Source organism: Chryseobacterium urinae (genome assembly GCF_030518295.1).
GTDB classification, from domain to species: Bacteria; Bacteroidota; Bacteroidia; order Flavobacteriales; family Weeksellaceae; genus Chryseobacterium; species Chryseobacterium mucoviscidosis.
This window is the reverse complement of sequence record NZ_JAULSJ010000022.1, coordinates 1-57,671: the sequence shown is the minus strand read 5'-3', so window position 1 is coordinate 57,671 and position 57,671 is coordinate 1. Positions and strand designations below refer to the sequence as shown.

General features: G+C 37.1%; 52 protein-coding genes (1 of these 52 running past the window's edge). 28 read left to right on the top strand and 24 right to left on the bottom strand.

The window, feature by feature from the left end; genetic code table 11:
- On the top strand, positions 1-587 hold the 3' portion of the coding sequence (locus tag QWT87_RS14285) for a CgeB family protein (protein WP_302716694.1). Its footprint begins 445 nt before the window's first position; only the last 587 of its 1,032 coding nucleotides appear in the window; the start codon falls outside the window, past its left edge; its stop codon occupies positions 585-587.
- Positions 588-664: 77 nt separating this feature from the next.
- Here QWT87_RS14285 and secG read toward each other — a convergent pair whose 3' ends face one another.
- The 3 genes from secG to QWT87_RS14270 form a co-directional block, all read right to left on the bottom strand.
- Positions 665-1,012 (bottom strand): preprotein translocase subunit SecG, encoded by a 348-nt coding sequence (gene secG, locus QWT87_RS14280; RefSeq protein WP_302716693.1) that lies wholly within the window; start codon positions 1,010-1,012, stop codon positions 665-667.
- 132 nt (positions 1,013-1,144) lie between these two features.
- Positions 1,145-3,190: a M16 family metallopeptidase gene (locus QWT87_RS14275; protein WP_302716691.1), complete on the bottom strand. Its 2,046-nt coding sequence runs from the start codon at positions 3,188-3,190 to the stop codon at positions 1,145-1,147.
- Between the two features lie 49 nt (positions 3,191-3,239).
- Entirely contained in the window at positions 3,240-4,553 is a 1,314-nt protein-coding gene (locus tag QWT87_RS14270) for a M16 family metallopeptidase (protein WP_076395751.1), read from the bottom strand.
- A gap of 184 nt (positions 4,554-4,737) precedes the next feature.
- Here QWT87_RS14270 and QWT87_RS14265 point away from each other — a divergent pair, with 184 nt between their 5' ends.
- The 6 genes from QWT87_RS14265 to QWT87_RS14240 all read left to right on the top strand — a co-directional run bounded on the left by QWT87_RS14265 (position 4,738) and on the right by QWT87_RS14240 (position 14,162).
- Positions 4,738-6,591: a PAS domain-containing sensor histidine kinase gene (locus QWT87_RS14265; RefSeq protein WP_302716688.1), complete on the top strand. Its 1,854-nt coding sequence runs from the start codon at positions 4,738-4,740 to the stop codon at positions 6,589-6,591.
- A gap of 3 nt (positions 6,592-6,594) precedes the next feature.
- Positions 6,595-6,957 (top strand): response regulator, encoded by a 363-nt coding sequence (locus QWT87_RS14260; protein WP_087707650.1) that lies wholly within the window; start codon positions 6,595-6,597, stop codon positions 6,955-6,957.
- Between the two features lie 87 nt (positions 6,958-7,044).
- A complete protein-coding gene (locus QWT87_RS14255; protein ID WP_302716686.1) occupies positions 7,045-9,378 on the top strand; it encodes an ATP-dependent helicase in 2,334 nt (777 codons plus the stop codon).
- A gap of 133 nt (positions 9,379-9,511) precedes the next feature.
- Positions 9,512-12,232, top strand: coding sequence for a TonB-dependent receptor plug domain-containing protein (locus QWT87_RS14250; RefSeq protein WP_302716684.1), 2,721 nt, complete (start codon positions 9,512-9,514; stop codon positions 12,230-12,232).
- A gap of 102 nt (positions 12,233-12,334) precedes the next feature.
- Positions 12,335-13,153: an alpha/beta hydrolase gene (locus QWT87_RS14245; RefSeq protein WP_302716682.1), complete on the top strand. Its 819-nt coding sequence runs from the start codon at positions 12,335-12,337 to the stop codon at positions 13,151-13,153.
- Between the two features lie 247 nt (positions 13,154-13,400).
- Positions 13,401-14,162, top strand: coding sequence for a phospholipase D family protein (locus QWT87_RS14240; RefSeq protein ID WP_302716680.1), 762 nt, complete (start codon positions 13,401-13,403; stop codon positions 14,160-14,162).
- 104 nt (positions 14,163-14,266) lie between these two features.
- On the opposite strand, the gene QWT87_RS14235 is transcribed toward QWT87_RS14240, so the two are convergent.
- The 4 genes from QWT87_RS14235 to QWT87_RS14220 form a co-directional block, all read right to left on the bottom strand.
- Entirely contained in the window at positions 14,267-15,364 is a 1,098-nt protein-coding gene (locus QWT87_RS14235; protein ID WP_302716678.1) for a serine hydrolase domain-containing protein, read from the bottom strand.
- A 335-nt stretch (positions 15,365-15,699) separates the two neighbouring features.
- A complete protein-coding gene (locus QWT87_RS14230; protein ID WP_302716676.1) occupies positions 15,700-16,722 on the bottom strand; it encodes an alpha/beta hydrolase in 1,023 nt (340 codons plus the stop codon).
- A gap of 20 nt (positions 16,723-16,742) precedes the next feature.
- Complete coding sequence (locus QWT87_RS14225; RefSeq protein WP_302716674.1) at positions 16,743-17,126, bottom strand: DUF3037 domain-containing protein; 384 nt, start codon at positions 17,124-17,126, stop codon at positions 16,743-16,745.
- Positions 17,113-17,886 (bottom strand): HipA family kinase, encoded by a 774-nt coding sequence (locus tag QWT87_RS14220; protein ID WP_273077992.1) that lies wholly within the window; start codon positions 17,884-17,886, stop codon positions 17,113-17,115. The genes QWT87_RS14225 and QWT87_RS14220 overlap by 14 nt, the downstream gene beginning before the upstream one ends.
- A 204-nt stretch (positions 17,887-18,090) precedes the next feature.
- On the opposite strand from QWT87_RS14220, the gene QWT87_RS14215 reads away from it, so the two are divergent.
- Both QWT87_RS14215 and QWT87_RS14210 read left to right on the top strand, forming a co-directional pair.
- Positions 18,091-18,930: an alpha/beta hydrolase family protein gene (locus QWT87_RS14215; RefSeq protein WP_302716672.1), complete on the top strand. Its 840-nt coding sequence runs from the start codon at positions 18,091-18,093 to the stop codon at positions 18,928-18,930.
- An 87-nt stretch (positions 18,931-19,017) separates the two neighbouring features.
- The gene (locus tag QWT87_RS14210; RefSeq protein ID WP_116099740.1) at positions 19,018-19,227 is read left to right on the top strand and encodes a hypothetical protein; all 210 of its coding nucleotides are present in this window, start codon (positions 19,018-19,020) and stop codon (positions 19,225-19,227) included.
- Positions 19,228-19,273: 46 nt separating this feature from the next.
- Here QWT87_RS14210 and QWT87_RS14205 read toward each other — a convergent pair whose 3' ends face one another.
- The 9 genes from QWT87_RS14205 to QWT87_RS14165 form a co-directional block, all read right to left on the bottom strand.
- Positions 19,274-19,876 carry a hypothetical protein gene (locus QWT87_RS14205; protein ID WP_302716670.1) on the bottom strand — a complete coding sequence of 201 codons (603 nt, stop codon included), beginning with the start codon at positions 19,874-19,876 and terminating at the stop codon, positions 19,274-19,276.
- 7 nt (positions 19,877-19,883) lie between these two features.
- The gene (locus QWT87_RS14200) at positions 19,884-20,705 is read right to left on the bottom strand and encodes a flavin reductase family protein (RefSeq protein WP_302716668.1); all 822 of its coding nucleotides are present in this window, start codon (positions 20,703-20,705) and stop codon (positions 19,884-19,886) included.
- 62 nt (positions 20,706-20,767) lie between these two features.
- Positions 20,768-21,175: a GxxExxY protein gene (locus QWT87_RS14195; protein WP_034673342.1), complete on the bottom strand. Its 408-nt coding sequence runs from the start codon at positions 21,173-21,175 to the stop codon at positions 20,768-20,770.
- Positions 21,176-21,210: 35 nt separating this feature from the next.
- Positions 21,211-22,458: a fumarylacetoacetase gene (gene fahA, locus QWT87_RS14190; RefSeq protein WP_302716665.1), complete on the bottom strand. Its 1,248-nt coding sequence runs from the start codon at positions 22,456-22,458 to the stop codon at positions 21,211-21,213.
- 96 nt (positions 22,459-22,554) lie between these two features.
- Entirely contained in the window at positions 22,555-23,040 is a 486-nt protein-coding gene (locus tag QWT87_RS14185) for a hypothetical protein (protein WP_116099764.1), read from the bottom strand.
- A 70-nt stretch (positions 23,041-23,110) separates the two neighbouring features.
- Positions 23,111-24,241 (bottom strand): 4-hydroxyphenylpyruvate dioxygenase, encoded by a 1,131-nt coding sequence (gene hppD, locus QWT87_RS14180; RefSeq protein ID WP_087707682.1) that lies wholly within the window; start codon positions 24,239-24,241, stop codon positions 23,111-23,113.
- A gap of 230 nt (positions 24,242-24,471) precedes the next feature.
- The gene (locus tag QWT87_RS14175) at positions 24,472-25,251 is read right to left on the bottom strand and encodes a hypothetical protein (protein WP_076395784.1); all 780 of its coding nucleotides are present in this window, start codon (positions 25,249-25,251) and stop codon (positions 24,472-24,474) included.
- Positions 25,252-25,386: 135 nt separating this feature from the next.
- The gene (locus QWT87_RS14170) at positions 25,387-26,661 is read right to left on the bottom strand and encodes an acetyl-CoA hydrolase/transferase family protein (RefSeq protein WP_185204917.1); all 1,275 of its coding nucleotides are present in this window, start codon (positions 26,659-26,661) and stop codon (positions 25,387-25,389) included.
- A 198-nt stretch (positions 26,662-26,859) separates the two neighbouring features.
- A complete protein-coding gene (locus QWT87_RS14165; protein WP_116099746.1) occupies positions 26,860-28,047 on the bottom strand; it encodes a homogentisate 1,2-dioxygenase in 1,188 nt (395 codons plus the stop codon).
- A gap of 122 nt (positions 28,048-28,169) precedes the next feature.
- Between QWT87_RS14165 and QWT87_RS14160 the strand changes: the two genes are divergently transcribed.
- From QWT87_RS14160 to QWT87_RS14150, 3 genes are all read left to right on the top strand, one after another.
- The gene (locus tag QWT87_RS14160) at positions 28,170-30,239 is read left to right on the top strand and encodes a TonB-dependent receptor plug domain-containing protein (protein WP_302716661.1); all 2,070 of its coding nucleotides are present in this window, start codon (positions 28,170-28,172) and stop codon (positions 30,237-30,239) included.
- A gap of 254 nt (positions 30,240-30,493) precedes the next feature.
- Complete coding sequence (locus QWT87_RS14155; RefSeq protein ID WP_302716659.1) at positions 30,494-30,901, top strand: thioredoxin domain-containing protein; 408 nt, start codon at positions 30,494-30,496, stop codon at positions 30,899-30,901.
- 27 nt (positions 30,902-30,928) lie between these two features.
- On the top strand, positions 30,929-31,294 hold the full coding sequence (locus tag QWT87_RS14150) for a hypothetical protein (protein ID WP_302716657.1): 366 nt from the start codon (positions 30,929-30,931) through the stop codon (positions 31,292-31,294).
- Between the two features lie 3 nt (positions 31,295-31,297).
- Here QWT87_RS14150 and QWT87_RS14145 read toward each other — a convergent pair whose 3' ends face one another.
- On the bottom strand, positions 31,298-31,663 hold the full coding sequence (locus QWT87_RS14145) for a DUF1304 domain-containing protein (protein WP_302716655.1): 366 nt from the start codon (positions 31,661-31,663) through the stop codon (positions 31,298-31,300).
- 68 nt (positions 31,664-31,731) lie between these two features.
- On the opposite strand from QWT87_RS14145, the gene QWT87_RS14140 reads away from it, so the two are divergent.
- Positions 31,732-32,304 (top strand): Crp/Fnr family transcriptional regulator, encoded by a 573-nt coding sequence (locus QWT87_RS14140; protein WP_302716653.1) that lies wholly within the window; start codon positions 31,732-31,734, stop codon positions 32,302-32,304.
- 65 nt (positions 32,305-32,369) lie between these two features.
- Positions 32,370-32,813 (top strand): carboxymuconolactone decarboxylase family protein, encoded by a 444-nt coding sequence (locus QWT87_RS14135; RefSeq protein WP_302716651.1) that lies wholly within the window; start codon positions 32,370-32,372, stop codon positions 32,811-32,813.
- A 271-nt stretch (positions 32,814-33,084) separates the two neighbouring features.
- Here the strand turns inward: QWT87_RS14135 and QWT87_RS14130 are convergent, their stop codons facing one another.
- Genes QWT87_RS14130 through QWT87_RS14120 form a run of 3 tightly spaced genes read right to left on the bottom strand, consistent with a single transcriptional unit; the run spans position 33,085 to position 34,790 of the window.
- Positions 33,085-33,837, bottom strand: coding sequence for a type 1 glutamine amidotransferase domain-containing protein (locus QWT87_RS14130; RefSeq protein WP_087707706.1), 753 nt, complete (start codon positions 33,835-33,837; stop codon positions 33,085-33,087).
- Positions 33,838-33,888: 51 nt separating this feature from the next.
- The gene (locus QWT87_RS14125) at positions 33,889-34,176 is read right to left on the bottom strand and encodes a putative quinol monooxygenase (RefSeq protein ID WP_302716648.1); all 288 of its coding nucleotides are present in this window, start codon (positions 34,174-34,176) and stop codon (positions 33,889-33,891) included.
- Positions 34,176-34,790, bottom strand: coding sequence for an NAD(P)H-dependent oxidoreductase (locus tag QWT87_RS14120; RefSeq protein WP_302716646.1), 615 nt, complete (start codon positions 34,788-34,790; stop codon positions 34,176-34,178). The genes QWT87_RS14125 and QWT87_RS14120 overlap by 1 nt, the downstream gene beginning before the upstream one ends.
- 225 nt (positions 34,791-35,015) lie before the next feature.
- Here QWT87_RS14120 and QWT87_RS14115 point away from each other — a divergent pair, with 225 nt between their 5' ends.
- The 4 genes from QWT87_RS14115 to QWT87_RS14100 all read left to right on the top strand — a co-directional run bounded on the left by QWT87_RS14115 (position 35,016) and on the right by QWT87_RS14100 (position 38,283).
- On the top strand, positions 35,016-35,927 hold the full coding sequence (locus QWT87_RS14115; protein WP_302716645.1) for a LysR family transcriptional regulator: 912 nt from the start codon (positions 35,016-35,018) through the stop codon (positions 35,925-35,927).
- A gap of 27 nt (positions 35,928-35,954) precedes the next feature.
- Entirely contained in the window at positions 35,955-36,830 is an 876-nt protein-coding gene (locus tag QWT87_RS14110; RefSeq protein WP_302716643.1) for an aldo/keto reductase, read from the top strand.
- Between the two features lie 336 nt (positions 36,831-37,166).
- Positions 37,167-37,436, top strand: a complete 270-nt coding sequence (locus QWT87_RS14105) for a RebB family R body protein (RefSeq protein WP_214588788.1) — start codon at positions 37,167-37,169, stop codon at positions 37,434-37,436.
- A 400-nt stretch (positions 37,437-37,836) separates the two neighbouring features.
- Positions 37,837-38,283: a lipocalin family protein gene (locus tag QWT87_RS14100; RefSeq protein WP_302716641.1), complete on the top strand. Its 447-nt coding sequence runs from the start codon at positions 37,837-37,839 to the stop codon at positions 38,281-38,283.
- A gap of 53 nt (positions 38,284-38,336) precedes the next feature.
- Here the strand turns inward: QWT87_RS14100 and QWT87_RS14095 are convergent, their stop codons facing one another.
- The 4 genes from QWT87_RS14095 to QWT87_RS14080 are packed head-to-tail and all read right to left on the bottom strand — an operon-like array spanning position 38,337 to position 41,590.
- Positions 38,337-39,674: a UDP-N-acetylmuramate--L-alanine ligase gene (locus tag QWT87_RS14095; protein ID WP_302716639.1), complete on the bottom strand. Its 1,338-nt coding sequence runs from the start codon at positions 39,672-39,674 to the stop codon at positions 38,337-38,339.
- A gap of 6 nt (positions 39,675-39,680) precedes the next feature.
- Entirely contained in the window at positions 39,681-40,121 is a 441-nt protein-coding gene (locus QWT87_RS14090; RefSeq protein WP_228408106.1) for a hypothetical protein, read from the bottom strand.
- Between the two features lie 8 nt (positions 40,122-40,129).
- Positions 40,130-40,936 carry a lysophospholipid acyltransferase family protein gene (locus tag QWT87_RS14085; RefSeq protein WP_076395816.1) on the bottom strand — a complete coding sequence of 269 codons (807 nt, stop codon included), beginning with the start codon at positions 40,934-40,936 and terminating at the stop codon, positions 40,130-40,132.
- A gap of 27 nt (positions 40,937-40,963) precedes the next feature.
- A complete protein-coding gene (locus tag QWT87_RS14080; protein WP_302716634.1) occupies positions 40,964-41,590 on the bottom strand; it encodes an NUDIX hydrolase in 627 nt (208 codons plus the stop codon).
- 1,033 nt (positions 41,591-42,623) lie between these two features.
- Between QWT87_RS14080 and QWT87_RS14075 the strand changes: the two genes are divergently transcribed.
- The 10 genes from QWT87_RS14075 to QWT87_RS14030 form a co-directional block, all read left to right on the top strand.
- Positions 42,624-44,246 (top strand): T9SS type A sorting domain-containing protein, encoded by a 1,623-nt coding sequence (locus QWT87_RS14075; protein ID WP_302716632.1) that lies wholly within the window; start codon positions 42,624-42,626, stop codon positions 44,244-44,246.
- Between the two features lie 9 nt (positions 44,247-44,255).
- Entirely contained in the window at positions 44,256-47,117 is a 2,862-nt protein-coding gene (locus QWT87_RS14070; protein WP_302716630.1) for a hypothetical protein, read from the top strand.
- 25 nt (positions 47,118-47,142) lie between these two features.
- Positions 47,143-51,393 carry a DUF6443 domain-containing protein gene (locus tag QWT87_RS14065; RefSeq protein ID WP_302716628.1) on the top strand — a complete coding sequence of 1,417 codons (4,251 nt, stop codon included), beginning with the start codon at positions 47,143-47,145 and terminating at the stop codon, positions 51,391-51,393.
- 3 nt (positions 51,394-51,396) lie between these two features.
- On the top strand, positions 51,397-51,885 hold the full coding sequence (locus QWT87_RS14060) for a hypothetical protein (protein WP_302716627.1): 489 nt from the start codon (positions 51,397-51,399) through the stop codon (positions 51,883-51,885).
- A gap of 40 nt (positions 51,886-51,925) precedes the next feature.
- The gene (locus QWT87_RS14055) at positions 51,926-52,822 is read left to right on the top strand and encodes a polymorphic toxin-type HINT domain-containing protein (RefSeq protein ID WP_337250583.1); all 897 of its coding nucleotides are present in this window, start codon (positions 51,926-51,928) and stop codon (positions 52,820-52,822) included.
- A 1-nt stretch (position 52,823) separates the two neighbouring features.
- On the top strand, positions 52,824-53,021 hold the full coding sequence (locus QWT87_RS14050) for a hypothetical protein (RefSeq protein ID WP_302716625.1): 198 nt from the start codon (positions 52,824-52,826) through the stop codon (positions 53,019-53,021).
- A gap of 245 nt (positions 53,022-53,266) precedes the next feature.
- Positions 53,267-54,007 (top strand): hypothetical protein, encoded by a 741-nt coding sequence (locus QWT87_RS14045; RefSeq protein ID WP_302716623.1) that lies wholly within the window; start codon positions 53,267-53,269, stop codon positions 54,005-54,007.
- 7 nt (positions 54,008-54,014) lie between these two features.
- Positions 54,015-54,377 (top strand): hypothetical protein, encoded by a 363-nt coding sequence (locus QWT87_RS14040; protein WP_302716621.1) that lies wholly within the window; start codon positions 54,015-54,017, stop codon positions 54,375-54,377.
- A 21-nt stretch (positions 54,378-54,398) separates the two neighbouring features.
- Positions 54,399-54,953, top strand: coding sequence for a hypothetical protein (locus QWT87_RS14035; RefSeq protein ID WP_302716619.1), 555 nt, complete (start codon positions 54,399-54,401; stop codon positions 54,951-54,953).
- Between the two features lie 343 nt (positions 54,954-55,296).
- On the top strand, positions 55,297-57,671 hold a 2,375-nt coding region (locus QWT87_RS14030), incomplete at its 3' end, for a hypothetical protein (protein ID WP_302716617.1).

The window sequence follows — 57,671 nt, the reverse complement described above, 5'->3', positions numbered from 1 at the left end:
TTTATGTGGATGAATATAAAAGTTTACAACAGTATTCTCAGAAACCGGAATATGACATTGTTTTTATCGGAAGCGCTCATACGGATCGGTATATTGTAGGAGAAAAGATCAGAGTAATGGCAGATCGGCTGAATCTGAAATCTTACTTTTATTACTATGCAATGGGAAGAATCGCATTCCGACTGAAAAAGATGATTGATAAAAACCTGAAGCAGTTTGACATTACAAAAGTAAGTTTTGATAAGCTGACTCACCATCAGATCATCGATTTTTACAAAAAGACAAAATCTGTACTGGATATTAATAAACCTTTCCAGAATGGCTTAACCATAAGAACCTTTGAGGTATTGGCTTCGGGAAGAAAATTAATTACTACCAATTCGGATATCAAAAATTATCCTTTTTACTGTCCTGATAATATTTTAATTGTAGACAGAGAAAATATTCAGCTCAATCCTGAATTTTTTGCAACCGATTGTAAAGAAATGAATCAGGAAATTTTATATAAGATGTCTTTGGATTCTTTTATAGATTGCCTTTTTGGGGAAGATCAGAATGATTACTGGAATTCTTTCAGAACTAATTAAACTTAAATCAGTTTATCATAAAAACAAAAAAGCAACTCGATCGAGTTGCTTTTTATATATGTAAAAATAAAATTTACTTACTTCGTTGGTGCAGGAGTCTGAACCGGAGTTGTTGCTGAAGCAGGAGCAGAAGACTGCTTAGCCGGAGCTTCTTTTTTTGCAGGCGCCTGAACCGGAGCTGTTGCCGAAGGCTTCCCTGTAATTACAACGCTTAAAAGAATAAGAACGATAATTGTTCCTCCTAAAGTCCATGTTGCTTTCTCCATAAAGTCGTTGGTTCTCTGTACTCCAAACTGAGCAGAAGATGCTCCTCCGAAAGTACTGGAAAGACCTCCTCCTTTAGGATTTTGAGCCATAACGATGATAACCAATAAAATACTGGCGATCATAATAAGAACCATCAATAGTATAAATATAGAATCCATTAATTTGATATCTTTTTGAATGGGCAAATTTAATCTTTTTTTACCGAATGACAAAGAAAGATATTATAAATGTTAAGAAAAATAAAAAACGGCAACAATTGTTGCCGTTTCTACTGTAAGAACAGAAGGTTTTTATTTAAAATCAGAATCTTTCGCCTGATTCACTTCGTACGATTTTACGTTCATTGTCATATCCATTCCCATTTGGCTTACGGTAATGGTATAAGGCATTTTCACGCCTGCAACATCTTTGTAATCTGAGTATGTTGTAGGAACAGTCATGGTTTGTCCCATCGCTTTTACTGTTTTTGTTTCTCCGGTTTTAAGACCTGTTTTTACACTGTAATAATAAGTGTTATCACCATTTTTTACAGCATAAGAATCTTCACCACCGATTTTTTCAATTCCTGCAAGCTTGTAGTCAGCAGATTTTGCAAAACCAAGCTCCGGGAAAAGTTCAGTATTTTTAAGCTTTTCAGCAATTTGCTCAGGCTTCATTTCCACTTTTTTACCCATTTGTTCAGAATATCCTGTCTTTCCGTCGAATACCTGCTTCTGAAGAGTCTGTCCCATTCCTGTAACAGTGGTAAGTTCTTTTCCTCCTTTCGCTTTCATCATTTTCAGATCGATATTCTGTCCCTGCATAGACATGGAAGCATTTACCGTGTAAGAAGAAACTTTATCGATGTTTGCTTTTCCTCCGATAGCGTTAATGTATTTATCTGCAATAGAAGCAACAGTAACTCCGGCATCCACTTTCTGTGTTGTTGGTTTTGCCACAGGATTGGCTTCTTTATCAAAATATTTTACCGGATATCCTAATTTTTCCAGACCTTCAGAAATATCTGCTGCTTTTCCGGCAATGAAAATTCTGCTCTGGTTAGGAAGAATGGTAGATTTTACAGCATTAGAAACATCGGCAGCCGTTACCTTATCAATAGATTTCAGATAATTGGTGTAAAAATCATCCGGAAGATTCTGTACTTTTTGGTTTAAAGCAAATCTTGCAATGGTTGCAGGCTGCTCCAGAGACATGATGAAAGAACCTTTCAGTTTAGCTTTTGCATTTTCAAGTTCTTCAGGCTTTACGGTAGAAATCGCGTTAAGTTCATTCATAAATTCCTTTACCGCTTTATCCGTAACTTCATTTCTTACACTTGCACTTGCCGAGAACTGCGGAGAATATTTGCTTGCGCTAAGATTGGAGTATGCACCGTAAGTAAAACCGTTTTTCTCACGAAGGTTCATGAAAAGTCTTGCTTCACCGCCACCACCAAGAATGTAATTGGCAATCGTTGCAGGGAAGTAGTTTGGATCTTTCATTTTCAGCGTGTTCAGGTTGTTCAAAGAAACCACAGACTGTACTGCAGAAGGAACATCCACTACGTTAATTTCCGTTTTGGCAACATTAGAAGCAGGTTCTAAAGGAGAAACCGGAGTATTTGCTTTTTTCCATCCGCTGAATGCTTTTTCAACCATTGGTTTTACCTGATCGAATTTTACGTCTCCAACGATTACCAGATAAGCATTGTCCGGAGCGTAATATTTTTTGTACGTATTCTGTACATCTGCCAATTGGATTTTGTTGATTGATTCTACTGTTTCAAATTCTCCTCTCGATGTATTTTTACCATACATTAAAGCGTTAGAAACCTTTGAAGCAATTGAAGATGCATTTTTCTCTTCAGATTTTAAACCTTCAATTGCTCTGTCTTTAGAATTCTGGATCTCTTCAGCAGAAAATTTAGGATTGATGATCGCATCTGCCATCAGGTTAAGAACCTGAGGAAAATATTTTGAAAGTGAATTTGCCGCAGCTCCGTTAGAAGAAAAGTTTAAGTTCGCTCCAAGATAATCCACCTTTTTGTTGAATTCATCCTTGCTCATGTTGGTGGTTCCGTTTTCGAACTGTTCCGCCATGATTTCGCTTACGCCTGCTACACTACCTTCATAATAAGGTGCTCTGTCCATGCTAAGACTTGCGCTTACTCTCGGAAGTTTATTGTTTTCCACCACCATTACCGTAAGTCCGTTGCTTAGCTGGAAAGTTTTTGGCTTTGCAATGTTAATGGCCGGAGTGGGTCCCGGTTTTGGCATGGCATTAAGATCTATCTTTTGTGCTGAAACCATTCCTGCGAAGAAAAATGCTGCAGCTATATATGTTAATTGCTTTTTCATTTGTAAAAATTTAATTTTTAATAATCATTTTAACCTAAATACCGGTAGATTACTTCTTCTCAGGTACGTAATTAATGATTATTCTTTGGTTGGAATTAAGATACTTTTTAGCTGCATTCTGAAGATCCTGTCTTGTGATGCTTCTGTAGATATCAATTTCTTTGTTAATCAGGTTTGTGTTGCCCATCAAAACGTGGTTGGTTGCCAGTGAAGCAGCAATTCCCTGAATATTGGAATTAGAATTTACAAACTGGTTTTCAAACTGGTTCTGAAGCTTTTGATAATCTTCCTCAGAAATTAAAGTCGTCTGCAGTTTTTTGATCTCTGCATCAATGTCTGCCTGCAAAGTAGCCTTTGTTGTTTGTCCCATCGGGATCGCAAAGAATGCAAAAATACCGTAGTCTTCAAGACCCTGATTGAAAGCCTGTACCTGAAGCGCTTTTTTATCCTGATCCACTAATTTTTTGTACAAAACAGAAGATTTTCCGCTGCTTAAATAAGAAGAAAGCATATCTAAAATATAAGCATCTTTCTCTTTATTACCCGGCGTTCTGTACGCAAATACATAAGCAGGAAGCTGAATATTAGGATCTGTAGCCGTTACTTCTTTTTCCTGAGTTATAGGAGCGTCTTTCGGGAAATCTTTCGGATAAACCGTTCCTTTTGGAATTCCTCCGTAGTATTCCTTAATCCATTTTTTAGTCTGTTCAGGCTTAATGTCTCCTGCTACTACCAAAGTAGCGTTGTTTGGAACATAATATTTTTTATAAAATGCCTGAAATTCTTCTAATTTCGCAGCATTAAGATCCTCCATAGAACCGATTGTAGGCCAGTTGTATGGGTGATTGGTGAATAGATTTTTCTGTACTGTTGTGAAAAGATTTCCATAAGGCTGGTTATCCATTCTCAATCTTTTTTCTTCCTTTACAACCTCTCTTTGAGTATCCACACCAACCTGATTAATCACCGCATGGCGCATTCTTTCAGCCTCCATCCAAAGACCCAACTGCTCGTTGTTTGATGGGAAAGTTTCGTAATAATACGTTCTGTCATTCGTTGTGTTAGCGTTGTTTTGTCCCCCGTTTGAAGAAACTATTTTGAACCAGTCACCTCTCTTAATGTTAGGTGTTCCTTCAAATAAAAGATGCTCGAAGAAGTGTGCAAAACCTGTTCTTCCTTTTACCTCGTCTTTAGCACCTACGTGATACATTACCCCCGTTGTTACAACCGGAGCCGAGTTGTCCTGATGAAGAATTACGTGAAGACCATTTGGTAAGTCATACTCTTCGAATTTAATTTGTTGTGCATTAAGAGCCATTCCGAAGAAAGCCGCTGCAGCAACAGAAAGAAGTCGCTTTTTCATAAAGTAGAAATTGTTTTGTCAATTAGTTCCAAAAATACATTAATTGTTACATTATAATCAAAATAAAATTAGCTTTAAAAGCACTTCTTTGAAATAAAATTTTATTATGTTAAAAAGTGGTATCATATTTTCAGTGAAAGTTTAGAATAAAAATTAATTTTGTAAAACAGAAACCATTATTGTAATGAAAAACTTTTTAGACCAGAATATCTCTCATGAGTCGCTTAAAATATTATTCAGTCAGGCTCCGGTAGCGATGTCTTTGCTTATGGGGGAAGATTTTATCATCAGTAATGCCAATCAGCAGATTCTTGAACTCTGGGGAAAAGATGCATCCGTTATAGGAAAAAAGCTTGAAGAGGTGCTTCCTGAAATAAGACCACAGGGAATTTTCGAAATATTAGACAATGTTTACAGGACAGGAGAAGTTTTTAAAGGCAATAAATGGTCGGTTTTTTTAGAAAAATTCGGAAATTACGAAGAACACTTTTTTAATTTCATTTATGCACCTGTGTATAATGAAGATCACAAAATTACCGGAGTAAGTGTTGTAGCCACAGAAGTTACCGAGCACGTTATTTCCGAGCAGAAACTTTTAGAAAGTGAGTACCGTTTTGAAGACCTTATCAGGCAGTCAGATTATTCTACCGCGATCTATCGTTCAGAAGATTTATATATAGAGCTTGCCAACGACAGGATGCTGAAAACCTGGGGAAAAGATGCCTCCGTAATAGGAATGAAGCTCGAAGACGCACTTCCCGAACTGGAAGGACAGCCATTTATCGGCTTATTAAAAGAAATTTTTAAAACAGGAAATACCTATTCTGCAACAGAAGACCCTGCAGATCTTGTAGTAGACGGCAAACTTCAGACTTTTTATTACAACTTTTCTTATAAACCGCTTAAAAACTCCAATGGGGAAGTTTATGCGATCCTTAATATGGCAGTAGATGTTACCGATATTGTAAAAGCCAGAAAAGAAGTACAGGAAAGTGAAAAAAAATACAGAGATCTTGTGGATTCTATGCCTCAGTTTGTCTGGACCTGCGATAAGCATGGCAAAATAACTTATATGAACGACAATTGGTACAAATACATGAAGTTCAAAAAAGAAGCAGATGCCAATGACGCCATTAAAAATATCATAAGACCTGAAGTTTATCCTGATATTTTAAAAATCTGGGAAGAAAGTGTAAAAACAGGGAAACCTTTTGAAGTAGAATATGAATTTTCGGATCCCGATGACCCGGAAGTTTACCGCTGGTTTCTGGGAAGAGCAGTTCCCAATCTTAATCCCGACGGAGAAATACATCAGTGGATCGGAACTTTTACCGATATAGATGATTTTAAACAACTGCAGAACCAAAAAGATAACTTTCTGGGCATAGCCAGTCATGAACTTAAAACTCCGCTTACCAGTTTAAAACTCTACACCCAGTTTATTGAAATGAACCTTAATAAAAAAGGCGATTATAAAAATGCAGAGGTGGCAAAAAGAATGAACGACCAGATTGATAAACTGACGGAGCTTGTAAATGATCTTCTGGATGTAACCAAAATTCAGAAAGGACAGATCCAGCTTAATGAATCTGATTTTGATTTTGATCAGCTTGTGGAAGATATTGTTGTAGAACAGCAGATGACGGCAAGACACAAAATTATCTTCAAGAAAGGCGAGATCGGGAAAGTAACCGCAGACAGGCACCGTATTTCTCAGGTGATGAGCAACCTCATCAGCAATGCCATCAAATATTCTCCTGATGCAGATGAAGTGATTGTTTCTACTCAGGTGAAAGATAATATGATAAAATTCAGTGTGAAAGATTTCGGGATCGGAATTCCCGAAGACAAACAGCATAAAGTTTTTGAGCAATATTACCGGGTAAGCGGAACAAAAGAACATACCTTTCCGGGTTTAGGATTAGGACTTTACATCTCCTCGGAGATCATCAAAAGAACCGGAGGAAAAATTTATGTTCACTCCGTGGAAGGAAAGGGGTCTGATTTTTGCTTCGAAATACCTAAAATTAAAATATAAAACATGTCTACACAAATTTTAGTCTTGGATGATAGTCCTGCAATTGTTGATTCTATTGAGATGATGATGGAGCTTGAAGGACTTACCGTTGCCAAGTTCTATAAAGGATCGGATATGCTCGATGCACTGAATACACAGCCAAAACCGGATGTTATCCTCATGGATATGTGGCTTTCCGGAGAAGACGGAAGAGATATATGCAGAACCATAAGAGCCGATGAAAAGCTACGCGATATTCCGGTGCTTATTATGTCCGCAAGCCGAGGACTGGAGCAGTCTGCTCTTGATGCAGGAGCCAACGATTTTATCGCAAAACCTTTCGATATGGGAGATATGATTTCCCGTGTGAGAACGTATATTAAATAAAAACAGATTTTCTTGAAACATCAAAATCCAAAATTTGAATTCTCCATATAATACACTAATTTTGTGTTCCCAAAAATTTTTTGCAGCATGGAGGATTATCTGAAAGGACTTAATGAATCACAATACGAAGCCGTTACCACATTACAGGGACCATTAATGGTTCTTGCAGGAGCGGGTTCCGGAAAAACGCGTGTACTTACCATGCGGATTGCCCATCTCATTACCAACGGAAACGATCCTTTTAATATTTTGGCGCTTACCTTTACCAATAAGGCGGCAAAAGAAATGAAAGAACGTATTGCAAAAGTAGTAGGACAGAGCAATGCAAGAAGTCTCTGGATGGGAACCTTCCACTCTGTTTTTGCAAGAATTCTGAGAAATGAAGCGCATTATTTGGGATATCCTTCCAACTTTACCATTTACGATCAGCAGGACGCATTAAATGTCATCAAAAAAGTGTTGAAGGACATGAATATTGATGCCGATCTGTATAAACCCAAAAAAGTTCAGGCAAGAATTTCGACCTATAAAAACAACCTCATCACCGTAAAAGCTTATTTCAACAATCCTGAGTTGATGGAAGCAGATGAAAAAGCCAATATGAAATTTATCGGGCAGATTTACCAGCGGTATGTAGAGCAGTGCTTCAAAAACGGATCGATGGATTTTGACGATTTGCTGTTAAAAACCAACGAATTGTTAACCCGTTTCCCTGAAGTATTAGCAAAATATCAGGACAGATTCAGATACATTCTTGTGGATGAGTATCAGGATACGAACCATTCTCAGTATCTTATCGTTAAAGCTTTAGCCTCAAAATTTGAAAATATTTGTGTCGTGGGAGACGATGCACAGTCAATCTATTCCTTCCGTGGCGCGAATATCTACAACATTTTGAACTTTAAAAAAGACTATCCGGATGCAATGACGGTCGCTTTGGAGCAGAATTACCGTTCTACCCAGAATATTGTAAATGCTGCGAATGTAGTGATCGCGAAAAACCTTCAGCAGTTCAAGAAAAATGTTTTCAGCGAAAATGAAGAAGGAGAGAAAATCAAAGTATACCGTTCTCTTTCCGATGCCGATGAAGCGAATTTCGTTGCCGGAAACATCTGGGAAACCAGAAACCGTGAGCAGAGAAAATACAGCGATTTTGCCATTTTATACAGAACCAACTCTCAGACGCGTGCTTTTGAAGATGCACTGAGAAGAAAAAATATTCCTTACAAAGTCTACGGAGGTCTCTCTTTCTACCAGAGAAAAGAAGTAAAAGATCTCATCGCTTATCTGAGACTTTTAGTCAATGAAAACGATTCTGAAGCGTTGATGAGAATCATCAACTATCCTGCAAGAGGAATCGGAGAAACCACCCAGAATAAACTGGTTGTTTTTGCAGATGCACAGAATGTTGCCGTTTCAAAAGTTTTGGATAATTTACCGATGTATGCGCCACATTTAGGCTTAAACAACGGTGTTTTAAACAAACTGAACGACTTCTGGTCCATGATCAAAGCCTTTCAGGTACTGCTGAAAACGGAAACTGCGTACAGCGTTGCGATGGAAGTGGCAAAGCGAAGCGGACTGATTAAATTTTTAAAAGACGATCAGACTCCCGAAGGAATTTCCCGTGTAGAAAACGTTCAGGAATTAATGAACTCAATGCAGGGATTCATTGAAGAACAGATGCAGTTGGAAGACGGAGATCCGAGCTTACCGAATTTCCTTGAAAACATTGCCCTTTCTGCCGATACACAGGATAAGAACAATGAAGAGGATATGGTTTCGCTAATGACGATTCACCTTTCAAAAGGTCTTGAATTTCCGGTTGTACATTTGGTGGGGCTTGAAGAAAACCTTTTCCCGAGCTTCATGAGTTCTTCCACAAGAGAAGATCTGGAAGAAGAAAGACGTCTCTTCTATGTTGCTTTAACGAGAGCCGAAAAGCAGGTGTTTTTCTCTTATGCCGTTTCACGTTTCCAGTGGGGGAAAATTACCGATGCGGAACCTTCAAGATTTTTAAGTGAAATAGATGAAGAATATATCGAATTTGTAAATCCTGCAATTGAAAAACGTTTTATCAACAATTCCGGCATCAAATCCAATATTTTCGATGAGCATCCTTCCGAAATGAGAAGTTTCAAAAAAGTGGAAAAGAAAACCATCGAAAGAAGCGACAGCTCAAAACCGATTGCAGAACCACGCAAACTGAAACCTGTAAGTACGGCAAAAATCATCAATCCGAGCGGAGCTTCTTCTCAGGATATTGAAGTTGGTGATAAGGTAAGACACGACCGTTTCGGAATCGGAGAAGTAACTTTCCTCGACGGAACTGATCCTCAGAATATCAAAGCCAAAGTAGTCTTTCAGCATGAAGGCGAGAAAAATCTTATCCTGAAATACGCGAAACTCACTAAGATCTAAAATTCATTTCAACTTTAAAAAATAGAAGATGACAATATTCATTTTCTGAATTCTTTTAGTCTATTAATTTTGTGGACTAATAAATATAATTTACATTTGCACTTTTAAAACATGAATTTAAAGTGAGGAATGTATGAAGAATAAAAAAACTATTTTTTCGGCATCGGTATTATTTTTCCTGGGAACATTTGCATACGCACAGGAAAAAGATACAGTAAAAACAAACAACTTAGAGGAAGTTGTTATTTTGGGATCAAGAGGCGGAGCAAGGTCTAAAGTAGACAGCCCGGTTCCGGTGGACGTTTTCAATATCAAAGAATCTTCGGTTATTTTACCGCAAACAAACGTTGCACAAATCCTTAATTTTATTGCACCGTCGTTTACATCAACCATACAAACCAATGCAGACGGAACCGATCATTTGGATCCTGCACAGCTCAGAGGGTTGGGTCCCGATCAGGTTTTGGTTCTGGTAAACGGAAAAAGAAGACACACTTCCGCGTTAGTCAATGTAAACGGATCTCCGGGAAGAGGAACAGTAGGAACCGATCTTAATGCCATTCCGTCTTTTGCCATTAATAAAATTGAAGTCTTAAGAGACGGTGCTTCTGCACAGTACGGTTCGGACGCCATTGCCGGAGTCATCAATTTAGGACTGAAAAGAGATACCGGAAAACTGACGGGACAACTAAGCTATGGCGGAAATCTTACCCCGACAGCCAACGATCATACAGGAGATTTTGACGGACAGAATATTCAGGTAGACCTTAATTACGGAAATAAAATCGGAAAGAAAGGCGGATTTTACAACATTACATGGACATCCCAGTTCAGAAATCCTACCTACAGAGCGGGAACAGAAAGCGGAAACATTTTCAATGCTTACAACGCGATCGAACAGCGTGCTTTAAACAACGGCGTGAATCTTTCATCCTTTTTCACGAATATTAACAATACTCCGAATTCCCAGCAGATCATCAATTATATTCATCAGTATGCACAGGAAGTTAATTATTTTTCTCCGACATTGCAGAACCAGATCCAGTCGGCGAATACAATTTCCGCATTACAGGGAATTTTAAATACGAATGTGACGGATCAGGAACTGGCTTACAGAGGTTTGTCCAGAAAAGATTTCAATATGCAGGTGGGACAGTCTAAACTGAATAACCATCAGCTTTTTGCCAATGTAGAAGTTCCGCTGAACGACAACTGGAAAGTTTATACTTTTGGCGGATACAGTTTCAGACACGGAACTTCGGGAGGATTTTTCAGAAGACCTAACCAAAGCAGAACATTTACAGGATTATATCCCAATGGTTATCTGCCGCAGATCGGAACAGATATTCAGGATCTTTCGCTTTCCGCAGGAATTAAAGGAGACTGGAAAGGCTGGAATATCGATTTCAGCAATACTTTCGGGCAGAATTCTTTCAGTTATGATATTAAAAATACCGGAAATACCTCTTTAAGATTCAATTCTCCGAATGAATTTGATACAGGAGGTTTAAGATTTTCCCAAAATACAATCAATTTAGATTTTTCAAAGAAATATGATGTCTGGAGCGGAATCAATGTGGCTTTTGGAGCAGAACACCGTTACGAAAATTTCAAAATAACAGCAGGAGAAGAAGCATCTTACGCTACGTATGATGTTTCCGGAAATCTCTGGACCGGAAATACAGTTCGTCCGACCGACTTTTTCGGCGCTACACTTCCGGGAGGTTCTCAGGTTTTCAGTGGATTTAAACCAGAAAACGCAGTAAATAAAAACCGACAGGCAATTGCTGGATACGCAGATGTTGAATTCAATTTTACCAACTGGTTATTGGCAGATGCAGCCGTGAGATATGAAAATTATTCAGATTTCGGTTCTACATTCAATTATAAATTAGCTTCAAGAATCAAAGTAAATAAAGACCTTAATTTCAGGTTTGCAGGTTCTACAGGATTCAGAGCGCCTTCCATTCATCAGATTTATTATAATGTAACATCAACTTTGTTTACGAACGGACAGCTTCTGGAAGTGGGAACATTCAGCAACGATTCAAAAGTTGCCAATTCATTGGAAATACCAAGTCTGAAACAGGAAACTTCAAAATCTGCAAGTGTAGGATTTACCTATAAAATTCCTTCGGCAAAACTTACGCTTACCGCAGACGGATATTTCATCAGAATTGATAACAGAATTCTGCTTACCGGTCAGTTTGCAAGATCTGCCGTTTCTCCGGCAACGCAGTTGATTTACGATGCCGAAAGAGTAAATGCCGTACAGCTTTTTACCAACGCAATAGATACGGAAACCAGAGGACTGGATATTGTTCTTGCGCATAATGCAAAATTCTCCAACATCAAACTGGATAATAATTTTGCGATCAATCTTAACCAGACCAGAAAAGTCGGAGCCATCCATTCATCCGGATTACTACAGTCTTCAAATCTGGAAAATGTTTATTTTTCCGAAGCATCAAGAGTGTATCTGGAAGAAGCAGTTCCCAGAGTAAAAGCCAGCTTATCCAATCAGCTTACGTGGGGAAATGCCATTTTCTATCTTAGAAATACCTACTTCGGAAAGGTAACGAGCGCCGATATTATCGATGCAAACGGAGACGGCATCATTTCTCCGAATGAACATCAGGAAATTACAGATAAAATCATTACCGATGTTTCTCTGGCTTATCAGTTTACCAAAAATATAGGACTTACTGTTGGTGTCAATAATCTGTTTGATATTTACCCAACGAAAAACCTTCCTGCTTCTTCCAATAACGATCAGTTTATTTACTCAAGATCGACTTCACAGTTTGGGCAGAACGGAAGATTTGTATTCTCAAGACTTAACTTTAATTTTTAAGTGTTTTTTAATTCTCAATCTTAAATGAATCCGGTTTTTCCAGGTTCATTTTTTTATTTGGCTGAAAGACAATTTGTATCTTTAAACCATAAAAGTTATACAATGAAAAGGATTCTGCTATTTTTACTTCTTACCCTGTTTTCCACACCGCTTTTTTCTCAGGAATACCTCACCGAAAATAATATCCATTATTATGATGAAAAAACCAGTAAATCTGATGCTTACATCAATGAAAGATGCGTGCTGGATATTTATATTCCGAAAAATGTGAAAAATTTTCCTACGGTGATCTGGTTTCACGGCGGAGGTTTAACCGGAGGTGAAAAGGAAATTCCGGAAGGGCTTAAAAATAAAGGAATCGCCGTGATTGGAGTTAATTACAGACTCTCTCCGAAAGTTAATGCTCCGAAATACATTGAAGATGCAGCCGCAGCAACAGCATGGGTTTTTAAGAATATTAAAAATTATGGAGGAAGTGAAGATCTTGTCTTTATTTCAGGACATTCTGCGGGAGGTTATCTTGCCATTATGGTAGGTTTAAATAAAATGTACCTGAACAAATACGGAATTGATGCTAATAAATTTGCTGGAATTATCCCTTTCAGCGGACAGATGATCTCGCATTTTACCACAAGAAAAGAAAAAGGAATTGATGAACTGGATGCCAGAATTGACGAATATGCACCGCTGCATTTCATAAGAGCAGATGCACCGCCTTTGTTATTAATTACCGGAGACCGCGAGAAAGAGCTGCTCGGAAGATATGAAGAAAATGCTTATATGGCGCGAATGATGAAGCTGAAAGGTCATAAAGAAACCACTTTATATGAACTTCAGGGCTTTGATCACGGAGGAATGGCGCAACCCGCTTTTCCTTTGCTTATCAACGAAATTAAAAGAGTGGAAAAGGGCAGGAGATAGGATGGAGGAAGGAAGATGGAAGATGGAAGATGGAAGATGGAAGTATGATGAGGTAGGCTAAAGCGGGAAGATGGAAGTTAGAAGCAGGAAAATTTGATGTTAATAAATATACATACAGATTTTAAACTTCCATCCTCCAGCTTCTAACTCCCATCTTCCACCCTCCAACTTCTCGCCCAATTATTTTGCAAAGTTTTTTATTTTTTCTTTCTTTGGAGCGAAAATAAAATGATTTCGAACGATGGGTATGTTTTACAACAATGCGGTTTGTGATATTTATATAGGAAAAAGTGCAGGAGCTAAAATGATGCAGGATATCAGAAATGCTCAGAGAAATGTGAAAATTGTTTCCCCTTACCTTTCTCCTTTTTTAATTAAAGAGCTGATTTACCTTCATTCCAGAGGAATTAAAATAAGATTGGTTACCAGCGATGAAATCGAGGATTTTTACGGCTATGATAAGAATATTCACAAACTGATTATTCAGAATAAACACGTTGACGAAATGGCAAAACAGACAAGAGACAATCTGGTAAGCCTCTCCGGAACCCTGCTTTTTGCCATGATCGGTTTGGGCGTGGTTTTGCTTCCGTTGATGTACCTTTTAAACAATCTTAAACTTGCTTACGGATTTATTATTGTCATTTTAATGTTTCTGATAAGAGATTCCATCGTTAAAAAAATAAAAAAGACAAAAGTGTATCATTACAGCTACAAACAGCTTTTTCCCTTCAAGGTTTTTGTTTCTCCGAATAGCGGAAATTCTACCAATAAAACCTTCATTCACAGTAAAATTTACATTATTGATGACGAAATTGCTTATTTAGGCTCTTTAAATTTCACAGGAAGCGGCGTGAAAGACAACCACGAAACCAGAATACGAACAACCGATCCGGAAGCCGTTGCTAAAATCATCGAAGAAGTTAAAGAAATTTTTTATCATTCCAATCTTCCGGAAAGAGATATTCAGTTTTGGGGAAGTCAGTTGTACGAAGAACCGGATAATTAATTTTGTTGATAGTTGATAGTTGATAGTTGATAGTTGATTTACGTTGGATTAAATTTTTAAGCAAAAAATTCACAATTGACTGCAGAGCAAATTCACCATTCACTTTAATTAATCACCGCATTTATTTTCTGCCACAAAACATCATCGAAATCAGAAAGAGCAAGATTCACATTGTCTGCAGCATCGCCCATTCTGATGATGACGAGTTTTTTGCTTGGAACGACATAGATTTTTTGATCATTTTTTCCTAAAGCACAAAACATATCATCCGGCGCACTCGGAATCAGTTTTCCGTTGAACTGAAACTGAGTCTGCGGCATATGATAACTTGTCTTTCCGTTCAGCCACCACAGATAACCGTAGGCTAAATTTATACTTTGGGAAGTATTCGTCGCACTTTGAAAATAATTGGAATTGATGATCTGTGTTCCGTTCCAGTTTCCGTTGTTTAAAGCCATCAGTCCGAAACGCGCCATACTTCTCGTCGTACTCCAATATACACTGTTGTCACCACTTTGAATCCAGTTTCCCGTCATCCCGATTTTATCCCTCAGTTTGGCATTGAAATATTGTGACCAAGTTTGTCCCGTTGCTGCGGCAACCACATCCTGAAGTTTTACATAGACATTGTGATACGCCCATCGTGTTCCTGCATCGGCTTTGTACTGTAGATTTGCCGGACTTACATTATCTCCGAGACTGTCGTCCAGACCGGAAGTCATTGTCAGTAAATTCCGGCAGGTAATTAAATTTTCTTTTGCCAATGGAGCGCTTGTCCAGCCGGTTCCGATGTATGTGGAAACTTTATTGTTGATATTGATAAATCCTTCCTGTTCTGCAATTCCCGTTACCGTTGAGGTTAACGTTTTTCCCGCGCTTGCCCAATACCAAGGTGTAGTAGAAGTATGTCCCGAAAAATAGTTTTCCATAACGATTCTTCCGTTTTGCAGGATCATGAAACTTTTAGAATGTTTGGTTTCCAGATACGTCAGAAGATCCTGAACTTTTTCCTGATGCCAGTTTAATGAAGAAAGAGATTTGGTTTCCCATACATCACTGTTGGAAGGAGGAAAGTACATGGCTTCTGTTGTAGAAACCGTACTGTTCGGATCTGAAAAGGGTTCCGTAGTATCATCAGAAGAACTGCAGGATAATGCTAAAAAACAAAAAGCAGGAACAGAAAATAGATTTTTTATTTTCATACGAAATTAGTTTAAATTCTAATTTTTAGATCATCATAACAAGGAATAGTTAAAAACCTTTCATAAAAAATGTTAAAAAGATCTTCAATTGCAATTTAAACTAATTTCAGGATTAACTGCAAAAGATGCAAAAGACAATAATAGAGCGAATTTTCAGAATAAGCAAAGCGTTCAAAAGAATAAAAATCAAAGATTTTTAAAAACTATTGTGATCTTTTCTTTTAAAATCAGCACTTTGAATAAGGATTAGTTTATCTTTTGTGGTTATATAAAAAGGTTAAATATTCTTTGTTGAAAAGCAAATTATCTTCAATTAAAATTTAAACTAAAACTTTTTACTTTTTGTGCGCATCAATAAAACGGATCATGTCATCCGTAAGCTGATCCATATATTTTTTATCAGTTGTTCCGAAACCGTGTGTTCCATTTTCAACTACAACAAGTTCAGTTTCTATATTTTGTTTTTTCAGCTTTTTTACCAGTTTTTTAGAATGACTCAATGGCGCCACCTTATCTTTATTTCCATGAAGAATAAAGGTTGGAATTCCGTTTTCCGTCTCATTGATCGGGGAAACCGTTTCCAGATAATCTATGGCTTTTCTTTTTTCATCATTAATATCGTACCCGGAAATTCCATAAACCAGTTTCTTTCTGATCTCAACAATCGGCTTAAAGAACAAACCGACAATAGACACTGGAACTTTTCCCAGTCGTGTATGAAGAAGTTTATTAATATCAGTCGGTCCGAAATTATCAACCACATAATTTACCTTTGCTGAATAAGAAGATAATTCAGGGCTTCCCAAATATTCATTATCATTCGTGTATGCAGCCATCAGAGCGAGATGCGCTCCCGAAGAAGCTCCGAAAAACCCTATGTTATTGGGATCAAAATGATACTGATCTACATTTTTTCTTACCCATCGCACCACATCTTTGGTATCCTGAATCGGCAGCGGAAAATGTACGGTTTCGCTTACAAGAGTGTAATCGATGCTTACCACAGCGTAATTTTTTTCAACAAGCTTTAAAATGAAATTTTCGATGTAGTTGTTGGATCTTACTACTTTATCACCTTTTGCCCATGCTCCGCCGTGAACATAGATTACCACAGGAAGTTTTGCGGAACCCGTATTTTTAGGTTTGTACAGATCCAATTTGATGGGATTTCCGGAAGCATTATTTTTATACGTTATATTTTCTGAAAAATCCGTTTTTTTGGGAAGAAGAACACTTGGCGGTGTCGGAGTTCCTTCGATCGGACCCTGAGAATAACTCAACGTAAAAAAGCTGAGCAGAAAAATAAAAAACAGGCTTTTAGAAAACCTGTATGCCGTATTGTCATTCGTAAATTTCATAGAATATTTTTTTGAGGGTATTATTTTACTAACTCCTCAAAAAGCCTACCAAAAGTACCTTCCAGATTTCTGGATTTCCCAGGATGAGGTCTTGAAGTCTGTACAACAGAACTTCTTACGGCAGTCAGCCAACGGAATCTTTCCGGAATTTCAAGCTGTGCAATCGGTCCGCCGTCTTTTGCGCCGTCAGCGATTTTTTTGAAACTTTCCAGATTCTGGATCACGTCTTCATAGTCTATTTTGCTTCTCATCAGCTTAAATTTATCCGGACAGAGGTAAAATTCCACCTTAATGAACTTCTCTTTTTTTGAAAACATCACCAGTCCGATATTGAAAAATTCTTCTCTTTCAACCTTCGGAACCAATCGTATTACCGCGTATTCGTAGATTTTATCCTCTTGCATTTTTAGCTTCGTTTAAAAAGATTTCAGAATGTTCTAATCGGGTCTTCAGGAAGTTGAAATAGATTTCACGGATTTCTTCCGGCGTTTCTTCCGCATCATTCCATTGCAGCCAGTCTTCGGGAATGATATTCACAATTTCCCTAAACACCTTTTCGTTGAGTACTTCTTTGGCAAACAGATCGGCTTCATCCAGCTTCGATGCCTGTGGAAGCAAAACATGATCTTTTACATATTTAAAAGGTGTTTTTGCTGCAGCATCAAAATTCTGCCATGAATGATGGAAGTAAAAAGAGGCTCCGTTATCAATAATCCAGAGTTCTTTATGCCACATCAGCATATTCGTGTTTCTGAAAGTGCGGTCAATATTCGTGATAAATGCATCCAGCCAGACGATTTTTGAAGCCAGAAGCGGATCGATCTTCACACTCGGATCATAAGTAATGGAACCTGAAAGATAATGAAGCCCCAGATTAAGACCTTCGGAATTTTTCAAAAGATCCTGAATTTCTTCATCGGCTTCGGTTCTTCCGAAATCCACATCCAGATTCACAAAAACAAGCTCGGGAATTTTCAATCCTAAAATTTCTGTAATCTTTCCGCCGATCAGTTCAGAGATCAGCATTTTTACTCCGTGACCTGCTCCACGAAATTTCAGAACATATTTAAAATCATCATCTGCTTCTGCCAGAGCAGGAAGAGAACCTCCCTCCCGAAGCGGCAGAATATAACGCATGACGGTTACCTTTCTTAAATCCAACATAAGGCAAAAATAAGATATTCCTTTGTGTTTATTTCTATTTATACTATTTTTAGGTAAAAAAATGATTGTTTCGAAATTATGATTCTGAATAGACCATAGCGGAATGAAGAATCTAAATATAAATTTCCTAAACGATGCTTGCATCCATTAATGCTGTGTCGGAATGACAAAAAAGTTTTTTAATAAATCATTATACAATATAATATGCAGGTCACAAAAAAGCAAAATATCATTATTTCCAATCCTGAAACCAGAGATTTTCTCGCCGATGCCTTTTTTCCGGAAACTGAACAGAAATTACCGTTGGTGATTTTTGTTCATGGCTATAAAGGCTACAAAGACTGGGGCGCATGGAATCTTATGGCTGAAAAGTTTGCGGAAGCCGGATTTTTCTTTGTGAAATTTAATTTTTCGCACAACGGAACAACGGTTGAAAATCCTCATGATTTTGATGATCTTGAAGCTTTTGGAAATAATAATTATTCCAAAGAGCTTTCGGATCTGGGAACTGTGATTGATTACTTCGTTAAAAATGAAAAAGTAGATGCTGATAATATTATCCTGATCGGTCACAGCAGGGGAGGAGGAATTTCTATCATCAAAAGTTTTGAGGATGAAAGAATTAACGGTTTAATTACGCTTGCAAGTGTAGATACACTGGATCGTTTCCCGAAAAACGATGCCTTCGAAAAATGGAAGGAAGCCGGAGTGTATTATGTGATGAATGGAAGAACAAAGCAGGAAATGCCTCATTATTATGAGTTTTATGAAGATTTTGAAAATAATTTTCACCGTTTTGATGTCGAAAGGGCAACCGAGATGGCGAAAGTACATTATTTAATCATTCATGGGACAGATGATGAGGCGGTGAATGTAAAAAGCGCAGAGCATCTTCACATTCTGAACCCAAATTCTGAGCTGTATCTTATTGAAAAAGCCAATCATACTTTTGGGGCAAAAGAACCTTGGGAAGAAGAACAACTTCCAAAAGACCTTCATGAAGTTACTGAAAAATGCATTACGTTCATTAAAGAGAAAATATGATTTTTCTGGATTTATAAATAATTAATATTCAAATTAAAAATTTTTCATATTTTAGTGATAAATTAAATCACCAAAAATCAAGTTATTATGAAAAATTCAGAATTAAAGAATGGTCAGAAATTAAGCAGAGAAGCTCAAAAGCATATTGCCGGAGGAGAAAAAGTTTTAATCTGTGCAAGCGGATGCTATAATTACTACTTAAGTGACGGTCAGGGAAATTGTCTTGTACCACCATGTCAGTCACCAAATTTCGGAACAGAAACCAACGCTAATGGACGTTGGCAATGTTGTTATTAAAATATTTTACAAGAAAAAATTAAGGAGCAAAATTTTTTGCTCCTTTTTATTTGTTGATCCTGATCGCATTCTTTTTTACCGATTTTAAAAGACTTCTGAAGTTTTTCATCGTCATCATTTCAGTAGACGGTGTAAAGATGGTTGCTTTCTCACCTTTTTCTACAGAAACTTCCGAATACGCTTTAAGGGTGTAGATCTTTTTCAATGTTTTGATGTCATAAACATCCATCATCGCAAATGTTTCATTTTTTCTGTATTCGTCTTGTACGCCTAAAGTATGATCTAAACCGTTTCTAACTTTGAAAGTATAAATATTCACCAGAAAGTTAAAATCGGAGTTGCTTTTAAGGTCTTCCAGATCTTCCGTTTCCGGACTGAACGGAATATCATGACTGATTAAGTTTTCAGATTTTGCTGTTTTTAAATCATAAGCTTTTCCTTCACTTAACTGAGTAAATAATTTCATGGTTTCTGCAGTCATCATTTCCCGGTGGTGAGCATCAACCGTAGTATTGATATTGTTTATCAGCCATTTTTGATCTTTTGAAAATACGAGCGATTTGCTGTAAATTCCGTAATCTTTTCTAACCGGATAGTAGCATGACTGTAAACCCAGCAATATCAATAATAATAAGAAATATTTTCTCATAAATCCCTTAATAAATCAGAATTTTCCACGCTTCTTCGATTTTACTTTCCAGTAATAATTTCTGAGCTTCCAGATGAACATTCTCGTCGGAATGATAGTTTCCTGCCGGTAAGATTTCAACATTCGCCAACATTCCCAGGTCGTTTCCTGTGAATATTCTGCTGAATTTTATTTCATCTGGAAGAAGATCGAAACCGATTCCTTTCGTTACCAGAGGTTTTGGAACTTCAAAAAGATTGTCTGCCGTATTTCTGGAATACCAGTTGCTTCCCAATCTTGCCACCATATCCAGTTTTGCCTGATCCAGATTTCCGTTTTCATCCAGATATTCTTCACTGATATGAATTTTCTGAACTTCACAGATCACCAGATTTCCTGCACCACCCTGATCGCCCAAAGATTTTACTTCTAGCACTTTACATTCAAAATTTACAGGACATTCTTCAATTAATTTAGGCTGAACAAGATCAGCATCTTTCATCGTTAATCCGGATTTAATGAATTCGTTAACGCCTTCTTCATATTCTGTTGAAGCCAGAGAGATCTGCTGTACAATTGGAAAATTAACTGTGCCGATCACCACTTCCGGAACTTCAAGAACATTTTCCAGTGTATGTTTGATGGTATTGTCACGAACTCTTCTCGAAGGTGAAAAAATCAAAACCGGAGGAACCGTACTGAACATATTAAAAAAACTGAACGGCGACAGATTGCTGTTTCCGTCTTTATCAACCGTTGATGCCAATGCAATGGGACGTGGTGAAACGGCAGTCTGCATAACTGTCTGCAGTTGCACGGGAGTTATTTCTGAGGGGATGAGTGTTTTCATATTTTATTTAACCACAAAAGGCACAAAAGTTTTTTTTAAGTAAATAATTAAATTTTTCAAGATCAAAAAAGCATATCGTAATATTTATTTACAAAAGTTTCATGTCCTTGATGATATAAATTTTTCACATTAAAATTCACCAGTATTCCTTTGGGCTTCTTCATTAAATTAATATAATTCAAAATTTGGGCACGATGAATTTCGTTCAGTTCTGAAACTGCTTTTAATTCAATTACAATTAAATCTTCAACCAAAAAATCACAAAAGAAATCACAATTTATTTCTTTCCCTTTATAAATGATGGGCACTTTAAACTCGGATTTAAAATTTATATTTCTTAATCTGAATTCTTCTTCCAGACATTTATGGTAGACACTTTCCAATAAACCGGCTCCTAAAATTTTGTGAACTTCTATGCATGCTCCGTTAATCTTGTAAGTAAGATCGGTTAAATAAGATTGTGTAATCATAAAAGCTTTTGTGACTTTTGTGGTTAAATCTATTTTTACAGAGCAGGAATGATTTTTCCTGAAACTTCACCGAAACCAACTCTTACCCCGTCTTTTTCAGCCCAGGCTTTCATGGTTACGGTATCGTTATCGTTGATGAATTTTCTTTCTTCACCGTTGTTTAACTGAATCGGATTCTGACCTCTCCACGTTAATTCAAGCATGGAACCGAAAGATTTCGGATCGCTTCCTGAAATGGTTCCGCTTGCATAAAGATCTCCGACTTCCACGTTGCAGCCGTTTACGGTGTGATGAGCCAGTTGCTGCGTCATGTTCCAGTACATATGCTTGTAGTTGCTTTCGCAGATCAGGTTTTGCTCTCCGTTTTCAGGCTGAAGATAGACTTCAAGATTGATGTCGTAATTTTTATCTCCTTCAAATTTCAGATAATCCAGAACTTCAGGATCCTGTGTAGGAGAAGCGGTTCTGAATGGTTCTAAAGCTTCCAGAGTAACCACCCACGGCGAAATAGAGGAACCGAAATTTTTAGCTAAAAATGGTCCCAGCGGAACGTACTCCCAAGACTGAATATCTCTTGCGGACCAGTCGTTGAAAACCACCATCCCGAAAATCGCGTCTTCAGCATCTTTGGTCGAAATACTTTCGCCCATTTCGGTGTTTTTATTGATGATGAATGCCATTTCAAGTTCGAAATCCAATTGTTTACAAGGTCCGAATACCGGCTTTTCTACATCTGCAGGTTTCATCTGACCTTTCGGACGGTTGATTTCCGTTCCTGAAACGACGATAGAAGAAGCTCTTCCGTGATAACCTACCGGAAGATGTTTCCAGTTAGGAAGCAGTGCATTCGCAGGATCTCTGAACATTTTTCCCACGTTGGTTGCGTGTTCGATGCTGCTGTAAAAATCTGTGTAATTCGGAATATGAACCGGCATCATCATTTTAACCTGATCCAGTTCATAGAAAGCTTCTTCGATGGTTTTTTCGTCTTTTGACAAAGTAGAACCTTCCTGTAATAATTCCTGAATTTTTAAACGAACGGCATTCGTTACAGGCTTTCCAAGTTCGATGAATTCATTTAAGGTATAGGCTTCGAAAACGTTATCGCCTAAGCCTTCGATTTCTTCGAAATATCCCAGATCGTATAACGTTGCAAGATCGATGATCTGATCGCCGATTCTTGTACAGCATCCGATGTATTCTTTGTTGAAAACCGCTACACCAAACGGAATATTATGAATAGAAAAATCTGAATCTGATGAATATTCTACAAATGATTTCATAATTTTAGAATTTAGTTTGGACTTTATACAAATCCGTTAGATTTTAAATTTTAAATATTCTGAAGGCTTTTTAATCAGTTTAAGCGTTCAAAATATTTACTTTTTAGATTTGGTTTTGTTTTTAACTTTAGAAAAAGATTCTTCGTCAATCCATCTTGCTTTAGTATTCACGTCGATCAGGTACAGAATATTGTCCTGTCTTGTTAAAAGCAATGTTTTGGTAACGGGGATCGGAACTTTTTTGTTTTCTAGCAGATCAGCTCTTAAAGAAATGATGTTCTTTTTATTTCTCACGATATCTCCTGAAAAAACATTCGAACTGCTTTCTCCGGTGGCTTTATCGTCAAAAACTTCTACATAAGTCGCTTTGTTTCCTTTAATGACAATAAAATCCCTTTCGGTATGGTCTGCTTCATCATTGATGAAAACAAACTTTTTATTATCAATGTTTACCGCTTCCAGATTCTGGTTGACTCCCTTTCTTTCTTCAAGTCGGGTAAGAATATCATTTAGTGAACCGTACTGTGCTTTTAATCCAAAGCTTGCTCCTAAAAATAACATTCCCATTAAAAATTTTCTCATATTAATGTGTTTTTAAAAAAAGTTTTGTCAAGACTGTTCATCCTGACAAAACTCAATATTACAAATAAAATTACAGGTTTCCTCTTCTTTCCTGTTCTCTTTCCAATGCTTCGAATAATGCTTTGAAGTTTCCGGCTCCGAAGCTTTGCGCTCCGTGTCTTTCGATGATTTCAAAGAATAGGGTAGGACGGTCTTCTACAGGTTTTGTAAAGATCTGCAGCAAATATCCTTCCTCGTCATGATCGATAAGAATTCCCAGTTCCTGAAGTTTTTTAAGATCTTCGTCGATGTGTCCCACTCTTTCAGGAACCATGTCATAATAGGCTTCAGGCGGCGCAGATAAAAATTCTACCCCACGTTTTTTAAGTTCAGTTACGGTATGGATAATATCTTTTGTAGCTACTGCAATGTGCTGTACTCCTTCACCTTCGTAGAAGTCCAGATATTCTTCTACCTGAGATTTTTTCTTCCCTTCTGCAGGTTCGTTGATCGGGAATTTTGCATAACCGTTTCCGTTGGACATTACTTTAGACATCAAAGCAGAATATTCTGTGTTGATCTGCTTATCGTCAAAAGAAAGAATATTTACAAATCCCATTACTTTTTCGTACCATTCTACCGTTGGGATCATTCTGTCCCAGTCTACATTTCCTACGCAGTGGTCTACATACAATAAACCTGCATCTTCAGGCTTGTAATCGCTTTCCCATTTTTCGTAACCCGGCATGAAAGGACCGTTATAGTTTTTTCTTTCGATAAACATGTGAACGGTTTCTCCGTAAGTATAAATTCCGGACATTCTTACCTCACCGTTTTCGTCTGTTAATGTTACAGGTTCCAGATAAGGTTTTCCGCCTCTTTTTGTGGTTTCTTCAAACGCAGAATAGGCATCATCCACCCAAAGAGCCAAAATTTTCACTCCATCACCATGTTTTTTTACATGCTCATTGATGGGAGAATCAGACTTTAGCCCTGTTGTAAGTACCAATCTTATTTTTCCCTGCTGAAGAACATAAGAAGCACGATCTCTTACTCCGGTTTCAGGACCCGCGTAGGCAACAGACTGAAAACCGAAAGCGGTTTTATAATAATGCGCAGCCTGTTTAGCATTTCCTACATAAAACTCAATGTAATCTGTACCGTTGATGGGCAAAAAATTCTCAGCCTGAGCAATTTTTTCGGCAAATGTAAGTGTTGACATATTCTATTTTTACTTTTATATTTATGGGAATGCAAATTACGAATTTCTTACTAATACGAAAAATATTAACAAACACCCGTTAGGTTTATTTAACATAATCGTAAAGAAAAGTTCATTTAAGTATGCTTAAGTTTATTGTTTTGGTAATAATGTTTATAGATTTGTATTGCTAACAAATGAAAAAAAAATATTTCGAAAAACGAAGCCACAGGTTTTCCCTGCGGCTTTCTTTATTTTACATTGTTTAATCTTCCTGCGTCGGGATTATAATTATCCCAGATTTTCCAGACATTGTCTATTTTGCGGATGAAATAAATTTGGGTATTCAGCTGATTGACAAAATGCTCTTCGCCTGCCGTCCCTACTTTGAACAGAAGATTCCAGAATTCCTGGGATTCCAGAATTTTTTTGTCCGGTTCATCCGTCACGATATGGATATCGAATACTTCATAATTCGAACGGTTGTTTTTCGTTACCAGATGAAAATCCCTGTCGCACAATTCTTTGCTGAAGTGCGATGCTCTTTCCAGAAAAGGAGATTCATTAAAAACCAAATCTTTGAAGAGTTCAGTTTTATGATCCGGAAACTGTTTATAAAATTCAAAAACGGTAGCGCAGTAATCATACACCATCTGGAAAAACTTCTGGTTGTTGTTTTCTTCATTCCCCTGTCTTTTTTCCTTTACAAACTGGATGTAGGCATTTAAATCTTTATACCCCAGAAAAATACAGATCTTATCCAGTGTTTTCAGAAACCGGAGATCGTTGTGCGTTTTGTCCTGATAATCATTTTCAAAAAAACGCTGAAGGGTAACATGGGAAATCGTATTCCCAATTTCAAACTTTTTTCCGCCTTTAAGCTCTTCAGCCTCAGAAAGTTCATCTTTAATGATTTCAGAAAGAATAATATAATGGCTTCGCTTCCATTCCTGTACATTTCCCAGAACCGAATTTTTCACTTTGGGATGTTTTATAACCTCTTCTCTTATCGAATTATATATCGTTTTCAATGTCCTGTTTTTAAAAGCTCTTTAGCAAATATACTGCCATTTAACTGAATTTTTCCGACTATTTCATTATGTTAAATTGAAGGTACATTTTTTAAAGGACATAGAAACTGAAAATCTGGTAAAATATTGAAAAAATTAGTGCTTAAACCTTTCATAAGCAGCTTTTTCCAGCATTTCCCTGTCATCGGGATGCGCGATGCTGATTAATTCCTGAGCTCTCTGCCTTAAATTTTTTCCGTAAAGATAAGCAGTACCGTACTCCGTTACCACCCAGTGAATATGTCCTCTTGTGGTTACCACTCCGGCTCCCTGTTTAAGGAAAGGAACAATTCTGGACACTCCTTTTTTGGTTCTTGAAGTAATGGCAATGATCGGTTTTCCGTCTTCGCTCAATGCGGCTCCTCTCATAAAGTCCATCTGCCCTCCGATTCCACTGTACTGCATCGTTCCGATAGAATCTGCACAAACTTGTCCGGTAAGATCAATTTCAATGGCAGAATTAATCGCAACCATTTTATTATTTCTCATGATATTGATCGGGAAATTTACCGTACTTACATCATCAAATGAAAATACCGTATTATCGTCTACATAATCATACAGTTTTCTTGTTCCGAAACAGAAACTGGTAATGGTTTTATTGTCGTTGTAGCCTTTATATTTATTGTTGATAACATCATTCTGGATCAGATCAATCACTCCGTCACTCAGCATTTCGGTATGTACTCCCAGATCTTTATGATTATGGAGACATTTCAAAACCGCATCAGGAATGGTTCCGATTCCCATTTGCAGGGTGGATTTATCGTCAATTAATTCAGCAACATTTTTTCCGACCAGCATTTCTTCCGGACCTACTTTTGCTCCGTAATCTACGGTTGGAAGTTCTTCTTCATGCCATACAAGCTTATGAATTCTGCTGATGTGGATCATTCCGTCACCATGCGTTCTCGGCATTAAAGGATTGACTACGGCGACAATTATTTTTGCAGTATCCACCGCAGCTCTCGCAACATCAACGGAAGTTCCCAATGTACAGAAACCATGTTTGTCAGGCGGTGAAACAGTAATTAAAGCAACATCAAGCGGTAAAATATTTTTTCTGAAAAGGATAGGAATCTCACTTAGAAATACGGGAACAAAATCTCCTCTGTCAGAATTCACCGCATCGCGTACAGGAGACGAAACAAATAAAGAATTAACGAAAAATTTGTCTTTGTACTCAGGTTTTGCAATTTCCACATTTCCCTGTTGGGTAATAGAAACCATTTCTACATTATCCAAACGGTGGGATTGCCTCGCTAGTTCGTCGATTAAGTAATTCGGAGTACAGGCGCTTCCGTGAAAGAAAACACGGTTTCCGCTTTTAATGGTATAAATAGCTTCTTCTGCGCTGATGTAATTTTGCATATTGAAATTTTTTATGAATTTTTCTTAGTCTTAAAGATAGTTCATATTGTTTTTACTTAGTCTTATTATTCGAAGATTTTTATCATGTTTTAATTAAATTGATTCAAAAAAAGGACTGAAATATTTATATTCAGTCCTCAATATATTTTGATAATAATTTCAGTGCTAAAAGCCGGAAGCCAGTCGCCAAAAGAAGTATTATTCCTGAGAGCGATCTTCAAGATGATTGTCTTCACTTTCCAGCCATGAAGTTTTATAGGAAGGATCTTCCACTTTTAAAGCTTCTTCCGTAATTTTCAAAGGTCTGAAAGGATCTACCATTACAGCATATTCTTCCGTGAATTTCTTACCAATGCTCCTTTCCATTGCTCCCGGATGAGGTCCGTGAACGATTCCTCCCGGGTGAAGCGTAAAATCCATTAAATCGATATGGTTTCTGCTCATGAAATCGCCTTCCGTATAAAATAAAACCTCATCAGAATCGATATTTGAATGATTATAAGGAGCCGGAATGGCTTGTGGATGATAATCGTACATTCTCGCACAGAACGAGCAGACTACGAAATTATGGGCTTCAAAAGTCTGGTGAACCGGAGGCGGTTGATGAATTCGTCCTGTGATCGGCTCAAAGTTTTTGATATTGAATTTATAAGGATAAAAATAACCGTCCCATCCTACAACATCAAACGGATGCGTTGCGTAGATGAAGTCTGTAATCTGGTTTTCTTTTTTTACTTTAATTAAAAATTCTCCCTTTTCGTCTTTCGGTTCCACAAAAGTAGGAGTAATGATGTCCCTTTCGCAGAAAGGAGAGTGTTCCAATAATTGTCCGAATTCGTTTCTGTATCTTTTTGGCGTATAAATCGGGGAGTGGCTTTCTACCACGAAGAAAACGGTATCATCAGAATGCAGTTCCAACTGATAAATCGTTCCTCTTGGTATAATTAAATAATCCCCCACAGAAAATTCAAGATTTCCTACAAAAGTTTTTAAGATTCCGCTTCCGCTGTGCGCGTATAAAAGCTCATCGCACTCGGCATTTTTATAGAAATAATCCATTGATTTTCTTGGCTTCGACAGTCCCATTTTCAGGTCGTTGTTCACCATTAAGAACTTACGGCTGTCCATAAAATCGTCTTCGGGAGTTACGTTCATTCCCTTAAACATTCTTGGCGTTACATTTTTTTCAACAGCAATTTTCGGGGCTACATCTTTCGGTTCACCGATGGATTTTATCTGTGTCGGACGGTGAATATGGTACAATAACGAAGAAATTCCATGAAAACCTTCCGTCCCGAAAAGCTGTTCATAGTAAAATTTATCTTCAGGAGATTTGAAAATCGTATGTCTTTTTTGGGGAATATTTCCCGACTGATGATATCTCATTTTACTTTTATATGTTGATTCTCAAATTTAACACTTTTTCATGAATTCAATTTAATAATATTTTTCAGTTGAGTTTTGTGGTTAGAAAATAATTGTTAGCTTTGTCTAACAATTATAATTTCATGAGGCGAATATTATTTTCTGCAATCTTCTTTTCGGGTTTCTGCTTTTCACAGGAAACGGACAGTCTGGCTTTGAATGGGTCGAAAGAGCACGATTCTGCAAAAGTTTCAAATCCAAAAATCAAAACAAAAAATATTGATGATGTGGTGATTACAGGAACGATAAAACCAATCAGCAAATCAAAAAGTCCTGTAAATGTTGAAATTTATTCGCAGAAATTTTTTCAGAAAAACCCGACTCCGAGCATTTTTGAAGCCATTTCTATGGTCAATGGAGTAAAACCTCAATTGAATTGTTCCGTTTGCAACACAGGAGATATTCACATCAACGGACTGGAAGGTCCTTATACGATGATTTTGATTGACGGAATGCCGATTGTCAGTTCGCTGTCCACCGTTTACGGACTGAGCGGAATTCCGAACAGTCTGGTTGACAGGATTGAAGTGGTGAAAGGTCCTGCTTCCTCTATTTACGGCTCCGAAGCAATGGGCGGAGTCATTAATATTATTACTAAAAATGCTTTGACTGCACCCAAATTAAGTGTTGATCTCATGACGACAACCTGGAGTGAAAATAATGTTGATCTTTCTACGAAATTTAATTTGGGAAAGAATGTCGCTTCGCTGTTGAGCATGAATTATTTCAACTATACAAAAAGATTCGATTTTAATAAAGATAATTTTACAGATGGAGCTTTGCAGAACAGAATTTCAGTTTTTAACAAATGGAATTTCCGGAGGAAGGAAAACCGATTGGGAAGTTTTGCTCTGAGATATTTATATGAAGACCGCTTTGGCGGAGAAATGCAGTGGAATAGATCCTATCGGGGGAGCAATGAGGTATATGGAGAAAGTATTTATACGAATAGGGTAGAAGCTTTCGGGGTCTATCAATGGCCTTTGAAAGAAAATATTATGACTCAGTTTTCCTATAATTTTCATGACCAGAATTCTTTTTATGGCAGTAATCCTTTTCTGGCGAATCAGAAAGTGGCTTTTACCCAGACGTATTGGGATAAAAAATTCGGAAAACACGATTTGATTCTGGGGGTTACGTTTAAAAAGACATATTATGATGACAATACGCCCGGAACATTGTCTGCAGACGGATTAACCAACGAACCGATGAGATCGCCGATTTTTGGAGCTTTTATTCAGGATCAGTGGGAAATTAATGAGAAAAATACGTTGCTTTTGGGTTACAGATTGGATTATGACAAAATTCATCATGCCGTACATTCTCCGCGTTTTGCATGGAAATGTTCGCCGAATCCTTATCATACTGTAAGATTCAATTTCGGAACAGGTTTCCGTGTGGTTAATTTATTTACCGAAGATCACGCTGCATTAACGGGTTCGCGTGAAGTGGTGATTCAGTCGAATTTAAAGCCGGAAAAATCCATCAATGGAAATGTAAATTACGTTTGGAAAATTCCTGCTGGAGACCAGTTGATTAATTTGGATGCTTCTGCATTTTATACGTATTTCAGCAACAAAATTGTCGGCGATTTTGATTCTGATCCTGCGAAAATTATTTATGATAATCTTCAGGGGTACGGAATTTCGAGAGGAGCTTCTTTAAATCTGGATTATACCTTTGATTTTCCTTTGAGTGTTAATCTGGGAGTGACGTATCTGGATGTTTATCAGAAGTTTGATGGGGAAAATGAAAAATCGCAACAGCTTCATGCCCCGAAATGGAGCGGGACATATAATCTGAGTTATAAGTTCAAAAATAATCTGACAGTAGATTTTACAGGACAGTTTTACGGACCGATGCGACTGCCGGTTTTACCGAATGATTACCGACCGGAGTATTCTCCCTTGTATACTTTAGCGAATATTCAGGTTTCGAAGAGTTTTAAATCGGGATTTGAAGTGTATTGCGGAATAAAAAATTTATTCAATTTTACTCCGAAAGATCCGTTGATGCGGCCTTTTGATCCGTTTGATAAAAATGTAAATGATCCGATCAACAATCCTAATCATTATACTTTTGATACAACGTACGGATATGCGCCGATGCAGAAAATAAGAGGCTTTTTGGGGGTGAAATATACTTTAAAATAGTTGTGAATTTTTAACGCAAAGATTTCTAATGAAAAAGAATATTTTTAGAAAGCAAAGGCAAATAAATTTGCTTCACGAAGCGTAAGGAAAAGCTTCATCAAATCAACTTGTTGATCCATCTTGCTCACTTATATGAAATAGAAAAAATTAAAACTTTGCGTTTAAAAGGTTTTAGAAGAAAAAACATATGTAAAATGAAAAACCTAAGGATATTTTTATTTTTAATGTTAGTGCCGTGTTTTTGTCTTTCGCAGATGAAAACCGGTACTTTTTCGGATTTGGAAATTCAGCAGAAGGAAGATCCGAAACCAATCATGATTCATCTTTATACAGATTGGTGCAGTGTCTGTAAAATCGAGAAATTTAATTTAAATAAGGATAAAGAACTGGTTGAACTCATTAATCAGCATTTCTATATTATTAATTTTGAAGCTGAAAAAACAAAAGAGAACATCCGTTTTTTAGGAAAAGAATACCATTATCTGCCTAACGGAAATTCAGGAATTCATGAGCTGGCTCTGGCTTTATCGAAAAATAAAAGTCAGCCGGTTTATCCTTTGTGGATTATTTTGGATAAATATGGAAATTTGATTAAATATCATGAAGGATTGTTTAAACCTGAGAAATTAAAGAAGAAGCTCAAAGAGGTTTTGGAACATTGATTTTGTTTATTATATTGATTGGAAGCTGTGAATTTTTACCGTACGCTGAGCGGAGCCGAAGCGTGCGATGTGGTTATTGTAGAAATATCTTCTTACTGTACGCTTCGGCTCCGCTCAGCGTACGAAGGTTACCAATACAAATGTTTTATTGGAGAGGAAATAAGGAGTCTTCTTACAGTACGCTTCGGCTCCGCTCAGCGTACAGCAGAAGGTTATCAAGAGAAATGTTTTTCATTCATTTTATCGGAAGTAAATGATGTGTCTTCTTACGGTACGCTTCGGCTCCGCTCAGCGTACAGCAGAAGGTTACCAATACAAATATTCCTCATCTATTTTATTGGAGAGGAAATTTTTTACTTTAAAATAATGAAGGGTTATAAAATCGTGAGATAGATTTTATTTTAAAAGCACCGCAACAATCGCCAGAATTGCCGGTAACGCCTGAACAAAAAAGATTTTCTTCGTGGCAGAAATAGCACCGTAAATTCCGGCTACGGCAACACATCCTAAGAAAAATAAAGCGATATTGGTCTGCCATTTCGTATCTTCGATGAAGAATGACCAGATGAGTCCGGCTGCAAGAAAACCGTTGTACAGTCCCTGATTGGCGGCTAAACCTTTCGTCGGTTTAAACATTTCGGGAGGCAAAGCAGCTTTGAAAACTTCTTTTCCTTTGGTTTCCCAGGCAAACATTTCCATCCAGAGAATATAAAGGTGTTCGAGGGCAACAGCGGCGATGAGTATTTTAGCTACAATTTCCATAATTTACGTTTTTGTTTTGTAAAACTAAAAAAATAAAGTTAAGTTTGGTTATACAATTTTCAAAAAAAATGGAAACTTTCAGGCAGCATTTGGAAAAATTTATTTCGGTAACCGATGATGAATTTTCTTCCATTCTTTCATTTTTTCAGCCGATGGATAGTAAGAAGAAACAGAATCTGATGACCGAAGGTGAAATCTGCTGGTCGATGTATTTCGTGGTAAAAGGCTGTCTGAGAAAATTTTTCATCAATGAAAAAGGAGTGGAGCAGACTACGGAATTTGCAATTGAAAACTGGTGGATCACCGATACTTTTGCGTACGAAAGACAAGGAATTTCCAACTTTTCCATCCAGTCGGTCGAGAAATCACACATTTTAAAAATTGATTCAAAAGATCAGGAAGAGCTGCTGAAAAAACATCCTGTTATGGAGCGCTATTTCAGGATGATCTATCAGAGAGCATATGCCGCTTCAGAAAGACGCATCCGCTATCTTTACGAATTTTCTAGGGAAGAGCTGTATGTGCATTTCAGTACCCAATATCCATGGTTTATCCAGAGAATTCCGCAATATCTGGTGGCTTCTTTTTTAGGCTTTACTCCGGAATATTTAAGTGAAATCAGGGCGAAATTACGTTCTTAAACCAGTTTAAGATTTTTACAGACTTCAAACCGGAACTTTGTCTCAGAAATTTAAACCAAAATATTATGAGTGCAAGATTCAACTGGACAACCGTTCATCCTGCTGCGTACAAAGCAGGAATAGGCATGGAAACTTCTCTTCAGAACAGCTTTTTAACCCCGATTCAGAAAGAATTAATCAAAATCAGAGCTTCTCAGATCAACGGATGTGCTTTCTGTCTGGATATGCATACGAAAGATGCGTTGAAGTACGGCGAAACACCGCAAAGAATTTTCCTGCTGAATGCGTGGAGAGATGCAAAAGAACTTTATACGGAGGAAGAACAGGTTATTCTGATGATTGCGGAAGAAATTACGTTAATCAGCCAGAAAGGATTAACCGAAGAAACCTATCAGAAGGCGAAAGCGCTTTTTGATGAAACCCAGATTTCAGATATCATTATGGCAGGTATTGTCATTAATATGTGGAACAGAATTGCAATTTCTACCCATATGCCAATTGGGAAATAGATTTTTAATACAAAAGGTAAACATAAAAGAGCTTTCCATATCTGAAAAGCTCTTTTCATTATTAAGTCTGTTTAAACTTTTTATTTAACCGCAAAAGTTAAAAAAGATCAATTAAACTTTTATTTAAAGTTGGTGATTATAAATAAAAAAAGGTCACAATAGTTTTTAAAAATCTTTGGTTTTTATTCTTTTGAGCACTTTGATTATTCTTGAAATTCACTTTATCATTATCTTTTGCGGTTTATTCTGAAATTAGTTTAAACTAGTCTTTTTATTTTTTCAATTCCTTTAGAATTTCTTCGCCTACACTTTTTGCAGACTGAGGATTCTGTCCGGTAATTACCCTTTGGTCGCTCACTGCGTGAACCTGCCAAAGTCCGGATTTCTCAAATTTTGCGCCTCTTTCTTTCAGCTTATCTTCCAGAAGGAAAGGAACCACATTGGTTAATTTCACCTCCGCTTCTTCTTCGTTGGTGAAAGAATTGATCTTTTTACCGTCAACCAGATATTTTCCGTTATTCAGTTTGATGTTGACCAAACCAGCCGGACCGTGGCAGACTGCTGCAACCACACCGCCGTTTTCATAAATTTGAGAAGCGATGGAAGCCAGTTCGGTATTGTCTGCAAAATCCCACATCGCACCGTGACCTCCCGCATAAAATATTGCTTTATATTCTTCCGGATTCACTTCCGATGGTTTCATGGAATGATCGATCTTGTTTTTATACTTTTCGTTTTCCCAGAATTCTTTATTTACAGGATCTTTCAGATCAAATCCGTCTACCGGAGAAGTTCCGCCTTTCGGACTTACAAAATCGATTTCATATCCTGCTTTGTGAAGAACTTCCCACGGATGAGCTACTTCACCCAGATAATATCCTGTTTTTTCACCGGTGTCGCCTTTTGTCCCATGACTGGTAATGACGAATAAAATTTTCTTTTCCATATTTTTAAACTTTTTGGTTTGTGCCTGCATAAATCCTGCCATAAAGATGGCAAGGACGAGTAATGTTAATTTTTTCATGCTGATATTTACTGTTAAATAGACTGTTGAAATTCAGTTATTTAATGTATTTTAAATTATTTCTGTTAAATAAATCTGTGGTTGCTCCTGAAGCTTTTCATCCACCAGTTCTCCGAAAGCTTTGATGTAAGGCTGCTCGTTATGTTTTGTTAAACCTTCCTCGTTTTTCCAGATTTCATAAAATACAAACTGGTTTTTATCTTCAATTCCCTGGTGAAGCGTATAAAGTTCGTTGGCTTCCTCTTTCACGGTCTCTTTTACCATATTCTGAAGAACTTCCAAAACTTCTGCTCTGTATTCTTCTTTGGCTTTAATAACTGCTGTTAAATAAATCTTCATTACGCCAACTGGGGTTTTAATTCTTTTTCAAAAACTTCGGTAAGATGCTCTCTGTACAGCTTCATATCTCTTTCTACATCTGCATTTTTTTCTACATCATGAAAATGGAAGCTTTCTAATTTTTCAAGAGAAACGAAAGCATTCATACGGTGGAATCCAAATAACGGTCCATTGTCTACACTGGTTTCCTTAAAAAATTCTCCTGGTAGCGTAAATGCTGTTGCAGGGGCGTTCCAGCTTGTGGTTACCATGTATTTTCTTCCGCCAAGCATTCCTCCCGTTCCGTAGTTGATCTTCGGATTATCGGCGCTTCTTCCGTCGCTCATATAAATTCCTTTGGCGTGTCCTGCGGTGAAGACTTCATCGATATATTTTTTAAGACCGTTCGGTAACTGAAACCACCAGATCGGAGTGTGGTAAATAATGTAATCTGCCCAGACGAATTTTGCCACTTCTTCATTTTTATCATACCCTTCGTCTACGTTGGTGATCTTTACTTCTACATTTTCAAAGTTTTTAAGCACTTCCAGTGTGTTCTCTGCGATAGTCTGGTTATATTTTCCTCCGGAATGTCCGAAATTCTGTCCTCCGTTGATAATTAATACTTTTTTCATTGCTTTTATGATTGTTTAAATTTTACAGGGACAAAGGTATTGGCTAAATTGCTATAAGAAAAATAATAAAAATCATAGCTAAGTATTATTTAAATGATAATTAATATATTGATTTGTTAATCAGTATTTTAATTTAAATATAGACCGCCTTTATCGCTTTCATTGATGCTGAAAATATCATAATCATGATTATTTGGGTACATTTGCATCATAAAAGTAATACCTATGGTTAATTTAGAATGGTACAGAACTTTTAAGGCAATCTACAAAACAGGAACGCTTACCGAAGCTGCGGATACCCTGTTTATTTCGCAACCGGGTGTAAGTCTGCATCTCAGTTCGCTTGAAGCGTATGTCGGGTATAAATTATTCGACAGAACAGGGCGGAGAATGATTCCGACGGAAAGAGGAAAGGTTTTGTATAATGCGATTACCGAACCTTTGGCAAAACTTGAGGAGGTAGAAAAAAACTTTCAGAAATCGACGGAGAAACTCACACCTACCATCAGTGTCGGCATGTGTTTTGAAACCTTTCAGACAACACTGGAGCAGTACGTTTCGAGTCTGCCGTTCAATCTGATCATCAGTTTCGGAGAATACCGCGAAATGCTTGATCAGTTGGACAAAGGAATTTTAGATTTAATCATTACTCCCAAAAAAGGAGTTTCGCCGAATATTGAGCATGAAGCATTTTCTTCCGAACAGATCATTCTTGTGGGAGGAAAAGAGGTTGATAAAGAGCAGTTTGAAATTATTTTAAATGAAAAGGGAATCGAACACGCGGAAGAATGGCTGAAAAACGAAAAATGGTACGGTACGGCAGGAGATATGGAGCATCTTTTTCAGTTCTGGATTCTGAATTTCGGGCATAAACCGAACTTCCGTCCCAATTATATCGTTCCGAACCTGAATTCAATTGTGCGTTGTCTGAAAGGCGGAACGGGTTTGGCGGTTGTTCCGGATTTTCTCTGCAAAAAGGAAATTGAAAACGGAGAAGTGCAACTGATCTGGGAAGGCGAAAAACCATTAAAAAACACGCTGTATTTCGGATGCCGGAAGAAAACGAATTATCAGACGGAGATTGATCATATCAAAGCACTTTTCAGGAAGATGATGGGGAAAGAAATTGAGATTTAACAAATTATAAATAGATAAATAAAAAATATGCAACAGAAAACATACACAGGGCAGCCTGTAATTACACTGAACAACGGAGTGGATATTCCGGCTTTAGGATTCGGGGTTTGGCAGATGGAAGATATGCAGGAATGTGAAAATGCGGTGATCAAGGCCATTGAAACCGGCTACAGAATGATCGACACGGCTTCCATTTACCAGAATGAAACCGCAGTAGGAAATGCGATTAAAAACAGCGGAACAGACCGTGAAGAATTATTCATTACTTCAAAACTTTGGGTTCAGGATACCTCTTATGAGCAGGCAAAAGGGGCTTTTCAGAGAACTTTAGACCGACTGCAACTGGATTATCTGGATATGTATCTTATTCACTGGCCGTATTCTGATTTTAAAGGAGCATGGAAAGCGATGGAAGAACTTTATCAGGAAGGAAAAATAAAAGCAATCGGGGTTTGTAATTTCCCTGAAGATAAAATGGAGGAACTGAAGGCAAATGCAACCGTACTTCCTGTCATCAACCAGATCGAGCTGCACCCGATTTTCCAGCAGAAAGAACTTCAGGTGTACAACAGGGAAAATAAGATCATCACGCAGCCTTGGAGTCCGCTTGGAAACGGAAACGCAGGATTACTGGATCATCCGGATCTTAAATCAATCGGCGAAAAATACGGTAAAACGGTGGCGCAGGTAATTTTAAGATGGCATTTACAGGAAGGGTTCTGTGTGATCCCTAAATCGGTTACCCCTTCCAGAATTGAAGAAAATTTTACTATTTTTGATTTTGAATTAACCGAAGATGAAATGAATGTGGTTCGTTCTTTAGACACTGGAAAAAGATTATTCTTCGATCCGAAAGATCCGGAATGGGAGCAGAAAATGCTGAAATCGGTAGCGGATATTTAAGATCTGGAATTTCATTAAATAGTTTTCATTAAAAGTCTGTTTAAACTTTTATTTAACCACAAAAGTCACAAAAGATGTACTAAATTTTTTATTTAAAGGTGATCATTATCAATGAAAAAGCTCACCATAGTTTTTAAAAATCTTTGATTTTTATTCTTTTGAGCGCTTTGATTATTCTGGAAATTCGCTTTAACATTATCTTTTGTCCCTTTTGCGGTTAATTCTGAAATTAGATTAAATATGTTTTAAATAAAAAGAAGCAGTAAATTATTATTGCTTCTTTTTTTTATTAAAAAATATCATTTAACTTTACCATTATACTTAAAAACTAAAATTATGGATACAAAAGTTAATGATCAGATCACCGATGCCGTAACTCAGGCTAATGTAAAAGTTTTAGGAGAGGCTCCTGCAGTGGCAATGGGAAATCTTTATCAGGCTATGGCACATTCTACAGGCATACTTTTTCAGAATGCAGTTAGTGCTCAGAATCAGCAGAATATCTTGGCTCAGGCAGCAACTACACAGGGCGTGATGCAGATTTACAGCATCGATACAGTTGCGGATGCGATTTCCATTACAAAAATATTGAATCCGGGCTCCTGAATATTCAAAAATTTTTAAATAACCTGAGTTCGGGATAAGTCTTCTTAAACATTAGGTTAAGCAAAGAGATTCAATTATCAGGAATTCATTTTTTAAGATATATAAAGGCGTAAAACTTCTCAAAGTAATACCATTTTTGTGTTTTTTAAATAAACGAAGTGCCTTTGTTTAGCTTGCAAACTTTCAATAAGTAAAAAAATCTTTTGTTTTTCTTTGCGATAAATTAATATAGTGTTATAAATCAATTATTTAAATTTATTTCTTATCCCGATTGATGTTAAAAAACAAAAACATCTGATTTTTTCGGCATGACGTTTATAAGCCGTGAATTTTATCTATTTTTGCGGACTTACAATACCTCTGTTTAAGAAATTAGGCAGCCAGAATACTTTTTATCAATATGAACAAAATACTCATGTCATTTCTTCTGCTCTCTGTTATTTCCTGCACAAGAAGTGATGAAGATCAGAACACAGACAATAAATCTTCCATTATCGGAACATGGTATGTCGAAAAAACCGAGATTTACAAATCTTTAAATCAGCAGATTCTGGTTTCTTTTTCAACGGAATGTCAGAAAATGAGCACCCACGAATTTACTTCTAGCCATCTTTTTTCTGTTTCTTTTGCGCAAAACAACAATACCTGTGAAAAAGCAGATGTTGTAATCCAAAAATACACGTTTGTTGAAGCAAACAGTACATTCTGGTTTGAAGGGCAGGAAAAGTATCCGTATTACATCACAAAGCTTAATGAATCTGATATGGTGGTAGAAGACCGCACTCAGGATTTCGACGGCGACGGAGCCAAAGATGTATTGAGGCGTTTTTATAAAAGAATCAAATAAAATAAAAACTCCTTTCAGACCGAAAGGAGTTTGATTTTTATATTCTGTACAGTTTATTTCGTAAGATCAAGACCTCCGAAATTTCCGGAGCTCATCATGAGATAAACGCCCTCAGTTTTATCCAGCGTGTTCCAGTATGCATGAAGTTCTTCCGCGTTGGTGAAGACTTTTAAATTTTCATTTTTGAACTTTTCTTTAATCAGTTCCGGTGAAATCGGCTCCATTCTTTTGATTTTCAGGGCATCTTCAGAATAGAAAACAATCGCTTCATCCAGTCCGTCCATTGCGTGATCATACTGCTCCAGAAACACAGGATTTAAGCTGGAATACGTATGAAGTTCAAGAAAACCATATTTCTTTTCGTTTTTAAACTGCTCACAGAATGCTTTTACGGCTGCCTTTACCTTACTCGGCGCGTGTGCAAAATCTTTATACAATGTTCCGTTGTCTTCTCTTTCTACCTTTTCCAGACGCTTTGAGGCTCCTTTAAAGCTCATAATGGCTTCATAGAAATCTTCATCCATGATTCCCAGAGTATGGCAGATGTGTCTTGCGCCTTCAAGATTTAATAAATTATGTGCGCCAAAAACCGAAAGCGGAACATCGCCCATTTCCGTTTTCAGGTGAACTTTTCCGTTTACAATTTCGTATTCAGGGGTTTTGTAAGGAATTTTTCTGAAATAATTTTCAGCATTTTCCACCACTTTTACCACTTCGGCATCTTCTTCATTGTATACCAGAACACCGCCTGCCGTAATGCTTGCCACAAATTTTCTGAACTGCTCCACATAATCATCAAATGTTTTGAAAACGTTGATGTGATCCCATGCAATTCCGCTCAGCAAAGCAATATTCGGCTGATAGAGCAAAAATTTCGAACGGAGATCGATAGGAGAGGAAAGATATTCATCCCCTTCCAACACCATAAAATCATTGTCTTCGCTAAGTTTCACCATACAGTCGAAACCTTCCAGCTGCGCTCCCACCATGAAGTCCACCTCTTTCTGATGGAAATTCAGCACATGGAGAATCATGGAAGTAATCGTTGTTTTTCCGTGCGAACCGGCAATAACCACTCTTGTTTTATCTTTAGACTGTTCGTATAGAAATTCGGGATACGAATAGATTTTCAGTCCAAGCTCTTTGGCTTTCGCCAGTTCCGGATTGTCCTGATGTGCGTGCATTCCGAGAATGACGGCATCGATATCGGAAGTGATCTTTTCCGGAAACCATCCCATTTCTCCGGGAAGAATTCCTTTCTTTTCCAAACGTGATTTCGAAGGTTCAAAGATCGCATCATCCGAACCTGTTACATGGTATCCTTTATCTTTTAATGCAATGGCAAGATTGTGCATCGCACTTCCGCCGATCGCGATGAAATGGGTTTTCAACTGTATTTACGGTTTTTTTACATTAGTATTAATGATCTCCTGAAAAGCATTGGTAATGTTCGTCCAGTTTGTTTTGTAATTCGGCATTACCGAGCTTGCATCGGTTTTGCTGCCTTCATTCGGACCTTTTTTTATGTTGATCGTTGTGGCAATCCCGTCATAAATTTTCTGGTGGTCTTCCTGTATTCTTCTGAAATTATTCTGGGAGAGTGTATTATCAAGCTTTTTAAGATCTTCGTCTGTAATTTTAAAATCCTGCTTGTATTTTTTACCCTGTCCTTCGAAAGAATAATGGGCAGTATTTCCTTTAATCAGAAGATTTTCATATATCGGTGCAAATCCCCCGCTTTTCGAATAGCTGATGTCGAAATCTGAATACACTTTCTGGCTGTTGCAGGATACTAATACTATGATCGCGAATAAAATTCCTAATATTCTTTTCATCATTTTATACTTTAATTATCTGACTCTTTTTGCTCTGATTTTTTAGCTTTTAATTCTTCATCGTAACTGTGCAGAACATTGAAATCCTCCGTCTGCTCAATCGCTGTCATGATTTTATGCAGAATCTGCTGCGCGTTTTCTTTGTCGTAATCTATATCAAGAGGTGCTTTAAATTCCATGGTTGGTTTTACACCCGTTACTTTTACACGAAGTCCCTTTTTATCGAATGCCCTTCTGAACCCGTTAATTTTAATAGGAATAACAATAGGACGTTGGTTTTTTACCAATTTTGCCGTACCCCTTCTTCCCTGTGCAAACGCTGCCGTGGTTCCCTGAGGAAAAGTAGCTACCCAACCGTTATCCAGGGCTTTCATGATATTATCTACCTCACTCATGTCTACCATTCGGTTGACGTTTTTACCTTCTGCTCTCCACGTTCTTTTTACCGTTACTGCTCCTGCAATCTTAAAGATTTTAGGAAGAATCCCTTTATTCATGGTTTCTTCCGCAGCTACATAGTAAAAATCAATTTTAGGATTTAAAAGATAGATCGGATTTTTAATGGTGTTTAAATATCCATTGTTTACCGAGCAGAATGCATGATACATCGCTGCCACATCTGCAAAGTACGTCTGATGGTTGGATACAAAAAGCACATTGGAATCCGGAAGATCCACAAGATACTCAGTACCGGTGATTTTCAGTTTATTAAAGCCGTTGAATCTTCTGTAAGATACAATTCCTAAAATAAAAATAATCAGCCTTTTTAAAAAATAAGGAGTTCCGAACGCGTCGGTGAAAATGTTTTTCTTCGCCATCTCTCAATTAAACACGGTATTGCAAAGTTACATTTTTTTCAGCAACTGGCTGAATTCGCTAAGGATCATTGCAGTAGCGCCCCAGATAATATATCCGTTGAAATTAATCACCGGAACTTCATTTCCTGCCGTACTTGGTAAAACCATCATGTCCGGCTCGTCCGGAAGATTGAGAAAGCAGGTAATCGGAAACTCGATAACTTCCACCGCCTCGCTCTGTTGTAAAATAAATTCCGGATTCTTTTTCGTATACGAAATATAAGGATACACATAAAAGTTGCTTGGCGGAATGTAGATCGGTGACATCTCCCGGATCATCCGTACATAATGTTTCTCGATGCCGATTTCTTCAGACGTCTCACGCACGGCAGTTTCTGCAAAATCCTCATCCGTTTCTTCGCGTTTTCCGCCCGGTAAAGAGATCTGTCCGCTGTGACGGTCGTGCTCATTAATGGTTCTCTGGATTAAAGGGAAATGCCACTCATCGTTTTTCAGGTACAAAACAATATTTACGGCAGCAAACTTTGGATTTTTTTCCAAAACCTCTTCATACGTAAAAAGAGGGCGGGAAGGAGGCGAGAAAACACCGTGCGCATGGATTCCCGGCAATTCCGCAGTTTTTATTTTTTTTAATAAATCTTTTCCAAAACTCATTCTCAAATTTAATCATTTCTTTTGAAGAAAGGAAGAGCGGAGAATGTTAATTAATGGTAAAAGTGGGAGAGTGGTGGTTGGCTGTTTGTTGATGATTGATGGTTGATGATTGATGATTGATGTTTGATGGTTGATGGTTGATGGTTGATGGTTGATGGTTGATGGTTGTTGGTTGTTGTGCGCTTCGGCTCCGCTCAGCGTACTGCTTGGTTTATTTCTTTGAATGACTGAATTGAATTTATGAAAATCTGTTTTTTTTTGCTTGTTTTTAAAAGATGTTTTCTGATGAACGGGTTAAAATTACCACAGAAATGTCCATTTTCCACCACCATAAAAAATTCTGACCGGTTTTGACTGCTTTTGACTGGTTTTGACCGGTTTGAAAACCCATTTCTTCGGATCATGTTCGGGTCTTCTTCGGATCGGCTTCGGAAAAATGGGTTTTTTTCCGAAGAAAGACCGAACAACAATCGAAGGATTTCGGGAGAATTTTATGAAAGTATTTCCTTAATTGTACGCTTCGGCTCCGCTCAGCGTACTTCAGTGCGACTTTATTTTAAATAAATCATTGTAAACCAAACCATCACCGTGCGCTGAGCGGAGCCGAAGCGCACATCAATAAGACTCCATTTTAAACAAATCATTGCAACCAAACCCACCATCGTACGCTGAGCGGAGCCGAAGCGTACGTTAAAATACACCCATAAAAAATATTTTCATCATGATTTCCAACCTTTTTGAAAAAAATTGCATCCTTTAAAAATAAAACGACATGTTTTGTCGTTAATGCTTTGTAATTTTGCAGAAAAGTAAAAAAGACAAGAGTTTATTTTTATTATTCTGAACAAAAAATTAATAAAAACAAGCTGTTAAAAGCTCATAAAAAAACAATAGCCATGATTAAAACAAGTAAATTTCGGACAGGTTCTGTCAAATTCAATATCAATTCTTTAAGAATGCGGATTTCCAGATTTTTCTAAGCATTCCCTTTCTTAATTTTCACCTTATAATAACTTTTAAAATTACACGACACATGAAAAAACTCGCCATGAGTATGCTCACCTTGTGCAGCATTCTGGGTGTTTCCGCCCAAGAAGTGGTGTGGCAGAAAGATATCCGGTCTTCTACGCAGGACTTTCTCTCACAGGTCACCACGACCATCGATCAGCAGTATTTAATTACCGGAAGCAGCATCCGTCCTGACAACAATCAACCAGCATCTGACAACAAAAAGCAGAACAACGGTTACGATTTCCATCTGGTAAAACTCAACCAGCAGGGCGAAGAAGTCTGGGAAAAATATTTCTCAGGAAAAAACCATGATTTTTTATCGGCAACCGTCAATACGCAGGAAGGAGGGTTTCTTCTTGCCGGAACTTCCTACAGCGGAAAAGGACTGGATAAAAAAGAGGATTCTAGAGGCGGCAGCGATTTCTGGCTGATAAGAATCAACGAATTTGGCGATGAATTATGGCAGAAAACCATTGGCGGAACTTCTGATGAAGAAGCAAGGGCGGTGATCCAGACAACAGATTTTGGATTTTTTGTTGCGGGTAATCTGCAGAACTCAACGAAAGGCTACGGCTCCAAAGATCTTTTGGTGGTACGGCTGGATAAAAACGGGAAGGAACTATCCCAATTGATTTTAGGCGGAAAAGGTCTGGATGAAGTTGAACAGATGATTCCTACCAAAGACGGGGGAGCTTTGTTAGGGATCTACTCCAGAAGCTCTGAAGTAAACGCCGGAAGCGGGACGACGGAGGCCGGAAGTAATAAAACCATCAACTATCAACCAAAAACAAGCAACAATTTTGGCGAAGGCGATTACTGGATCGTTAAGCTTTCGAAAGACGGAAAAGTGGAATGGGAAAAGAATTTCGGAGGAAAAGGCGATGATCATGTAAGAACACTGGCACTGACTTCAACCGGCTATCTGATCGGTGGAGAATCCAGATCGGAAAGATCGGGCAATAAATCCGTTGGTATTGAAGACGGAACCGATTTATGGCTCCTCTCTCTTAATGATCGGGGCGAAGAACTCTGGCAGAAATCCTACAGCTTTAAAAACAGGGATGTTCTGATGGGAATGAGTGTGATTGCCGGGAAGCAGGAAGACGGAGGCGGGAAGTCTAAGGGAATTCTCTTGGGCGGTTACACACAGGCGGAAGGCAGGATTGAAAATGATGATGAGACTTTCTGGATGCTGTATCTCGACCAGAACGGAAATGAGCAGTGGAGAAAGCACGTGAAGGGAGAATCCAGAAAAAAAGAGGAACGGTTATCTGATATTAAGCTGAACCGTGACGGATCGATTGTACTCGCAGGAACCAGCGCAGAAGAATTAGGCAAAGAAAACTGGAAGATCGTGAAGCTTGGGGACAAACAGGTTGACCAGCTGATCGAAAAGCAAGATATCAAGATCTACCCGAACCCGGTAACGGATTATGTGTACGTGGAGCTTGGGTTTGAGGGCTTGAGAGAAGGCGCGTTTGAAGCTGAAATCGCGGTATATGATATGGGCGGAAGAAAGCTTGAAACGGTAAAAACGAAAAATAAGATCACCAAAATCAATACCCAACCTTTGATTCAGGGGGCGTATCTGGTGGTGGTAAAAACCAATGACAAAACGGCGAATGCCAAATTGATTAAAAAATAACATACAATCATGAAAAAAATTGTTACGCTATTGTATTTAATAGCCGGGATTGTTTCTGTACCTTTATGGGGGCAGCAGCAACCCATATCAGATATTAATTTCGGGGACTTACCAAGACCGGTACCCTCAGTTTCTTCATTAATCAGCTATACAGAAGCTCCGGTATCTCTCGCAACGGGAGTTCCCGACATCAAGTTTCCTTTATTGGGGTTATCTTCCATTGATAAAAATATAGGTACAAGACTGGCATTACAATACCACCCATTAAATATGAATGGAGAAGAAGCCGGAAGTGAAGTTGGAATTGGATGGTCTATGTTTGCAGGAGGTGTTATATCAAGGGAAATAGTGGATGAACTGGATGAGCGTTATGACGATGCCGGTTGGACGGCATATAAAAAGAATAAATTTAATGATATATACTATTACAATCTGCCGGGTATCTCTGGGAAATTTAAGATTGAAAGGAATACAGACAATAATACTTTTCAGATTATTAATCTCACTCCCAATAATATTAAAATTGATTATACCAGAAGCAGCAATACCGAGACATTAATTGTCAATTCATTTACCATAACAGATGATAACGGATACAAATATATATTCAATGATTATAGTCAAAGCAGAAGTTATACCCATCCACAAACATCCGGGGCATTATATAAATCGGCTTTTTATTTGTCTCAAATTAAAAACTCTGATAACGTTGAGCTCTTAAGCTACACCTACCAAAAAGATAACAGAAACAAACCCGGTACTGCTGAACTGCTTTATCAATCATGTAAGATAAAAAACATTATGTCTCCGGGTATGGGCTCCATAGCTATTGATTATAATTATGATGCCTCTTTAGAAGGCACTATGAACGATCCCTACAGTATTACAAAAGTTTCCCTTAAAAATAATAATGGAGGAATTGTTTCACAATATGGGTTTGAATATAGTATTCACGTGGAAAATAAACGAACATTGACAAGAATTAATAAAATTAATTTGTCTAACCCCACCGGAAGCCCATTGGAAACGACCAAACTGTTATACACCGATTATTATTTTGATAATGTTTCAGGAGAAAGGGCTTGTTCTTCAGAACCTCAAACCCCGGTTTCCAATTCTGTAGGCACCCTATACCGGGTTATTTTACCAACAGGAGGAATGGTTGAATATAATTTTGAAGCAAACCAATATTATGTCAACAAAAACATTGTAAACTATGTAACCCCTGAAAACTTTTCAGATCCAGAAGTCCAGTTCATGCAATCTTTTGCAGGGATAGATTTTGATACCCATGTTACAAATACTTATACTTTTCAGGTAACAGGCACACCCGGTCAGCTGAAAAAGATATATATAGATTTTAATGCAGATAAATATTATCCTGCTTTTACAACTGCTGATCCTCAATCTTTTCTTGATTATACAGTTGACAACGATCCTGATCTTACTAATACATGTTATAGTTTTAATGATGAGGCGTTAGAAGGAAAATCAATATCATATAAAACACTGTATTTAATGCCGGGAAATCATACCATCAAAATCACCGGAACCGGAGGACACGGGATGATCACCCTGTCAGATATAGGAAGCAAGCCTGCACCATATAAAAATGCCGTGAGTAATGATAAAAAACTGGGAATACGTATAAAAGATATTAAATATTTTAACTCTGCATTAAATTCTCAACCGACAAAAACAGTTGCCTACGATTATAATGTCTTTAACGACTCCAACAGTTCAAGCGGTTATCGTTTTTATCCTGAAATGGAAAGTTCAGCATCAGACTATACTCCGGTAGTTATTTATAAAAATGTAAAGGTGACCAATGATAGTGACAATGGATATGTCAATTATTATTTTAAAAACCCTAATGACTATCCAAAAACTGCATACACTTATAATGGTATCAGTACCAGCTTCTGGCCGTATTATAATGTAACCAAATCAGGGGTCATGGAGAAAAAAGAGATTTTCAATAACCTCAATCAGCTATTATCTGTTGTTAACTATGATTTTACTTTTGAAACCTTAAACCAGATGCCTGAAGTATCTGTTGATGGTGGAGTGACTAAAAAAGCGTATTTGAAAAGTACAAAAGTCATTACAAAAGATTATACGGGAAATAACAGGTTTGTTGAAAGTAAGGTGGAGACTGAATTTAATCCTGCCAATTTTAAAGTGGCATCGGTAAAAGAAACCTCATCGGATGGGAATATTACTGAAAAAACCGTTACCTATGCCGGAGATTCTGCGGAATATCAGAATTTAGAAAATGCTTATATGACAGGAATTCCTGTAAAAACGGAAGTTAAAAATAATGGAAAGCTTGTTTCAAACACCACGGTAAAATATGAAAATTCGGGGAACTTATATCCGTCATCCGTAGTAAGTATTAATCCGAATGATAACAGCAATAAAGTAACCATAAAATATGACGATTACGATTCCAAAGGAAATGTGAGACAATTAACTTCTAACTATAATGCTGCAACAGGAGCGGGAACTCCGACTGTTATCATCTGGGGGTATAATCAAAGCTTCCCGATTGCTAAAATAGAAGGAGTAAAATTGTCGGATATTGGAAATCTGGCAGACGATATTATCCTGAAATCTAACACGGATGCAGATGCTGCTTCAGAAACCGCATTGATAAATGCACTGGATAGCTTCAGAAGTCTGCCTGCATTGCGAAATGCCAGTATTACAACTTTTACTTATGATCCTTTAGTAGGAGCAACCACCGTAACACCTCCTACCGGAATCAGAGAGATTTATAAATACGATAAAAACGGAAGATTAATTTCAGTAGTGGATGTTAACGGAAATATCATCAAGGATTATAAATATAATATCAAACCACAACTATAATAATTTCCATTAAAAGTAATCAGTTATGAAAAAAATTATATCCATCATGTCTTTTCTTGTTGTGGCTTTGTTTCATGGGCAGAGTTTAACAAACACAGAAAATTACATATACAGCAGAACCTATCTGGAGCCCGTCACTTCAGAGCAGCCCAATGCCGCTCAGATTCAGGGTGTCCAATATCTTGACGGATTGGGAAGAACAACCCAAAGTATTGCCATTAAAGCAACTCCCACCGGAAAAGATCTAATCGTTCCTTCCGTCTATGACCAATCCGGAAGGCAAACCAAAAACTTTTTGCCCCAGCCTGTAGACTCACAAAACGGAGCCTATATACCGGGGATTGGAGAAAGTTCAGCAAATGCTTATTATGGGGTTTCCAATGCCTATTCGGAAGTTTTGTATGAGAAATCACCACTGGCAAGGGCTGTAAAATCTGCTGCTCCCGGAGCGGATTGGCAAATAAACGGAACGCATACCCAAAAAATGGAATATCTTTCCAATGATGCCGGTGAAGTTAAAAAATATAAAGCATCAACAAGCTGGAATGCCTCATCACAAATTAATGATGTTTCCATTACTGTTGCTCCTGATGATTCTTACACAACAAACGGATATTATAATGCCAACACTTTGTATAAAATGGTGGTTAAAGATGAAAACGACAATGAAACCCAAACATTCGTTAACTCCAAAAAACAGACGCTGTTAGTTCGTAAGATCAATAAAAAACCAAACGGAACCACAGAAAATCTGGATACGTATTACGTCTATGATGCTTTTGATAACCTTTCAATGGTCATTCCTCCGAAAGCGGCTGTTTCTGTGGTAACAACAGATGTCATAAATAATTTATGCTACCAGTATAAATATGATAAATACAACAGGGTTGCGGAAAAGAAAATTCCGGGAAAAGGATGGGAATACATGGTGTATGATCAGCAAGGCCGCGTGGTGCTTTCACAGGATGCCAATTTGCGAATAACCACCAACAGCTTTGCAAAAAGAGGCTGGCTGTTTAATAAATATGATAAATTCGGAAGAATAGCCTATACGGGATTTTTCGCCAATAATGCGGAAAGAGCTACCATGCAGACAGCACTGAATAATATGTCTTCAAATGCCAATAATAATGAAATACCAAGTACAACACCATTTACCCTGAACGGTATAGATGTATATTATACCAAAACAGCTTTCCCAACAGGAAGCATGACGATTTTGGGAGTTAATTATTATGATGAATATCCTGTCGGCTCACCCGCACAGCCATCACAGATACGGAATCAGGCTACTTTGGCTACGGCACCTACAGCTTTTACCTCTAACGGATTAAGCTCCGTGAGAAGTACGAAGTCGCTTCCTACAGCGGGTTATACCAAAAACGTTGAAAACGACAGCTGGTCTTCTGCTTTTATCTGGTATGACACTCTTGGCAGGGTAATCGGAACCTACAGTAAAAACCATTTGGGTGGATATTCTAAGACAGAATCAGAGCTGGATTTTTCAGGAACCATACTGAAATCTTATGTTTATCATGCAAGAAAAGCAGATGAACCGGGCGTAACCATCAAAGAACGTTTTGTATATGATCCTCAGAAAAGGTTAAAACAGCACTATCATCAGGTAGATGACAAACCGGAAGAATTGCTGACAGAGAATACCTATAATGACCTTTCACAGGTTATTAATAAGAAAGTAGGAAATAATCTTCAAAGTATTGACTATAGTTACAATATCAGAGGCTGGCTCACCGATATTAATAAAAACCAGATGGACATTGCCGATCTTGGAGGTAAATTATTTGCTTACAAAATTAAGTACACCCAGAAAGAAGGTATTGACAATCCTGCTCCTTCACAATTTTCGGGAAAAAATGTAAACCCAAGATACGATGGAAGCATCGCGGAAGTAGACTGGAGAGCAGTAGAAACCATAGGGGTAAATCCTTCTTTAACACCAAAAAGATATGGATATTCTTATGACTCTGCCAACAGGCTTCTGGCAGGCTATTATCAAAACCCAAACAATCCTTACAGTAAGGAAAATACGGAAGTTTTAGATTATGACCTTAATGGAAATATTAGTAATCTTTACAGAACTGCTGTTTTGGAAGGCGGAACCAACACTGCCGCAGTAATAGACAATCTTACCTATGCTTATTCCGGAAACCAAATGATAAGCATTACCGATGCCTCGCAAAACCCGACAGGTTATGAAGGCGGAGGAAATACCATTGGCTACGACGGAAACGGAAACATGATTTCCATGCCAGATAAAGGTATTTCATCCGTAAAGTACAATTATCTGGATCTGCCATCTGCCATGGAGATAGTAAGAAACGGGAATGAATATGTTTCTGTAAAGACTTTATACAGCGCAGAAGGAACAAAACTGAGAAAAGAGAGTACCACTACGATTACCGGAATTTCGGGATCAACTACTTCAAAGAAGATAACAGATTATATAGACGGATTTCAATATTTAGCAACTGAAACCCCGAATACAGGAGGTGGAGGCTCTGAAATGCTTATGGCATCCTCATCGTCACTTCGGGCTATGGAACCAGAGGCATTCTCGGTAGAGGCAAAGACTATTCCCGCAACTACAACCGTTAAAACTCCCGATCTCCAGTACTTTGCTACCGCAGAAGGATATTACGATTACGCAAAAAATCAGTATATTTACCAGTACGTAGACCAGTTGGGAAATATAAGAGTTTCTTACGGAAGAAACAGCGCAGGCGCTCTTGAGATTACAGATAGTAATGATTACTACCCTTTCGGGATGAATCATTTAAAGACAGGGAATGCTTATTTTGCTCAGGGAAGCTACAAAAGCAATAAGTACAATGGTAAAGAACTTCAGGAAACCGGGATCTACAGTTATGGCTGGAGAGAATATATGCCGGATATCGGAAGATGGAACGGAATAGATCAATTGGCTGAAAGCTATTTGTCTGCAAGTCCATATGCTTATGTACTGAATAACCCCACCAATATGTTTGACCCGGATGGCAGAGTTACTATGTCGGCCTGGACAGCTGCCATGTGGGATGCCACACCAGATGGTACAAACTCATATTGGTATAACAATGGTAATGGCGGATTTACAAGTTACGATGGCGGAGATAAAGGAGGTCATGCTGAAGGCGGAAGTTTGGCGTATGGTTCTACTGTAGGATATGGTGGCGGATTTACCATGGGAGATGGTACTTATACATTGCCGCCGCTTGTTTTAAATTTTAAAGGAAGCAAATTTAGTTGGAATGATTCTGATAATATCGGATACAATCGTTCCCTTATGATGAGCAAAATTACCGGAGCTTTAGGAGATTGGAATTATGATGTAAACAGCAGCAACATGGGGCAATACATTCTGAACTCGAAAGCATCGATGGAAGTTGCAGAGTTTGAAAAGTTTCTGTTTTTAGAACTCCCTGCTTCTTTTGCTGGTGGGGAATTAATTTCTGCCGGATGGAGAGCCGCTAATTTAAGCCGCTATCTTTGTGGACCATTGGGAAGAGTGTCTAACGGATTGATTAGAATCTGCTTTACAGAAGGAACTTTGGTTGCCACAGAAAACGGAAGCAAAAAGATTGAAGATATTAAGGAGGGAGATTTTGTATGGAGCTACAATGAAGGAACAGGCAAAAAAGAACTGAAAAAAGTAGTTGAGCTATCCCGCAATATTTCTTCTTCATTGGTAAAAATCTCTGTAAACGGTACCGAAATTATCTGCACCCCGGAACATCCGTTCTACGTAGATGGAAGCTGGACAGAAGCCAAAGACCTTATCAAAGGTATGCTTTTAACCACTTTAGACGGAACAACTTCTCCTGTAGAATCTATTAATTTCTTGGATGAAAAGGTAAAAGTCTATAACTTTGAGGTTGAAGGCAATCACAATTACTATGTTTCTGAGAAAGGGATTTTGGTACATAATGATTGTTCCTTAATGAATGAATTTATGGGACACTTTGGGAAATATGTTTCAAATTTTGATGCTAGTATTAATATGGGATGGTTTACAGGAGATGTCATGGAATTGCAAGTTACTGCAATATTAAGAAGCTCAAGTGCGCCTAGAAATGGTGTAATGAAAGCATTAGCGGAAACAGCTGAAAATATGGCGAAAAAATATGGAATGAGTGAAGTTCGCATACAGTTTAATATGGTTCATAATTCTTTTCTTAAACATGGAGGATGGGCAGATGAATTAGGCTATTATTTTAGTAGAGAAGGAGATACTGTTTTTTGGGAAAAAGTTTTACATTAAAATATGGAGACAAAAGAATTTAAAAAAAAAGTGTTGGAAATTACGTTAAGATGTATTGATAAAAAGCCTGAAGATTGGCACACATTTAATGATAAAATGTACACAAAAATTGTTGATAATAATTATAAATCCACAAAAGTATATTTATTGCCAAATGAATTACCGATATTAGAATGTGATTTAAATGATTCATATTTACTTGTAACTTCAAATAGGGTAATATCTATGATTAACAATAATTTCTATGAGATTTACCCAAATGATTTTTATGAACTTTGCAATGATTATGAGAAGTTTAATTATAAAAAAGAAGGTTACGATCATCCAAAAACTAATATTATATGTATAGAGAAAGTGGATGGACGTAAGGTTTTATTGAAAGTAGATTCTGATTATCCTTCTTTTTTCACTAAAATATTAATCTATAATATTATGTTATATAAAAAAGAAGGAAGATGGTATCTTAATCCAAGTAAAAAAAATCACGAATAATGTTTTGATAAATAAGTATTTGAAAAGAGACTGATTAAAAATATCGGTCTCTTTATACATAAACGGAAGCTGGATAGAAGCCAAAGACCTTACCAAGGGAATGCTTTTGACAACCTTAGACGAAACAACTTCTTCTGTAGAATCTATTAATTTCTTGGATGAAAAGGTAAAAGTCTATAACTTTGAGGTTGAAGACAATCATAATTATCCAGATGGAACCAATTCTTATTGGCAAAATAGTTCAAGTGATTCGGAATCCGGAGGAAAGCCAGGGGCTGGCGGAGGAATTGGCAGTTTTGTCTATGTAGGAGGAACTGCGGGTCTGTATGCCGGATATGGTATTGGATCTACACTAGATTTTAATGGTAATTTTAATTCTTATTATGGCACAGTCACCAATGGAGTTCTAAATTACGTGTACTGGACAAATGGAATGCCTGCGAGTGGAAATAGTATACAAGGGCTTGTTGCAAACAAAGGAAGCTTAAATTTGAATTCTTTTATGAATAAAGATCAAGGCAATCCAAGATCCGAATATTCAACAATAAGAAAAGGATGGAATTTTATCGCTGATAATATCATCTCAAAGCCAGTTGAAGGAGTTGAATTTTTTGCTTATTTCTTTTACGGCTTGAGTCAAGTTCCAAAAGAAATGTATAAGCAAGGAAGAATGGAAAATATACATGTGAAAATGGATATGACTTTATGGGGATTTAAAAATGGATCTTTTGGTAGGACAATGAAGTACATAGACGGAGAAACTGTAATGTCTGAACAAGAAAAGTTTGAAAAAATTGCTATACCTGGTATTGAGGCTCTTTCATTTGGTGTAGGAGCGAAATTAAATTTAGTGAAACAACCTATTTTAAATTTCGGAGCAAAGCTTGGAATTAAAATAGTAACAAAAAAAACAATATATAATACAGCAGAATTTTAAAATGGATATAAATTTTTTAGGATTGTTAGGCAGTTTAATAAGATTCATTTTTGTTTTTAAACTTAATTTTAAAAACCAACAACAAGCATCTGAGAAAAATTTTGAAAAAGAAGAATCCAAAGATGTTAAAGTTGGTTTTATTACCGTAATAATATTTGTTATTTGTGGTTTGCTAATCTATGGTAATAGCAGTGAATAAACCGCTCTAGCGGATTTGTAATTCGTGAGCAATAATAAAGGAAGCCGTCTCACAACAAAATTTGAGGCGGATTTTTGTTATAAAATTTTTTCAATATTTTCAGAAAAAGTGAAAAGTTGTCCTCTTCAGGCGACTTTTTCTCTTAAATTGTGTGCTAAAGCATGTAATCCGAACTCCAATACCCGATCTCGCGGATTTGTAATTACGATGGCGGAGATAAAGGAGGTCATGCTGGAGGCGGAAGTTTGGCGTATGGTTCTACTGTAGGATATGGTGGCGGATTTACTATGGGGGATGGTACTTATACATTGCCGCCGCTTGTTTTATCTGCACCGAAAAGCTATCAGGGAAACTTAGCACTTACTGGATTAACTTTAAGTTTTGGAATTGATAAGCATTTATCTACGTATATAGGAAGACAGGCACAACCGTTTGATCCAATGGCTGGTGTCAGAAATGACAGAGGGGTAATGATGATTGGAGGAATAGGTGATCCGTTAGGAATTTTCGATATTGCAGGGATATATGTAGAAAATAATTTTAATAAGGATGAACAGGAAAGTTTTTTTGCGGCTACCTTATTGGCTGCGGTTATTTTGAAAAAACCACAATTAGCTTTAAAAGAATTACCTTTAGAAGGAAAAATAATCGGTTTAGGAATTGATAAAGATTTAGCTTTACATAGAGGAACTGGAGCTATAATTTATGAATATGGTGCGTGGCAAAAAGCAGGATTAACAACTGTAGATTGGGGGAAAGCATCAATTGATAAATTTCACTTTAGATCTTCATTCAGAGAAGCCGCAGAAAATGCGGCAGGTATTAGGTTTGAAGTTACAAATTTTGATCCATTTTATCATAAGCCAGGAATTACAAATTTTGAATTTAATCATGTACTAACCAATCCTGGATTATTACAGAAAACCACTTTTATAAAGGGAGGAAATGAAGTTATTTGGGATGGAGCACAATTTATACACAAATAAATATATTATGAATATATCAACAAAAATAGACGAAATAAATAATATATTAAATGATTATACAGGAGATCAGGCAAGAATTTGGTTGTTTGATATTACTCATACGAAATTAGCAATAAAAATAAATTCAAAACAAAAACAAGATATTATATATCTTGTTATGTCAGGTTGTAAATATCTTAAAGGGGCTTTTTCTTTAAATAATCCTAAATTCTTTGTAAGTCAATATTACGATCATAAAGCTTTAGAAACGATATCGAAAATAATTGATGAAAATTCTGATTTTGAATTAAGTTCAACAACAGGTATAGCTCTGGCAAAAGGGTTGGAGTCGGAGTTTGGAGATTCTTTTGAAGGTTTCTTAAAAGAATAATGGTTTGAATTGTATTTATTTATGAAAAAAATAAAATTAGAATATAATCTATGTATATTTCTATTTGCTTATCTACATCAAGCAGATTTATCATTACACAGAGCAGGATGGACAAGCCTCAAAGAATTGAAAGATTTTTATTTAAATCAGGTAAATCCTAGAGAAGTAATTAAACTCTTATTAGCAAACAATGATATAAATATTAACAAAATAAGATATTTTTACGGAATAAATGAATACAGTCTTAATAAAAGAAAAATTCTTGCTTTAATTCACTTTTTATTTAGGTTACCTACTGTCTTCCTTAAAGATGAGATTTATTATATATGTCAAAAACTGACAGATTTTGCAGAAATGCTTGAAAAAGATGGTAAGGTTCATCCATTGGAAATGGAGAAATTAAGGCTTGAAATATCAAAATTTTCTTTAGGTCTATTAATGTATAAAATATCTTATAAGGATTATAATGAAGCATTAAAAATTGAACATTATATGCAACACGATGGGATGAAGCATATTAAAATAAAAGAATTTGTAAAAAAGCTTCCTAATTCAACCGATCTCGCGGATTTGTAATCCGTGAGCAATAATAAAAGAGACTGTCTAAAAAGGACAGTCTCTTTGTTCTATAATTTAGTTTCGCTCTCTAATAGAAAAACGAAACGATAAATATTAAAAATAGAGAAAACCCGACATTGGAATTCCTATTTATACCATCAAAAACTCTGATATTATCTATGATATTAGATTATCGTATAATTACAGTGGGATTCCTGTAAATGAGAAATCCTCCTGGGTAGGGCTGGGTTGGTCATTATCTGCTCCCTCTTTAATAAGGACAGTACGGCAGCTTCCTGATGATTTGCCTAATGGATTCTTCTATGAAACACAATATACAGTTGCTATTGCAGCCGACATAATGCGTAAAATAAGTCAGGGTATACTTCCTGCAAGTGCAGCTTATAATATAGATGAAAGATACAGAAGCGGAACTCTGGATTTGGAGTCTGATGATTACAAAGTATTTTTACCCGATGGACAAACGTTATCATTTATGGTTAATCAGGAACGGAATTCTCAAAATCCAGTGGGACAGTTTGTACAGTTTCCAGATTCAGACTATACAATTAATTATGATACTACTTCGGGAAAATGGACATTTATAAGTCCTACAGGATTTCAGTATATTTATAAGAAGGGAAATACATTAAGTTTTTCTCATACTTATACTCACGGAGGAACATCCATCGGGACTGAACCCATGGGTTCTCAGTCATCGTATAATCAGACATGGATACTGGAAAAAATTATTAGTCCTCAGAACAGCGAACTGAATTTCGAATACGAACAAGGTTTGTTTTATGATACCTGTGAGATGGCAGGACAAACGAAAACGGTCGACTCCTTTAATCCTGATGATCCAAGGGGTACTGTCTATAACAACTTTTCCAGAACCAAAGGTTACAATTATCAGATTAAAAGAATTTACGGAAATTTCGGAGAAGTTGTATTTAACAAGTCTGCCCGTTTTGATGATGTAGCAAGTAAAAAACTGGAATCTGTTGATATAAAAGATTATTATGGAAGAAATATTGATAAAGTTTCTTTCCAATATGATTATATGAACTCTCTGCCTCCTGCAGCTCCTGTTTACTCCTGCAATTATTTTGAAAACAATGATAATATTACGAAAAGATTAATGCTAAAAAAAGTAATATATGGAGATGTTAACTTACATAATTCTTATCAGTTTAATTATAATAACCAGATTTTGCCACATCGGTTTTCTTATGCAAGAGACTGGTGGGGTTACTATAATGGGAAAATAAATAATCCTAGTTTAACGCCAAGTATAGATGTTGTCCTGGAAGAAGAAAATAACAGGAATGTGAATACTGATTTTGCTAAAGCAGGTCAGCTGGAAGAAATTATTATGCCTACAGGAGGAAAAACTAAATTTTATTCTGAAAGCAATAAAGGAATATTTTTTCAGCAGGATATAAAAAGAACTTATAAAATACATGATATTATTCCTTATGTTTTGTCTGATACCTATTTTTCTACTTCAGAAAACCCTTTACAACAAATTAATAAAACCTATAATATTCCCCTAAATATTGATGCCAATAAGCTGACAAGCCAGAGCAGTGTAAGGTTTGAGCTTAATACCACCACTACAAAATGCATCTACCCTGATCTTTCACTACCCACTAACGGAAGTTGTTCTATATATTATAAAATACTAAATGCAAATAATCAGGAGCTTTTATCTCAAAAGCTTTTAACCAATACAACAAGAGTTATTGAGATCCCATACAACCAATTAACAGCTTCAAACACCATTCAGGTAAAAGTGTATGCAGGAAACCCGAATGCACCGGAAAGTCAGCTTTTTGATTACAATGCTGATGAAGCAACATTAAATATAAAATGGAAAGAGATTGATCCTAATACCACAAGAAATACAGCGTATGGCGTTGAAGTTCCCTTCGGAGGATTGAGAATTAACAAAATTGAAAATTATAACGAAAATAATATACTGGTTCTTTCTAAAAATTACAATTACAGAAATGACAATGATGTAGAATCCGGCATCAGTAATTTCGAACTTGATTTTCTTCAGCAAATTCCCGGAAAAAACTTTGTCAACTCCCAAAGCAGATTTCCAATGCAAACCGGAAGTGGAAAAATAATCTCCTATACTGCTGCAAAAGAAACTAAAATTAATTTATTAACCAATGAGAAAATTACAATTAGTTCCGTATTTGAAAACAAAACAACATTGGGAGATTACCTTGGATCATGTTTTTATAACAATACAGACGGAAATTTTTTAAAAGCTTCATCTACACTGCCTTGTTATGATTATCCTAAAAATGGAAAAATTTTATTCAATAAGTTAGGTGACAGACAGGAGGAAACTTATGAGTATTATGTAAATGATGGACACGGTATAAAGCCTAAAACGGTGTATGGTATTGATTACGATATGATTTTTAAACCTAAAAATCTGACAGATTTTGTTACATGGGGAACAGGTTATCCATTTGATACTTATTATTATTCTTTTCAGAATTTTGATGAAAACGGAGATTTTATAAAAACAACAACGGAACATTTGGGATCTCAAAACATGGTATCAGGTACAAAAACGTTCAGTACCTCAGCTAATCATCATCAAATGACCAAACAAACCCTCACAACCCCTGATAACAGCATCACAGAGACAAATTACCAGTACGCCCACGAAAAAAACAACCAGTTAATGATCAGTAAAAACATGATCGGTATTCT

Excerpts from the sequence above, each read along its gene's own strand:
- secG (WP_302716693.1), bottom strand. The coding sequence starts at position 1,012 with ATGGATTCTATATTTATACTATTGATGGTTCTTATTATGATCGCCAGT.
- QWT87_RS14275 (WP_302716691.1), bottom strand. The coding sequence starts at position 3,190 with ATGAAAAAGCAATTAACATATATAGCTGCAGCATTTTTCTTCGCAGGA.
- QWT87_RS14270 (WP_076395751.1), bottom strand. The coding sequence starts at position 4,553 with ATGAAAAAGCGACTTCTTTCTGTTGCTGCAGCGGCTTTCTTCGGAATG.
- QWT87_RS14265 (WP_302716688.1), top strand. The coding sequence starts at position 4,738 with ATGAAAAACTTTTTAGACCAGAATATCTCTCATGAGTCGCTTAAAATA.
- QWT87_RS14260 (WP_087707650.1), top strand. The coding sequence starts at position 6,595 with ATGTCTACACAAATTTTAGTCTTGGATGATAGTCCTGCAATTGTTGAT.
- QWT87_RS14255 (WP_302716686.1), top strand. The coding sequence starts at position 7,045 with ATGGAGGATTATCTGAAAGGACTTAATGAATCACAATACGAAGCCGTT.
- QWT87_RS14250 (WP_302716684.1), top strand. The coding sequence starts at position 9,512 with ATGAAGAATAAAAAAACTATTTTTTCGGCATCGGTATTATTTTTCCTG.
- QWT87_RS14245 (WP_302716682.1), top strand. The coding sequence starts at position 12,335 with ATGAAAAGGATTCTGCTATTTTTACTTCTTACCCTGTTTTCCACACCG.
- QWT87_RS14240 (WP_302716680.1), top strand. The coding sequence starts at position 13,401 with ATGTTTTACAACAATGCGGTTTGTGATATTTATATAGGAAAAAGTGCA.
- QWT87_RS14235 (WP_302716678.1), bottom strand. The coding sequence starts at position 15,364 with ATGAAAATAAAAAATCTATTTTCTGTTCCTGCTTTTTGTTTTTTAGCA.
- QWT87_RS14230 (WP_302716676.1), bottom strand. The coding sequence starts at position 16,722 with ATGAAATTTACGAATGACAATACGGCATACAGGTTTTCTAAAAGCCTG.
- QWT87_RS14225 (WP_302716674.1), bottom strand. The coding sequence starts at position 17,126 with ATGCAAGAGGATAAAATCTACGAATACGCGGTAATACGATTGGTTCCG.
- QWT87_RS14220 (WP_273077992.1), bottom strand. The coding sequence starts at position 17,886 with ATGTTGGATTTAAGAAAGGTAACCGTCATGCGTTATATTCTGCCGCTT.
- QWT87_RS14215 (WP_302716672.1), top strand. The coding sequence starts at position 18,091 with ATGCAGGTCACAAAAAAGCAAAATATCATTATTTCCAATCCTGAAACC.
- QWT87_RS14210 (WP_116099740.1), top strand. The coding sequence starts at position 19,018 with ATGAAAAATTCAGAATTAAAGAATGGTCAGAAATTAAGCAGAGAAGCT.
- QWT87_RS14205 (WP_302716670.1), bottom strand. The coding sequence starts at position 19,876 with ATGAGAAAATATTTCTTATTATTATTGATATTGCTGGGTTTACAGTCA.
- QWT87_RS14200 (WP_302716668.1), bottom strand. The coding sequence starts at position 20,705 with ATGAAAACACTCATCCCCTCAGAAATAACTCCCGTGCAACTGCAGACA.
- QWT87_RS14195 (WP_034673342.1), bottom strand. The coding sequence starts at position 21,175 with ATGATTACACAATCTTATTTAACCGATCTTACTTACAAGATTAACGGA.
- fahA (WP_302716665.1), bottom strand. The coding sequence starts at position 22,458 with ATGAAATCATTTGTAGAATATTCATCAGATTCAGATTTTTCTATTCAT.
- QWT87_RS14185 (WP_116099764.1), bottom strand. The coding sequence starts at position 23,040 with ATGAGAAAATTTTTAATGGGAATGTTATTTTTAGGAGCAAGCTTTGGA.
- hppD (WP_087707682.1), bottom strand. The coding sequence starts at position 24,241 with ATGTCAACACTTACATTTGCCGAAAAAATTGCTCAGGCTGAGAATTTT.
- QWT87_RS14170 (WP_185204917.1), bottom strand. The coding sequence starts at position 26,661 with ATGCAAAATTACATCAGCGCAGAAGAAGCTATTTATACCATTAAAAGC.
- QWT87_RS14165 (WP_116099746.1), bottom strand. The coding sequence starts at position 28,047 with ATGAGATATCATCAGTCGGGAAATATTCCCCAAAAAAGACATACGATT.
- QWT87_RS14160 (WP_302716661.1), top strand. The coding sequence starts at position 28,170 with ATGAGGCGAATATTATTTTCTGCAATCTTCTTTTCGGGTTTCTGCTTT.
- QWT87_RS14155 (WP_302716659.1), top strand. The coding sequence starts at position 30,494 with ATGAAAACCGGTACTTTTTCGGATTTGGAAATTCAGCAGAAGGAAGAT.
- QWT87_RS14145 (WP_302716655.1), bottom strand. The coding sequence starts at position 31,663 with ATGGAAATTGTAGCTAAAATACTCATCGCCGCTGTTGCCCTCGAACAC.
- QWT87_RS14140 (WP_302716653.1), top strand. The coding sequence starts at position 31,732 with ATGGAAACTTTCAGGCAGCATTTGGAAAAATTTATTTCGGTAACCGAT.
- QWT87_RS14135 (WP_302716651.1), top strand. The coding sequence starts at position 32,370 with ATGAGTGCAAGATTCAACTGGACAACCGTTCATCCTGCTGCGTACAAA.
- QWT87_RS14130 (WP_087707706.1), bottom strand. The coding sequence starts at position 33,837 with ATGAAAAAATTAACATTACTCGTCCTTGCCATCTTTATGGCAGGATTT.
- QWT87_RS14125 (WP_302716648.1), bottom strand. The coding sequence starts at position 34,176 with ATGAAGATTTATTTAACAGCAGTTATTAAAGCCAAAGAAGAATACAGA.
- QWT87_RS14120 (WP_302716646.1), bottom strand. The coding sequence starts at position 34,790 with ATGAAAAAAGTATTAATTATCAACGGAGGACAGAATTTCGGACATTCC.
- QWT87_RS14115 (WP_302716645.1), top strand. The coding sequence starts at position 35,016 with ATGGTTAATTTAGAATGGTACAGAACTTTTAAGGCAATCTACAAAACA.
- QWT87_RS14110 (WP_302716643.1), top strand. The coding sequence starts at position 35,955 with ATGCAACAGAAAACATACACAGGGCAGCCTGTAATTACACTGAACAAC.
- QWT87_RS14105 (WP_214588788.1), top strand. The coding sequence starts at position 37,167 with ATGGATACAAAAGTTAATGATCAGATCACCGATGCCGTAACTCAGGCT.
- QWT87_RS14100 (WP_302716641.1), top strand. The coding sequence starts at position 37,837 with ATGAACAAAATACTCATGTCATTTCTTCTGCTCTCTGTTATTTCCTGC.
- QWT87_RS14090 (WP_228408106.1), bottom strand. The coding sequence starts at position 40,121 with ATGATGAAAAGAATATTAGGAATTTTATTCGCGATCATAGTATTAGTA.
- QWT87_RS14085 (WP_076395816.1), bottom strand. The coding sequence starts at position 40,936 with ATGGCGAAGAAAAACATTTTCACCGACGCGTTCGGAACTCCTTATTTT.
- QWT87_RS14080 (WP_302716634.1), bottom strand. The coding sequence starts at position 41,590 with ATGAGTTTTGGAAAAGATTTATTAAAAAAAATAAAAACTGCGGAATTG.
- QWT87_RS14075 (WP_302716632.1), top strand. The coding sequence starts at position 42,624 with ATGAAAAAACTCGCCATGAGTATGCTCACCTTGTGCAGCATTCTGGGT.
- QWT87_RS14070 (WP_302716630.1), top strand. The coding sequence starts at position 44,256 with ATGAAAAAAATTGTTACGCTATTGTATTTAATAGCCGGGATTGTTTCT.
- QWT87_RS14065 (WP_302716628.1), top strand. The coding sequence starts at position 47,143 with ATGAAAAAAATTATATCCATCATGTCTTTTCTTGTTGTGGCTTTGTTT.
- QWT87_RS14060 (WP_302716627.1), top strand. The coding sequence starts at position 51,397 with ATGGAGACAAAAGAATTTAAAAAAAAAGTGTTGGAAATTACGTTAAGA.
- QWT87_RS14050 (WP_302716625.1), top strand. The coding sequence starts at position 52,824 with ATGGATATAAATTTTTTAGGATTGTTAGGCAGTTTAATAAGATTCATT.
- QWT87_RS14040 (WP_302716621.1), top strand. The coding sequence starts at position 54,015 with ATGAATATATCAACAAAAATAGACGAAATAAATAATATATTAAATGAT.
- QWT87_RS14035 (WP_302716619.1), top strand. The coding sequence starts at position 54,399 with ATGAAAAAAATAAAATTAGAATATAATCTATGTATATTTCTATTTGCT.